54 protein-coding genes, 4 pseudogenes and 1 other annotated feature (1 of these 59 running past the window's edge) are annotated in these 57,671 nt (G+C 50.6%); of the genes and pseudogenes, 25 read left to right on the plus strand and 33 right to left on the minus strand.

What is annotated here, in order from left to right; genetic code table 11:
- The first annotated feature begins 241 nt into the window (after positions 1-241).
- From ACLJRU_RS18270 to ACLJRU_RS18300, 7 genes are all read left to right on the plus strand, one after another.
- Positions 242-601: a YdiL family protein gene (locus tag ACLJRU_RS18270; protein WP_000980452.1), complete on the plus strand. Its 360-nt coding sequence runs from the start codon at positions 242-244 to the stop codon at positions 599-601.
- 140 nt (positions 602-741) lie between these two features.
- The gene (locus ACLJRU_RS18275) at positions 742-1,953 is read left to right on the plus strand and encodes an MFS transporter (RefSeq protein WP_001539890.1); all 1,212 of its coding nucleotides are present in this window, start codon (positions 742-744) and stop codon (positions 1,951-1,953) included.
- A 363-nt stretch (positions 1,954-2,316) separates the two neighbouring features.
- The gene (locus tag ACLJRU_RS18280; protein ID WP_001539888.1) at positions 2,317-3,552 is read left to right on the plus strand and encodes an MFS transporter; all 1,236 of its coding nucleotides are present in this window, start codon (positions 2,317-2,319) and stop codon (positions 3,550-3,552) included.
- A 66-nt stretch (positions 3,553-3,618) separates the two neighbouring features.
- Complete coding sequence (gene ydiB, locus ACLJRU_RS18285; RefSeq protein ID WP_000383488.1) at positions 3,619-4,485, plus strand: quinate/shikimate dehydrogenase; 867 nt, start codon at positions 3,619-3,621, stop codon at positions 4,483-4,485.
- Between the two features lie 44 nt (positions 4,486-4,529).
- On the plus strand, positions 4,530-5,288 hold the full coding sequence (gene aroD / locus ACLJRU_RS18290) for a type I 3-dehydroquinate dehydratase (RefSeq protein WP_000860219.1): 759 nt from the start codon (positions 4,530-4,532) through the stop codon (positions 5,286-5,288).
- 154 nt (positions 5,289-5,442) lie between these two features.
- A complete protein-coding gene (locus ACLJRU_RS18295) occupies positions 5,443-7,038 on the plus strand; it encodes an acyl CoA:acetate/3-ketoacid CoA transferase (protein WP_001539886.1) in 1,596 nt (531 codons plus the stop codon).
- A 13-nt stretch (positions 7,039-7,051) separates the two neighbouring features.
- On the plus strand, positions 7,052-8,203 hold the full coding sequence (locus tag ACLJRU_RS18300) for an acyl-CoA dehydrogenase (protein WP_000347819.1): 1,152 nt from the start codon (positions 7,052-7,054) through the stop codon (positions 8,201-8,203).
- Between the two features lie 75 nt (positions 8,204-8,278).
- Here ACLJRU_RS18300 and ACLJRU_RS18305 read toward each other — a convergent pair whose 3' ends face one another.
- Positions 8,279-9,169, minus strand: a complete 891-nt coding sequence (locus ACLJRU_RS18305; RefSeq protein WP_000284832.1) for an AraC family transcriptional regulator — start codon at positions 9,167-9,169, stop codon at positions 8,279-8,281.
- Between the two features lie 462 nt (positions 9,170-9,631).
- Between ACLJRU_RS18305 and ACLJRU_RS18310 the strand changes: the two genes are divergently transcribed.
- The 5 genes from ACLJRU_RS18310 (at position 9,632) to fadK (ending at position 14,716) form a co-directional block, all read left to right on the plus strand.
- Positions 9,632-10,396 (plus strand): electron transfer flavoprotein, encoded by a 765-nt coding sequence (locus ACLJRU_RS18310; protein WP_000692094.1) that lies wholly within the window; start codon positions 9,632-9,634, stop codon positions 10,394-10,396.
- A 21-nt stretch (positions 10,397-10,417) separates the two neighbouring features.
- Entirely contained in the window at positions 10,418-11,353 is a 936-nt protein-coding gene (locus tag ACLJRU_RS18315; RefSeq protein WP_001539885.1) for an electron transfer flavoprotein subunit alpha, read from the plus strand.
- Positions 11,354-11,409: 56 nt separating this feature from the next.
- Positions 11,410-12,696 (plus strand): FAD-dependent oxidoreductase, encoded by a 1,287-nt coding sequence (locus ACLJRU_RS18320; protein ID WP_001523819.1) that lies wholly within the window; start codon positions 11,410-11,412, stop codon positions 12,694-12,696.
- Entirely contained in the window at positions 12,693-12,986 is a 294-nt protein-coding gene (locus tag ACLJRU_RS18325; protein WP_000093362.1) for a ferredoxin family protein, read from the plus strand. The genes ACLJRU_RS18320 and ACLJRU_RS18325 overlap by 4 nt, the downstream gene beginning before the upstream one ends.
- A gap of 89 nt (positions 12,987-13,075) precedes the next feature.
- Positions 13,076-14,716 carry a medium-chain fatty-acid--CoA ligase gene (fadK, locus tag ACLJRU_RS18330; RefSeq protein ID WP_023234910.1) on the plus strand — a complete coding sequence of 547 codons (1,641 nt, stop codon included), beginning with the start codon at positions 13,076-13,078 and terminating at the stop codon, positions 14,714-14,716.
- Between the two features lie 41 nt (positions 14,717-14,757).
- On the opposite strand, the gene ppsA is transcribed toward fadK, so the two are convergent.
- A complete protein-coding gene (ppsA, locus tag ACLJRU_RS18335) occupies positions 14,758-17,136 on the minus strand; it encodes a phosphoenolpyruvate synthase (RefSeq protein WP_000069334.1) in 2,379 nt (792 codons plus the stop codon).
- A gap of 336 nt (positions 17,137-17,472) precedes the next feature.
- Here ppsA and ppsR point away from each other — a divergent pair, with 336 nt between their 5' ends.
- The 3 genes from ppsR (at position 17,473) to hemP (ending at position 19,856) form a co-directional block, all read left to right on the plus strand.
- Complete coding sequence (gene ppsR, locus ACLJRU_RS18340) at positions 17,473-18,306, plus strand: posphoenolpyruvate synthetase regulatory kinase/phosphorylase PpsR (RefSeq protein WP_000370992.1); 834 nt, start codon at positions 17,473-17,475, stop codon at positions 18,304-18,306.
- 155 nt (positions 18,307-18,461) lie between these two features.
- On the plus strand, positions 18,462-19,508 hold the full coding sequence (gene aroH / locus ACLJRU_RS18345; protein WP_001082197.1) for a 3-deoxy-7-phosphoheptulonate synthase AroH: 1,047 nt from the start codon (positions 18,462-18,464) through the stop codon (positions 19,506-19,508).
- Between the two features lie 156 nt (positions 19,509-19,664).
- On the plus strand, positions 19,665-19,856 hold the full coding sequence (hemP, locus tag ACLJRU_RS18350; protein ID WP_000089115.1) for a hemin uptake protein HemP: 192 nt from the start codon (positions 19,665-19,667) through the stop codon (positions 19,854-19,856).
- A 35-nt stretch (positions 19,857-19,891) separates the two neighbouring features.
- On the opposite strand, the gene selO is transcribed toward hemP, so the two are convergent.
- The 16 genes and pseudogenes from selO to ACLJRU_RS18430 form a co-directional block, all read right to left on the minus strand.
- Positions 19,892-21,334 carry a protein adenylyltransferase SelO gene (gene selO / locus ACLJRU_RS18355; protein WP_023234909.1) on the minus strand — a complete coding sequence of 481 codons (1,443 nt, stop codon included), beginning with the start codon at positions 21,332-21,334 and terminating at the stop codon, positions 19,892-19,894.
- A gap of 61 nt (positions 21,335-21,395) precedes the next feature.
- The gene (gene ydiV, locus ACLJRU_RS18360; RefSeq protein WP_023234908.1) at positions 21,396-22,109 is read right to left on the minus strand and encodes an anti-FlhDC factor YdiV; all 714 of its coding nucleotides are present in this window, start codon (positions 22,107-22,109) and stop codon (positions 21,396-21,398) included.
- 313 nt (positions 22,110-22,422) lie between these two features.
- Entirely contained in the window at positions 22,423-22,887 is a 465-nt protein-coding gene (locus ACLJRU_RS18365; RefSeq protein WP_001213256.1) for a C40 family peptidase, read from the minus strand.
- 76 nt (positions 22,888-22,963) lie between these two features.
- Positions 22,964-23,713: a vitamin B12 ABC transporter ATP-binding protein BtuD gene (btuD, locus tag ACLJRU_RS18370; RefSeq protein ID WP_000080607.1), complete on the minus strand. Its 750-nt coding sequence runs from the start codon at positions 23,711-23,713 to the stop codon at positions 22,964-22,966.
- Positions 23,713-24,264 (minus strand): glutathione peroxidase, encoded by a 552-nt coding sequence (locus ACLJRU_RS18375; protein WP_001539881.1) that lies wholly within the window; start codon positions 24,262-24,264, stop codon positions 23,713-23,715. The genes btuD and ACLJRU_RS18375 overlap by 1 nt, the downstream gene beginning before the upstream one ends.
- A gap of 91 nt (positions 24,265-24,355) precedes the next feature.
- A complete protein-coding gene (btuC, locus tag ACLJRU_RS18380; RefSeq protein WP_000954987.1) occupies positions 24,356-25,336 on the minus strand; it encodes a vitamin B12 ABC transporter permease BtuC in 981 nt (326 codons plus the stop codon).
- A gap of 202 nt (positions 25,337-25,538) precedes the next feature.
- On the minus strand, positions 25,539-25,838 hold the full coding sequence (gene ihfA, locus ACLJRU_RS18385) for an integration host factor subunit alpha (protein ID WP_001229266.1): 300 nt from the start codon (positions 25,836-25,838) through the stop codon (positions 25,539-25,541).
- Positions 25,839-25,842: 4 nt separating this feature from the next.
- Positions 25,843-28,230, minus strand: coding sequence for a phenylalanine--tRNA ligase subunit beta (gene pheT / locus ACLJRU_RS18390; RefSeq protein WP_023234907.1), 2,388 nt, complete (start codon positions 28,228-28,230; stop codon positions 25,843-25,845).
- A gap of 15 nt (positions 28,231-28,245) precedes the next feature.
- On the minus strand, positions 28,246-29,229 hold the full coding sequence (gene pheS, locus ACLJRU_RS18395) for a phenylalanine--tRNA ligase subunit alpha (RefSeq protein ID WP_001539878.1): 984 nt from the start codon (positions 29,227-29,229) through the stop codon (positions 28,246-28,248).
- 62 nt (positions 29,230-29,291) lie between these two features.
- Positions 29,292-29,415 (minus strand) — a sequence feature (Phe leader region).
- Positions 29,366-29,410: a pheST operon leader peptide PheM gene (pheM, locus tag ACLJRU_RS18400; RefSeq protein ID WP_001386830.1), complete on the minus strand. Its 45-nt coding sequence runs from the start codon at positions 29,408-29,410 to the stop codon at positions 29,366-29,368. Its footprint overlaps the feature before it by 45 nt.
- 115 nt (positions 29,416-29,530) lie before the next feature.
- Positions 29,531-29,887, minus strand: a complete 357-nt coding sequence (gene rplT, locus ACLJRU_RS18405; RefSeq protein ID WP_000124850.1) for a 50S ribosomal protein L20 — start codon at positions 29,885-29,887, stop codon at positions 29,531-29,533.
- Positions 29,888-29,937: 50 nt separating this feature from the next.
- The gene (gene rpmI, locus ACLJRU_RS18410; RefSeq protein WP_001124225.1) at positions 29,938-30,135 is read right to left on the minus strand and encodes a 50S ribosomal protein L35; all 198 of its coding nucleotides are present in this window, start codon (positions 30,133-30,135) and stop codon (positions 29,938-29,940) included.
- A 95-nt stretch (positions 30,136-30,230) separates the two neighbouring features.
- On the minus strand, positions 30,231-30,773 hold the full coding sequence (gene infC, locus ACLJRU_RS18415; protein WP_001574431.1) for a translation initiation factor IF-3: 543 nt from the start codon (positions 30,771-30,773) through the stop codon (positions 30,231-30,233).
- Between the two features lie 3 nt (positions 30,774-30,776).
- Positions 30,777-32,705 (minus strand): threonine--tRNA ligase, encoded by a 1,929-nt coding sequence (gene thrS / locus ACLJRU_RS18420; RefSeq protein ID WP_001144215.1) that lies wholly within the window; start codon positions 32,703-32,705, stop codon positions 30,777-30,779.
- Positions 32,706-32,964: 259 nt separating this feature from the next.
- Positions 32,965-33,819 (minus strand): annotated as a pseudogene (locus tag ACLJRU_RS18425) (DNA/RNA non-specific endonuclease).
- A gap of 20 nt (positions 33,820-33,839) precedes the next feature.
- Positions 33,840-34,129, minus strand: a pseudogene (locus ACLJRU_RS18430) (hypothetical protein).
- A gap of 142 nt (positions 34,130-34,271) precedes the next feature.
- On the opposite strand from ACLJRU_RS18430, the gene ACLJRU_RS18435 reads away from it, so the two are divergent.
- A complete protein-coding gene (locus ACLJRU_RS18435; RefSeq protein WP_023234905.1) occupies positions 34,272-35,231 on the plus strand; it encodes a lipid A deacylase LpxR family protein in 960 nt (319 codons plus the stop codon).
- Positions 35,232-35,279: 48 nt separating this feature from the next.
- Here ACLJRU_RS18435 and ACLJRU_RS18440 read toward each other — a convergent pair whose 3' ends face one another.
- Positions 35,280-36,038, minus strand: a complete 759-nt coding sequence (locus tag ACLJRU_RS18440) for a YdiY family protein (protein WP_000770981.1) — start codon at positions 36,036-36,038, stop codon at positions 35,280-35,282.
- 288 nt (positions 36,039-36,326) lie between these two features.
- On the opposite strand from ACLJRU_RS18440, the gene pfkB reads away from it, so the two are divergent.
- The 3 genes from pfkB to ACLJRU_RS18455 all read left to right on the plus strand — a co-directional run bounded on the left by pfkB (position 36,327) and on the right by ACLJRU_RS18455 (position 38,613).
- Positions 36,327-37,259 (plus strand): 6-phosphofructokinase II, encoded by a 933-nt coding sequence (pfkB, locus tag ACLJRU_RS18445; protein ID WP_000251707.1) that lies wholly within the window; start codon positions 36,327-36,329, stop codon positions 37,257-37,259.
- 96 nt (positions 37,260-37,355) lie between these two features.
- Positions 37,356-37,646, plus strand: a complete 291-nt coding sequence (ghoS, locus tag ACLJRU_RS18450) for a type V toxin-antitoxin system endoribonuclease antitoxin GhoS (RefSeq protein WP_000146133.1) — start codon at positions 37,356-37,358, stop codon at positions 37,644-37,646.
- Between the two features lie 106 nt (positions 37,647-37,752).
- Positions 37,753-38,613 carry a fructosamine kinase family protein gene (locus ACLJRU_RS18455; protein WP_000267686.1) on the plus strand — a complete coding sequence of 287 codons (861 nt, stop codon included), beginning with the start codon at positions 37,753-37,755 and terminating at the stop codon, positions 38,611-38,613.
- Positions 38,614-38,655: 42 nt separating this feature from the next.
- Here the strand turns inward: ACLJRU_RS18455 and ACLJRU_RS18460 are convergent, their stop codons facing one another.
- Positions 38,656-39,192 (minus strand): YniB family protein, encoded by a 537-nt coding sequence (locus ACLJRU_RS18460; RefSeq protein WP_000222158.1) that lies wholly within the window; start codon positions 39,190-39,192, stop codon positions 38,656-38,658.
- 148 nt (positions 39,193-39,340) lie between these two features.
- Here ACLJRU_RS18460 and hxpB point away from each other — a divergent pair, with 148 nt between their 5' ends.
- The 3 genes from hxpB to tcyP all read left to right on the plus strand — a co-directional run bounded on the left by hxpB (position 39,341) and on the right by tcyP (position 42,274).
- The gene (hxpB, locus tag ACLJRU_RS18465) at positions 39,341-40,009 is read left to right on the plus strand and encodes a hexitol phosphatase HxpB (RefSeq protein WP_000106856.1); all 669 of its coding nucleotides are present in this window, start codon (positions 39,341-39,343) and stop codon (positions 40,007-40,009) included.
- A gap of 137 nt (positions 40,010-40,146) precedes the next feature.
- A complete protein-coding gene (locus ACLJRU_RS18470; RefSeq protein WP_000505804.1) occupies positions 40,147-40,746 on the plus strand; it encodes a metal-dependent hydrolase in 600 nt (199 codons plus the stop codon).
- A 136-nt stretch (positions 40,747-40,882) separates the two neighbouring features.
- Positions 40,883-42,274, plus strand: a complete 1,392-nt coding sequence (gene tcyP / locus ACLJRU_RS18475) for a cystine/sulfocysteine:cation symporter (RefSeq protein WP_001539876.1) — start codon at positions 40,883-40,885, stop codon at positions 42,272-42,274.
- A gap of 102 nt (positions 42,275-42,376) precedes the next feature.
- Here the strand turns inward: tcyP and cedA are convergent, their stop codons facing one another.
- Positions 42,377-42,619, minus strand: a complete 243-nt coding sequence (gene cedA, locus ACLJRU_RS18480; protein WP_000977510.1) for a cell division activator CedA — start codon at positions 42,617-42,619, stop codon at positions 42,377-42,379.
- 364 nt (positions 42,620-42,983) lie between these two features.
- On the opposite strand from cedA, the gene katE reads away from it, so the two are divergent.
- On the plus strand, positions 42,984-45,236 hold the full coding sequence (katE, locus tag ACLJRU_RS18485; protein WP_000019105.1) for a catalase HPII: 2,253 nt from the start codon (positions 42,984-42,986) through the stop codon (positions 45,234-45,236).
- A gap of 43 nt (positions 45,237-45,279) precedes the next feature.
- Here the strand turns inward: katE and chbG are convergent, their stop codons facing one another.
- The 7 genes from chbG to osmE all read right to left on the minus strand — a co-directional run bounded on the left by chbG (position 45,280) and on the right by osmE (position 51,185).
- The gene (chbG, locus tag ACLJRU_RS18490) at positions 45,280-46,038 is read right to left on the minus strand and encodes a chitin disaccharide deacetylase (protein WP_000442734.1); all 759 of its coding nucleotides are present in this window, start codon (positions 46,036-46,038) and stop codon (positions 45,280-45,282) included.
- 12 nt (positions 46,039-46,050) lie between these two features.
- The gene (locus ACLJRU_RS18495; RefSeq protein WP_000078785.1) at positions 46,051-47,406 is read right to left on the minus strand and encodes a 6-phospho-beta-glucosidase; all 1,356 of its coding nucleotides are present in this window, start codon (positions 47,404-47,406) and stop codon (positions 46,051-46,053) included.
- A gap of 124 nt (positions 47,407-47,530) precedes the next feature.
- Complete coding sequence (gene chbR, locus ACLJRU_RS18500; protein ID WP_077916180.1) at positions 47,531-48,373, minus strand: transcriptional regulator ChbR; 843 nt, start codon at positions 48,371-48,373, stop codon at positions 47,531-47,533.
- Between the two features lie 10 nt (positions 48,374-48,383).
- The gene (chbA, locus tag ACLJRU_RS18505; RefSeq protein WP_000459883.1) at positions 48,384-48,731 is read right to left on the minus strand and encodes a PTS N,N'-diacetylchitobiose transporter subunit IIA; all 348 of its coding nucleotides are present in this window, start codon (positions 48,729-48,731) and stop codon (positions 48,384-48,386) included.
- A gap of 50 nt (positions 48,732-48,781) precedes the next feature.
- Positions 48,782-50,140 carry a PTS N,N'-diacetylchitobiose transporter subunit IIC gene (gene chbC, locus ACLJRU_RS18510; protein WP_001539873.1) on the minus strand — a complete coding sequence of 453 codons (1,359 nt, stop codon included), beginning with the start codon at positions 50,138-50,140 and terminating at the stop codon, positions 48,782-48,784.
- Between the two features lie 82 nt (positions 50,141-50,222).
- Entirely contained in the window at positions 50,223-50,543 is a 321-nt protein-coding gene (gene chbB, locus ACLJRU_RS18515) for a PTS N,N'-diacetylchitobiose transporter subunit IIB (protein WP_023234903.1), read from the minus strand.
- A 300-nt stretch (positions 50,544-50,843) separates the two neighbouring features.
- On the minus strand, positions 50,844-51,185 hold the full coding sequence (gene osmE / locus ACLJRU_RS18520; RefSeq protein WP_001039301.1) for an osmotically-inducible lipoprotein OsmE: 342 nt from the start codon (positions 51,183-51,185) through the stop codon (positions 50,844-50,846).
- Between the two features lie 218 nt (positions 51,186-51,403).
- Between osmE and nadE the strand changes: the two genes are divergently transcribed.
- Positions 51,404-52,231: an ammonia-dependent NAD(+) synthetase gene (gene nadE, locus ACLJRU_RS18525; protein WP_000174981.1), complete on the plus strand. Its 828-nt coding sequence runs from the start codon at positions 51,404-51,406 to the stop codon at positions 52,229-52,231.
- A gap of 120 nt (positions 52,232-52,351) precedes the next feature.
- Positions 52,352-53,233: an excinuclease Cho gene (cho, locus tag ACLJRU_RS18530; protein ID WP_023234902.1), complete on the plus strand. Its 882-nt coding sequence runs from the start codon at positions 52,352-52,354 to the stop codon at positions 53,231-53,233.
- A gap of 74 nt (positions 53,234-53,307) precedes the next feature.
- Here the strand turns inward: cho and spy are convergent, their stop codons facing one another.
- From spy to ACLJRU_RS18555, 5 genes and pseudogenes are all read right to left on the minus strand, one after another.
- Entirely contained in the window at positions 53,308-53,793 is a 486-nt protein-coding gene (gene spy, locus ACLJRU_RS18535; protein ID WP_001229001.1) for an ATP-independent periplasmic protein-refolding chaperone Spy, read from the minus strand.
- Positions 53,794-54,128: 335 nt separating this feature from the next.
- A complete protein-coding gene (gene astE, locus ACLJRU_RS18540; protein WP_001539869.1) occupies positions 54,129-55,097 on the minus strand; it encodes a succinylglutamate desuccinylase in 969 nt (322 codons plus the stop codon).
- Positions 55,090-55,839: pseudogene (locus tag ACLJRU_RS18545) on the minus strand (N-succinylarginine dihydrolase); the annotation flags it as partial. The pseudogene ACLJRU_RS18545 and the gene astE, both read right to left, overlap by 8 nt.
- A pseudogene (astA, locus tag ACLJRU_RS18550) lies at positions 55,831-56,616 on the minus strand (arginine N-succinyltransferase); the annotation flags it as partial. The pseudogenes astA and ACLJRU_RS18545, both read right to left, overlap by 9 nt.
- Positions 56,607-57,671, minus strand: the 3' portion of a protein-coding gene (locus ACLJRU_RS18555) for an aspartate aminotransferase family protein (RefSeq protein WP_001539867.1). 162 nt of this gene lie beyond the right edge of the window; only the last 1,065 of its 1,227 coding nucleotides appear in the window; its start codon lies off the right edge, out of view; the stop codon is at positions 56,607-56,609. The pseudogene astA and the gene ACLJRU_RS18555, both read right to left, overlap by 10 nt.

Consider the following 57,671-nt stretch of genomic DNA (forward strand, 5'->3'; position numbering starts at 1 on the left):
AAATACAAAACGCCCGATGATGTTCATCAGGCGTTTTACAGACAAAAAACTGTCAACCTATATCAGGACTAGTCACTTTTTTCGCTGCATTGTTACATAAGCCAGCTCCCGTTTCCCTTCAACACCGCGATATCTGCAACGAACAAATAATATTGCACAAAATAGTGTGATTCTGTTCAAGTCGAAACGGTGTCGGTGGTGCTATTTATAGCATCACTTTTTTCATATAAAAGCCTAAAAAATGATGAACGCGTTAGAACTACAAGCACTACGGCGTATTTTTGATATGACGATTGAAGAATGCACAATCTATATCACCCAGGATAATAATTCGGCAACCTGGCAACGATGGGAAGCTGGCGACATACCCATCTCTCCAGAAATCATTGCCAGGCTAAAGGAAATGAAAGCCAGGAGACAGCGACGAATTAACGCCATTGTTGACAAAATAAATAACCGCATCGGCAATAATACAATGCGTTACTTCCCTGATTTATCTTCTTTTCAGTCCATTTATACAGAGGGGGATTTTATCGAGTGGAAAATTTATCAATCTGTTGCTGCCGAACTTTTCGCACATGATCTGGAGCGGCTGTGTTAGACGTAAACTTTATCGCCGCATCGTATTGATACCGGATAGAAAGCCACACAATCACGACATTGACTTGTCACCCTATCCAATATGCTTCCTGCCTGTGTATACCACTGTAACGTTCAGGCGGCATCTCTGAGTCAGATAATATGAAAAATCGTTATTTCCCTACCGCTGTAGGGTTGTATTTTAATTACTTTGTACATGGCATGGGGGTTATCCTGATGAGCCTGAACATGTCATCGCTTGAACAGCAATGGCATACCAGTGCCGCAGGCGTATCTATTGTGATCTCTTCGCTTGGTATTGGCCGACTAAGCGTTTTGTTAATCGCCGGTATGCTTTCCGATCGCTTTGGTCGCCGTCCTTTTATCATTCTGGGGACCGCCTGTTACCTGATTTTTTTCATTGGCATTCTTTATGCTCAGACGATTTTTGTCGCTTATGCCTGTGGCTTTTTAGCGGGTATGGCCAACAGTTTTTTAGATGCAGGTACCTATCCCAGTTTGATGGAAGCCTTCCCTCGCTCCCCCAGTACGGCAAATATTCTGATCAAAGCATTTGTCTCTGGCGGGCAATTCTTGTTGCCCATTATTATCAGTTTATTAGTCTGGGCTAATATGTGGTTTGGCTGGTCCTTCCTGCTTGCCGGGGCGATCATGCTTATTAATGCTCTGTTTTTATTACGCTGCCCTTTTCCACCCTATCCTGGTCGGATATTGAAACCCAAAATCTCGCAAGCGCCTGTTGCAGGCGTACATCATTGCTCCCTCATCGATCTGATCAGCTACACCCTTTATGGCTATATCTCGATGGCAACCTTTTACCTTATCAGCCAGTGGCTGGCGCAGTATGGACAGTTCGTCGCAGGAATGTCGTATACCCAATCCATCAAACTGTTAAGTATTTATACCTGCGGCTCGCTACTGTGCGTTTTTATAACCGCCCCGCTGGTCAGAAAAACAATTCGCTCTACCACATTATTGATGTTTTATACCTTTATCTCTTTTATTGCGCTTCTGACGGTCTGCCTGCATCCTCAGGCCTATGTTGTTATGATCTTCGCATTCGTCATTGGATTCTCTTCCGCCGGTGGCGTAGTACAAATCGGCCTGACGCTGATGGCGGCCCGTTTTCCACAGGAGAAAGGTAAAGCGACCGGCATTTATTACAGCGCCGGCAGTATCGCGACGTTCACTATTCCGTTGATCACAGCGCGGATTTCAGAAATGAGCATTGCACATATTATGTGGTTTGATACCGGTATCGCCGCAACGGGATTTCTCCTCGCACTGTTCATCGGCTACCGAAGTCGGGCTGAATCACAACATCACGCTGAAGCAGCGTCAACTGCGCAATAAATGTTAGCGTGCCAGTTGCAATATTATTGCCTTGCTATGCAAAATAAAACGTTAGCCATTATCACCGGGAAACAAAAAATGTAATTTTCGTGTTAATTATTATTCATTATCTTCACACTTATCAGAAAAATTGCGATGAGCATCACGAGTTATATGTATTAAACAACAAATTCGCAGCAATTTTTATATTTCCCGGCTAACAAATGAAATGCTATCAATGCAATAAACCTGGCATTTTAAACGCCATGTTATGTACATATAACGACAGTACCGACTTATAGTGTTACTGAACAATCGCTGCATGTAGTAAAGCAGTAATAAGCAGGACATTGAATCAAACCATCAGCAAGGAGCTGTGAACAAATGTCTCAGAACAAGGCTCGCAACATGCCATATTTGCTGGCTGTTATCTGCATTTATTTTAGTTACTTTCTCCACGGCATGAGTGTTATTACACTAGCCCAGAACATGACCTCCCTTGCACAGAAATTCTCCACGGATAGTGCCGGTATCGCCTATTTAATCTCTGGCATTGGTCTTGGCCGTCTGGTCAGTATTTTATTCTTTGGCGTACTGTCCGATAAATTTGGCCGTCGGGCAATAATACTGCTTGGCGCCGTACTATATATGCTGTTTTTCTTCGGTATTCCCGCCAGTCCTAATCTGATGATCGCTTTCATATTAGCGGTGTGTGTCGGCGTGGCGAACTCCGCGCTGGATACCGGCGGATACCCTGCATTAATGGAGTGTTTTCCCAAAGCATCGGGCTCGGCAGTTATTCTGGTTAAAGCGATGGTCTCTTTTGGGCAAATGATTTATCCCCTTATTGTCAGCGCCTTGTTAGTCAACCATATCTGGTACGGCTACGCGGTGGTAATCCCCGGTATCCTTTTCGTCCTCATCACGTTGATGCTGTTGAAAAGCCGTTTTCCCAGCCAACTTGTCGATGCCAGTATTGCGAAAGAATTACCCCAGATGAACAGTACTCCCCTCGTCTGGCTGGAAGGCGTAGCTTCCGTTTTATTTGGCGTCGCCGCGTTCTCAACCTTCTATGTGATTGTGGTCTGGATGCCTAAATATGCGATGGCCTTCGCCGGAATGGCGGAATCCGACGCGCTGAAAACCATCTCTTATTACAGTATGGGATCGTTGGTTTGCGTGTTTATTTTTGCCGCATTGCTGAAAAAAATGGTTCGCCCCATCTGGGCCAATGTTTTCAATGCCGGGCTGGCGACACTCACCGCTGCGGCAATTTATCTGTATCCCTCTCCACTGATCTGTAATGCTGGCGCCTTCGTGATTGGTTTTTCCGCTGCTGGAGGTATTTTACAATTAGGTGTATCGGTAATGTCGGAATTTTTCCCTAAGAGTAAAGCTAAAGTCACCAGTATATATATGATGATGGGGGGCGTTGCTAACTTTCTTATCCCACTGATTACCGGTTATCTCTCTACTATTGGCCTGCAATATATCATTTTGTTAGATTTTGCCTTTGCACTACTGACATTTATCACCGCCATTATTGTATTTATTCGCTATTATCGCGTATTTAAGATCCCGCAAAACGATGTCCGATTTGGCGAGCATTATTTCCAGTAAAAATGTTAACGATGCGCAACAGGCATGCGCCCTGCTCTGCACTGTCCACTTATTAAGGAGTATAAAATGGATGTTACCGCAAAATATGAATTAATTGGTCTTATGGCGTATCCTATCCGTCATAGCTTATCGCCCGAAATGCAAAACAAAGCGTTAGAAAAAGCGGGGCTACCGTATACCTATATGGCTTTCGAAGTGGATAACACGACGTTTGCCAGCGCCATTGAAGGACTGAAAGCATTAAAAATGCGCGGTACGGGCGTCTCCATGCCAAACAAACAGCTCGCGTGTGAGTATGTCGATGAATTAACGCCAGCAGCAAAACTGGTTGGCGCTATCAACACCATTGTTAACGATGACGGCTATCTACGCGGCTACAACACGGATGGTACGGGCCATATTCGGGCAATTAAAGAAAGCGGTTTCGATATTCGGGGAAAAACCATGGTGCTGCTCGGCGCGGGAGGCGCGGCTACCGCCATTGGCGCCCAGGCAGCCATTGAAGGCATTAAGGAAATTAAACTGTTTAACCGTAAAGATGACTTTTTCGAAAAAGCGGTTGCCTTTGCGAAGCGGGTGAATGAAAACACCGATTGCGTCGTTACCGTCACCGATCTTGCCGATCAGCACGCTTTTACTGAAGCGCTTGCCAGCGCAGATATTCTGACGAACGGCACCAAAGTTGGCATGAAACCATTGGAGAACGAATCCCTGATCGGCGATGTTTCCCTGCTCCGCCCTGAATTGCTGGTCACCGAATGTGTTTATAATCCGCATATGACAAAGTTATTGCAGCAGGCGCAACAAGCTGGTTGCAAAACAATTGATGGTTACGGCATGTTGTTATGGCAAGGAGCCGAACAGTTTGAACTGTGGACAGGAAAAGCATTTCCATTGGACTATGTGAAACAGGTGATGGGATTCACAGCCTGACCGGTAAAATTATAATTGCGACGAATGACAATGAAGGGTACCAAATGAAAACCGTAACTGTAAGAGATCTCGTGGTTGGCGAAGGCGCGCCAAAGATCATTGTGTCGCTAATGGGAAAAACCATTACCGATGTGAAATCGGAAGCACTCGCCTACCGTGAAGCGGATTTCGATATTCTGGAGTGGCGCGTTGACCATTTTGCCAACGTGACGACGGCAGAAAGCGTACTTGAGGCCGCCGGCGCCATCCAGGAGATTATTACCGATAAACCCTTGCTATTTACCTTCCGCAGCGCGAAAGAAGGCGGCGAACAGGCGCTAACCACCGGACAGTATATCGCTCTGAATCGTGCAGCGGTTGACAGCGGTCTGGTCGATATGATCGATCTTGAGCTTTTTACCGGCGACGATGAGGTGAAAGCCACCGTCGGCTATGCTCATCAACACAATGTTGCGGTGATCATGTCTAACCATGATTTTCATAAAACGCCCGCAGCGGAAGAGATTGTTCAGCGTCTGCGTAAAATGCAGGAACTGGGCGCCGATATTCCGAAGATCGCCGTCATGCCACAGACTAAAGCCGATGTCCTGACCTTACTTACCGCCACTGTAGAAATGCAGGAGCGCTATGCGGATCGTCCGATTATTACCATGTCGATGTCGAAAACCGGAGTAATATCTCGTCTTGCCGGCGAAGTGTTCGGTTCTGCAGCAACGTTTGGCGCGGTGAAAAAAGCATCTGCGCCGGGACAAATATCGGTAGCCGATCTGCGTACCGTATTAACTATATTGCACCAGGCGTAATACTTTATCGTGTGGCAGAATATTCTCTTTCTGCCACAATAAAAATAAATAGTTATCTGACATGAATATGTTCCATATTCATTGAAAGCCGCTGTCTTTATTACCTTAACACGGTTATATCGATATTGCTTTCAGGGATAATAGTGGAGTAAATATGAAAATCAATAAGCCATCACGCATTAATGGCCGCGTTCCCGTGCTCTCTGCACAAGAAGCAGTAAATTATATTCCAGATGAGGCCACTTTATGTATTCTGGGCGCTGGCGGCGGTATTCTCGAAGCGACAACATTAATTACCGCACTGGCAGATAAATATCAAGCAACCCAGTCACCACGAGATTTATCTATTATTAGCCCTACTGGATTAGGTGACCGCGCCGATCGCGGCATCAGCCCGCTGGCGCAGGAGGGATTGGTAAAATGGGCGCTATGCGGACATTGGGGGCAATCTCCCCGTATTTCTGAACTGGCTGAACAAAATAAAATCGCCGCCTATAACTACCCACAAGGCGTATTAACCCAGACGCTGCGCGCCAGCGCCGCACACCAGCCGGGTATTCTGAGCGATATCGGTATTGGTACCTTTGTCGACCCTCGCCAACAGGGCGGAAAATTAAACGACGTGACTAAAGAAGATCTCATTAAGCTGGTAGAGATCGATAATAAAGAATATCTCTATTATAAAGCGATAGCGCCTAATGTGGCTTTTATCCGCGCCACCACCTGCGACAGCGAAGGCTATGCATCATTTGAAGATGAGGTGATGTATCTTGATGCGCTGGTGATCGCCCAGGCCGTTCACAATAATGGCGGTATTGTAATGATGCAGGTGCAGAAAATGGTAAAAAAAGCCACGCTGCATCCAAAATCCGTGCGTATTCCCAGCTATCTGGTGGATATTGTGGTTGTCGACGCCGACCAGACGCAACTCTATGGCGGCGCGCCGGTGAACCGATTTATCTCCGGGGATTTTACTCTTGATGATAGTACCCAGCTTACCCTGCCCCTTAATCAGCGCAAGCTGGTAGCCCGACGCGCGCTGTTTGAAATGCGTAAAGGCGCGGTAGGCAATGTGGGCGTAGGCATTGCCGACGGTATTGGTCTGGTCGCTCGCGAGGAAGGCTGCGCCGATGACTTCGTGCTGACCGTAGAAACTGGCCCGGTGGGCGGTATTACCTCTCAGGGCGTGGCCTTCGGCGCTAATGTCAACACCCGCGCGATCCTTGATATGACCTCACAATTTGATTTTTATCACGGCGGTGGGCTCGATGTCTGCTATTTAAGTTTTGCCGAAGTGGATCAACACGGTAATGTCGGTGTACATAAATTCAACGGCAAAATTATGGGCACCGGCGGGTTTATCGATATTAGCGCAACGTCGCAAAAAATTATTTTCTGCGGAACTCTGACGGCCGGAAGTTTAAAAACTGAAATTACCGATGGCAAATTAAATATTCTGCAGGAAGGTCGCGTGAAAAAATTCGTCAGCGAACTGCCGGAAATTACGTTCAGTGGAAAAATTGCGCTTGAGCGCGGGTTAGACGTGCGTTACATCACTGAACGTGCGGTTTTCACTCTCAAACAAGATGGCCTGCATTTAATTGAAATTGCGCCTGGCGTCGATCTGCAACGGGATATTCTTGACAAGATGGATTTTTCACCGGTTATCTCACCAGATTTAAAACTGATGGACACAAGATTATTTACCGATAGCACTATGGGATTCACGCTTCCTGACGCAACACATTAAAAGGAGTACAAATATGGATTTTTCATTAACTGAAGAACAAGAACTATTACTGGCCAGTATTCGCGAGTTAATCACCAGCAATTTTCCGGAAGAGTATTTCCGTACCTGCGATCAAACGGGCACCTATCCCAAAGAATTTATGCAGGCGCTGGCGGAAAACGGTATTTCGATGCTGGGCGTCCCGGAAGAATTCGGCGGCATTCCGGCTGACTATGTAACGCAAATGCTAGCGCTGATGGAAATCTCAAAATGCGGCGCTCCGGCCTTTTTGATTACCAACGGCCAATGCATTCACAGTATGCGCCGTTTTGGTTCCGCAGAACAACTGCGTAAAACAGCAGAAAGTACTCTGGCCACCGGCGATCCAGCATATGCGCTAGCCTTAACAGAACCTGGCGCGGGCTCTGATAATAATAGCGCCACAACAACCTGGACGCGTAAAAACGGCAAGGTTTATCTTAACGGCCAAAAAACATTTATCACCGGTGCAAAAGAATATCCTTACATGCTGGTTCTGGCGCGCGATACGGAGCCAAAAGATCCTAAAAAAGCGTTCACGCTTTGGTGGGTGGACTCAAATAAACCGGGCATAAAGATTAATCCGCTGCACAAAATTGGCTGGCACATGTTGAGTACATGCGAAGTTTATCTCGATAATGTCGAGGTGGACGAAAGCGACCGGGTCGGTGAAGAAGGCATGGGTTTCCTCAATGTCATGTACAATTTTGAAATGGAGCGTTTGATTAATGCGGCGCGCAGTACAGGTTTCGCCGAATGTGCATTTGAAGATGCCGCCCGTTACGCCAACCAGCGTATCGCCTTTGGTAAACCCATCGGCCATAACCAGATGATCCAGGAGAAGCTGGCGTTAATGGCCATCAAAATCGAAAACATGCGCAATATGGTGTTGAAAGTCGCCTGGCAGGCCGATCGGGAAGAGTCACTGCGTACCAGCGCCGCGCTGGCTAAGCTGTACTGCGCACGCACAGCGATGGAAGTGATTGACGATGCGATTCAGATTATGGGTGGGCTTGGTTATACTGACGAAGCCCGTGTCTCCCGCTTCTGGCGCGATGTTCGCTGCGAACGTATCGGTGGCGGCACGGATGAAATTATGATCTATGTGGCAGGACGCCAGATTCTGAAAGACTATCAGAACAAGTAAGGATCGTACCGGAACGTCTTATTCGGCCTGACTGCTTTACGGCATCAGGCCGAATAAATCAGATATATTTCGCCGTCAGGTATTTGGCAGCAAATACGCCTGCTCAACCAGACTATTTTTAAATTGCTTACGATAATCGTTGGGAGAACATCCTACATGCCGCATAAACAATTTGGCAAAATGGTCCACATTTTCATATCCTACCCGCCATGAAATTTCTGCCAGTGGCGACTCAGTGTTTGTCAGCGCAAACTTGGCCTCGGTCATACGTCGTTGAATAACATAGTTGATAGGGGATATATGATATTCTTTGGCAAATTCATGGCATATATAACTGACGCTGGCACGAAATTTTTTCGATAGCTGGTCAAGCGTGATTTTTTCACGATAATTATTATTGAGATAAACAAGCACATCCTTAATTAATACATCTTTTTTAATGTAGCCTTGTTCAGAACGATAGGCATTTTTAAAATTTTCATAGTAAAGTGCGGTCAGAGTGTAAGCAAATGCATCGTATACAGAGGAAGCCAATACGTTTTTCCCCTGCGGAAGTAACACGCTTAATTCATTAAAGATACTTTTAATGACCTCTTTTCCCTGAACCACGGAAACCACCGGACAGGAATGACTCTGCAATAGTTGGTTTTCTTCCCAACCTGGAAAACAAAACCCATACAGCGCACAGGTATAGGTGGTAGCCGGCGAATTGCTGTCGGATGCTACAGCGTGTAGCCGCCCCCGCTCAACGACGACAATATCGTCCGCATGCGCGACGTAGAGTGAAGAGTCAATAATTAGCCTGGCTATCCCTTTTTTGACGTAAATAAGCTCTGTTTCATTATCATGCATATGATGGCCAGACTCCCAGTTTGGATCATCGCTAATGACAAAACGTGAAAATCGAGGGGTCTTGTCCTGTTCAAAAATCGTCTCCGCGGCGGAGTCAAAACAGCGCTGATACATAATAACCTCTGTCAGGTTTAAAAAGATAACCAGGATAAAATAAAGCGAGCGTCAGTGTTGTACAACCGTGGAGATTACCAGCAAAACAAGATTATTCGTTCCGAATGCAAGATATTATGTTCTTTTGCAGACAGCTCAGATTACCTGTCGATAGCGTATTATCAGACAAAAATACATAGCCGACATATCTTTGATGTTTTCTTTTAACCTCACAGAAACAACATCGCACGTTTCATGTTAAAAAATGATGATATGCTTCGCACTTATTATTCTCACTACCGTATTTATATTTTTATGACGCCCTTTTCAGATGGTTGCTAACGATTCTCTGTTCGCAGATTTTTCGTGCAAGATTGTTGGCAAGGAAAACAGATTGACCCATCGAAAACCTCTTCAGACTGCAGCAGACTATTTTCAGCCAGATTTACGTTACTTATCCGCACGCGACTCACTGGAGATGCAATGAAAATAATAACCTGCTTTAAGTTGGTGCCTGAAGAACAGGACATTACCGTGACCCCGGAGCATTCGCTCAATTTTGATCGTGCCGAGGCCAAAATCAGCCAGTTTGATTTAAATGCAATTGAGGCCGCCGCGCAGTTAGCTGGCGATGGCGACGAGATCGCCGCGCTCACCGTCGGCGGCTCTCTGTTACAAAATTCAAAAGTCCGCAAAGATGTGTTATCCCGCGGGCCGGATGCGCTTTTTATGGTTCAGGATGCGCAACTGGAGCACGCCCTGCCCAAAGAAACCGCGCTGGCGCTAGCATCCGCGGCGGAGAAAATTGGCTTTGACCTGCTGCTCTTCGGGGAGGGCTCCGGCGATATTTATGCCCAACAGGTGGGCCTGCTGACTGGCGAACTCCTGAAACTCCCCGTCATCAACGCAGTAAGCCATATTCAACGCGACGGCGACAAAATCATCGTTGAACGCACACTGGAAGAAGACGTTGAAATTATCGAGCTCACGCTGCCCGCGGTGCTTTGCGTGACCTCAGATATTAACGTTCCACGCATCCCGTCAATGAAAGCCATTCTCGGCGCCGGGAAAAAAGCCGTTACGTCGTGGCTGGCGAGCGATATCCACTGGATCCCAACCACGCCAATGGCGGAACTGGTCGCCATCTCGGTACCGCCGCAGACAGAACGCAAGCATATCATTCTCGATAACGATTCGCCGGAAGCCATTACCGCACTGGCCGACCATTTGAAAAAATCCCTGAACTAAACCCAACGGAGAAAAATTATCATGAATCATTTAGCTAACGTATGGGTATTTAGCGATAACGTAGAGCGTTATGCCGAATTAATGACCGGCGCGCGGCAGTGGGGAGAAAAAGTTTACGCTATCGTGCAAGGAAACACGGAGATCGACTACGTGAAAGCGCTTGGCGCTGATGAGATAGTCATTCTTGAATCGCATACGGATTTGCAGCGCGTGGAAAACTATGCCGAAACGCTGGCCTCGTTATTAGGCGACCAAAATGGGCTGCTGCTCATGGCGGTGACCAAGCGCTGTAAAGCGCTGGGCGCCCGGCTGAGCATCCAGCTTAACGCCGTGATGGTGAACGACGCGACGTCTATTGACCTCCTCGACGGGACGCTACACGCAGAGCATCGCATGTACGGCGGACTTGCTTTCGGCAAAGAGAAATTAAACAGTCCGCAGGCGATTATTACGCTGGCACCCGGCGTGCTGGAACCCGCCGCCCCTCTCCCCGGTCATACTTGCCCGCAGACCACGCTGGCATATATTGCCCCACGCCACGAGGTATTGTGCCAGCAGCGGCGCGCGAAATCGCTAAGCAGCGTCGATTTGAGCAAAGCCAAACGGGTCATCGGCGTAGGACGAGGCCTGGCGGCGCAAAGCGATCTGGATATGGTGCATAAACTGGCGGCCGTTCTCGGCGCAGAAGTGGGCTGTTCCCGCCCCATTGCGGAAGGTGAAAACTGGATGGAACGTGAGCGTTATATTGGCGTATCCGGCGTTCTGTTGAAATCCGATCTCTATCTGACGCTGGGCATTTCCGGCCAAATTCAACATATGGTGGGTGGAAACGGCGCAAAAATTATTGTCGCAATTAACAAAGATAAAAACGCGCCCATTTTCAATTATGCCGATTATGGTCTGGTGGGCGATATCTATAAGGTTGTTCCTGCCCTCATCGACCAGTTAAGCCGCTAATTCCTTTTTCAACGCACATCTCCCGTCGTCGATACGGCGGGAAAGGAGCATAAAGCATGTCGGATGATAAATTTGACGCTATTGTGGTGGGCGCAGGCGTAGCAGGAACGGTCGCTGCGTATGTGATGGCAAAAGCGGGACTGGATGTACTGGTTATTGAACGCGGAAACAGCGCGGGCAGCAAAAATATGACCGGTGGGCGGCTCTACGCTCACAGTATCGAAAGTATTATGCCGGGATTCGCAACGTCCGCCCCCATCGAACGTGTCGTTACCCGTGAAAAAATCTCCTTTTTAACCGAAGAAAGCGCCGTCACACTTGATTTTCACCGCGCGCCCCCTACTCCGCCCCTTACGTCATATACCGTACTGCGCAACAAACTGGACCCGTGGCTAATGGCGCAGGCGGAGCAGGCTGGCGCGCAGTTTATCCCAGGTGTACGGGTCGACGCTCTGGTACGTGAAGGCAATCGCGTCACTGGCGTTCAGGCCGGGGATGATATTCTGGATGCGAATATTGTGATTCTCGCGGACGGCGTGAATTCCATGCTGGGCCGTTCGCTGGACATGGTGCCTGTCTCTTCTGCGCATCACTATGCCGTCGGCGTAAAAGAGTTGATTGGGCTCTCTCCGGCACTTATTGAAGAGCGCTTTAATCTGGCGTCCCATGAAGGCGCCGCCTGGTTATTCGCTGGCGCGCCCTCCAACGGGCTCATGGGCGGCGGGTTTCTTTATACCAACCGCGATTCGGTTTCTCTGGGGCTGGTATGTGGCCTAGGCGACATTGCTCACGCGACCAAAAGCGTACCGCAAATGCTGGAAGATTTTAAACAGCATCCGGCGATACGCCCTTTGATTCAGGGGGGAACGCTGCTCGAATACTCCGCTCATATGGTGCCCGAAGGCGGCATAGCAATGATGCCGGAGCTGGTAAATGACGGCGTGATGATTGTCGGCGACGCCGCCGGTCTTTGTCTGAATCTCGGCTATACCGTCCGCGGCATGGATTTAGCCATCGCGTCCGCGCAAGCGGCCGCTCAAACCGCCATTGACGCTAAAGCGCGGCAAGATTTTTCCGCCGCGAGTCTTGCCGGTTACAAACGCGCGCTGGAGAAAAACGGCGTGTTACGCGATATGCGGCATTTCCGCAAACTCCCCGGATTAATGGAAAACCCACGGCTTTTTACCGAGTACCCGCGAATGGCGGCAAACATTGTGGGCGATCTGTTCACCGTTGATGGCGGTCCAGTCCCACCGTTGCGTAAAACTATCCTGTCACATGCGAAAAAAATTGGACTGGTAAATCTATTAAAAGACGGCATAAAAGGGGCTACGGCATTATGAGTTCGGACAATAAGGTGAATGTTGACGTCAAATTGGGCGTAAATAAATTTTACGTAGATGAAGGACACCCACATATCATTTTGCGATCCTCGCCTGACATGCAGGAGTTTAATAAATTAATAAAAGCCTGCCCTGCCGGACTCTATAAGCTGGACGATGCGGGAAATATTCATTTTGACTCCGCGGGCTGCCTGGAATGCGGGACCTGCAGGGTTCTCTGCGGCAATACTCTTCTCGAAAAATGGGAATACCCGGCGGGAACGTTCGGCGTTGAGTTTCGCTACGGCTGACGCTCTGAAACACCGGATAACGACGCTACGGCGTCTTATTCGGCTTGCCCCCAGAGATTACGTCATTTGTATTAATAGAGAACAAGTCAATGAGTGTTACATTAACGTTTGACGCCGCAAGGCGGAAAACCTATCGCGAGTCCGGCTACTGGGGCGATGCTTCACTGGGCGACTACTGGCGGCAAACCGCACGCGCCGTACCCGATAAAATCGCCGTGGTCGATAATCATGGCGCGTCCTGGACCTACGCCGCGCTCGACTACGCGGCAAGCCGCCTGGCAAACTGGTTACTGTCTCAGGGGATTCAACCGGGCGATCGCGTGGCCTTTCAGCTTCCGGGCTGGTGTGAGTTTACCCTCATTTATCTGGCCTGCCTGAAAACGGGCGCGGTATCTGTCCCGCTACTTCCCGCCTGGCGAGAAGCAGAGCTGGTTTGGGTGCTGAACAAATGTCAGGCTAAAATATTCTTCGCCCCCACCGTATTCAAACAGAATCGTCCGGTCGATCTTATCCTTCCGCTACAAAATCAACTGCGCCATCTGACGCATATTGTCGGCGTGGATAAACTGGCGCCTGCCACCACAGCGCTTGCGCTTAGTCAAATCATCGACCGCAGCGAACCGTTGCAGTCAGACATTAACATTCACGGTGATGAGCTGGCGGCAGTGCTGTTTACCTCCGGCACAGAAGGAATGCCGAAAGGGGTGATGTTGACCCACAATAATATTCTTGCCAGCGAACGGGCGTATTGCGCGCGGTTGAATTTAACCTGGCAAGATGTGTTCCTGATGCCTGCGCCACTGGGCCACGCCACCGGATTTTTACACGGCGTCACCGCGCCCTTTTTAATCGGGGCGCGTAGCGTATTGCTGGACATCTTTACCCCAGAAGCCTGCCTTACCTTATTAGCGCAGCAACGCTGTACCTGTATGTCAGGCGCGACGCCGTTTATTTACGATCTACTTTGTGCCGTTGAGCAACAGCCTGCCGACCTCTCCTCACTGCGATTCTTTTTATGCGGCGGCATGACTATTCCCAAAAAGGTTGCCCGCGACTGCCAGCAGCGCGGTATCAAATTATTGAGTATTTACGGTTCTACAGAAAGTTCTCCACACTCGATGGTTAATCTGGGTGATTCGGTTTCACGCATGATGAATACCGATGGTTATGCCGCCACCGGTGTAGAAATTAAAATCGTGGATGAAGATCGCAATACGCTTCCAGCAGGCCACGAAGGCGAAGAAGCCTCGCGCGGGCCAAACGTTTTTATGGGATACCTGGACGAGCCGGAACTTACCGCCCGCGCACTGGATAATGAAGGCTGGTATTACAGCGGCGACCTCTGCCGCATGGATGAAGACGGTTATATCAAAATTACCGGGCGCAAAAAGGATATTATTATACGTGGAGGTGAAAATATCAGCAGTCGCGAAGTCGAAGATATTTTGCTACAGCACCCTCGCATACACGATGCTTGCGTCGTTGCTATGCCTGATGAACGCTTAGGTGAACGTTCATGCGCGTATGTGGTCTTAAAACCGCCGCACCTTTCGCTGACGCTGGAAGAGGTGATCGCTTTTTTCAGTCGAAAACGGGTAGCGAAGTATAAATATCCGGAACGGATCGTCATCGTGGAAAAACTGCCCAGAACCGCCTCTGGCAAAGTACAGAAGTTTCTGTTGCGGCAGGATATTATTGAGCGGCTGCGCAAGGAGCACACCGCGGTATAAATTGCCGGATGGCGACGTTAACGCCGCCATCCGGTATCACATTACTTCTTCAGTTCCGCCAGACTCAGCCAGGTCTGAACCACGGTGTCCGGGTTCAGCGACAGGCTGTCGATCCCCTCTTCCATCAGCCAGGCGGCAAAGTCTTCATGGTCGGACGGGCCCTGGCCGCAAATTCCAACATATTTGCCCTGTTTTTTCGCCGCGCGGATCGCCATAGACAGCAGCGCTTTCACCGCGTCGTTACGCTCGTCAAACAGTTCAGACACTACGCCGGAATCGCGATCCAGCCCCAGCGCCAGCTGCGTCATGTCGTTAGAACCAATCGAGAAGCCATCAAAATACTCGAGGAACTGTTCAGCCAGCAAGGCATTGGACGGGATCTCGCACATCATGATGATCTTCAGCCCGTTCTCGCCGCGTTTAAGCCCCTGGCGCGCCAGCTCTTCGATGACCGCTTTCGCCTGGTCGACCGTCCGCACGAACGGGATCATGATTTCGACGTTGGTAAGGCCCATATCGTTGCGCACGCGTTTCACCGCTTCGCATTCCAGCGCAAAACAATCGCGGAAACTTTCTGCGACGTAACGACCCGCGCCGCGGAAGCCCAGCATCGGGTTTTCTTCATGCGGCTCATAACGTTCGCCGCCGACCAGGTTGGCGTATTCGTTGGACTTAAAGTCAGACAGGCGAACGATGACGCGTTTCGGGTAGAAGGCGGCGCCTAACGTCGCGATCCCTTCCGTCAGTCGACCAACGTAAAATTCACGCGGCGAGTCAAACCCTTTCATCATCTCACGAATGTCGTTTTGCAGCGCGGCATCCTGGTCGTCAAACTCCAGCAGCGCGCGTGGGTGAACGCCAATCATACGGTTAATGATGAATTCCAGTCGCGCCAGACCTACGCCTTCATTCGGCAGGCAGGCAAAGTCAAATGCCCTGTCCGGGTTGCCGACATTCATCATGACCTTCAGCGGTAGCTCTGGCATGGTGTCTACGCTGGAGCTTTTTACGCTGAAATCCAGCATGTCGGCATAAACATAACCGGTATCACCTTCTGCGCAGGAGACGGTTACTTTTTCGCCCTCTTTCATGCGTTCGGTGGCGTCGCCGCAGCCGACTACCGCCGGAATGCCCAATTCGCGGGCGATAATCGCCGCGTGACAGGTGCGCCCGCCACGGTTAGTGACAATCGCCGCCGCTTTTTTCATGATCGGTTCCCAGTCCGGGTCGGTCATATCGGTGACAAGCACATCGCCAGGCTCAATACGGTTCATTTCGCCGATATCGTGAATAACTTTTACCGTACCTGCGCCGATACGATGCCCAATGGCACGACCTTCGGCAATGATTTTCCCCTGCGCATGTAGCGTATAACGCTCCATCACCTGGCCACGGGAGCGCACGGTTTCCGGACGTGCCTGCACAATAAAGAGCTTACCGGTATGACCGTCTTTCGCCCATTCGATATCCATCGGACGACCATAGTGCTGCTCAATCTGCACCGCTTGTTTCGCCAGCTCCTGCACTTCTTCGTTGGTGAGTGAGAAAATGTCGCGCTGTTCCTGCGGCACATCCTCAATCTTCACTTGCTTGCCGTGCTCCTGGGTGGCGGCGTAAACCATGCGGATTTTTTTCGACCCCATGGTGCGGCGTACGATGGCCGGACGGCCTGCCGCCAGGGTTGGCTTATGGACATAAAATTCATCCGGGTTAACCGCCCCCTGCACCACCATTTCGCCCAGTCCCCATGCCGAGGTGATAAAGACCACCTGGTCAAAACCGGATTCGGTATCGATAGAGAACATCACCCCTGACGAGGCGAGATCGGAGCGAACCATCCGCTGCACGCCAGCGGAAAGCGCTACGCCGCGATGATCATATCCCTGGTGAACGCGATAAGAGATGGCGCGATCGTTAAACAGAGAAGCAAATACGTGTTTCACTGCCACCAGCACCGCGTCGAAGCCCTGAACGTTAAGAAACGTTTCCTGTTGGCCCGCAAACGAAGCATCTGGCATATCTTCCGCCGTGGCGGAGGAACGCACGGCAAAAGAGGCATTTTCATCATCCGACGAAAGCTGTGCATAGGCATCGCGGATGGCGTTTTCCAGCGCCGGCTGGAAAGGAGTGTCGATAATCCACTGGCGGATCTGCGCACCCGCTTTCGCCAGCTGGGAGACATCATCAATATCTGTCTTATCCAGCAGCTCATAAATGCGCTGGTTTACGCCGCTTTGATCCAAAAACTGGTTAAACGCATCGGCAGTGGTTGCAAAACCATTCGGAACGGATACGCCCATGCCGGAAAGGTTAGTAATCATTTCACCCAGGGAGGCATTTTTGCCCCCAACTCTGTCTACATCATTCATGCCGAGTTGGTTATACCAAAGCACCAGCGGTGACGAGCCATTGTTGGACATCGAACAATCCTTTTGTGATAAATGAACGAGTTTAAGAAACACATAGTTGCGTATTTATCCTGGCATACTTAAACCCGCGAAAAAAACGGTGAATCGTTCAAGCAAATTTATTTTTTCATTTTTTCAGATTGTTTACGTAGTTGCGCAAACCCGCGCATAGCACGGCATTCCCTTAATCACCCCCGGTATAAACTGCGTTTCCAGGAAATGAAACACACTTTTCATTAATTATAAAAAGCGCCTGTCATTTTATAAAATAAGCGACAAGTTATACGTTTCCCGTTACTTTTAATTTATGCTTTCAGATAATTATGTTTACTCTTCAGGATGAACAGAATGGATAATGTTGTTGATCGCCATGTTTTCTATATTTCTGATGGTACCGCCATCACCGCCGAGGTCCTGGGTCACGCGGTTATGTCGCAGTTTCCGGTGACGATCAGCAGCATCACGCTGCCATTCGTGGAAAACGAAAGTCGCGCCCGCGCCGTCAAAGACCAAATTGACGCCATTTATCAGCAAACCGGCGTTCGCCCGCTGGTGTTTTACTCGATTGTTTTACCTGAAATTCGCGCCATCATCTTACAGAGCGAAGGTTTCTGCCAGGATATCGTCCAGGCGCTGGTGGCGCCGCTTCAGCAGGAGATGAAACTGGATCCGACGCCGATCGCTCATCGTACTCATGGGCTTAATCCGGGTAACCTGAACAAGTATGACGCCCGTATTGCCGCTATCGATTATACCCTGGCGCATGATGATGGCATTTCATTGCGCAACCTCGATCAGGCTCAGGTCATTTTACTTGGCGTTTCGCGCTGTGGAAAAACGCCCACCAGCCTCTATCTGGCGATGCAATTCGGTATTCGTGCGGCTAACTACCCTTTCATCGCCGATGATATGGATAATTTGACGCTGCCCACATCGTTAAAACCGCTACAACATAAACTGTTCGGCCTGACAATTGACCCTGAACGCCTGGCGGCAATTCGCGAAGAACGCCGTGAAAACAGTCGCTATGCCTCGTTGCGTCAGTGCCGCATGGAAGTGGCGGAGGTCGAAGCGCTGTATCGTAAGAATCAGATCCCCTGCCTGAACAGCACCAATTATTCCGTTGAAGAGATAGCCACCAAGATTCTCGATATTATGGGGCTTAACCGCAGGATGTACTAGCAAACTAGTTTAATGGGTTGGTTTTTGTTATCATGCCGTTCTGCCTGCGAGGTGTGACACGCCTCGCACTTGAAATCAGCAGGGATTGGTTTATCGTGATGCCCATCACTTCCCGGTAGTCCTGCCGTTGAAGCAACAAATTTCTGAGACTTGTAATGAACAGAACCGACGAACTCCGTACTGCGCGTATCGACAGCCTGGTAACACCGACCGAACTCGCGCAGCGGTATCCTGTATCGTCCTCCGTCGCCAGTCACGTTACCGACTCCCGACGCCGGATAGAAAAGATTTTAAATGGTGAAGATCCACGGCTACTGGTCGTCATTGGCCCCTGTTCGATTCACGATCTGAATGCTGCCATGGAATACGCGACGCAGCTCCAGGAACAACGCCAAAAGCATCAGGCGCGTCTGGAAATCGTCATGCGCACCTATTTTGAAAAACCGCGCACCGTCGTGGGATGGAAAGGCCTGATTTCCGATCCCGACTTGAATGGCAGTTACCGCGTCAATCATGGGCTTGAACTGGCGCGTCGCTTGCTATTGCAGGTGAACGAACTGGGAGTACCGACCGCCACAGAATTTCTTGATATGGTCACCGGCCAGTTTATTGCCGATCTGATCAGTTGGGGAGCGATTGGCGCGCGTACCACCGAAAGCCAAATCCATCGGGAAATGGCTTCCGCACTCTCTTGTCCGGTCGGCTTTAAAAATGGTACGGATGGCAATACCCGCATTGCCGTTGATGCTATTCGCGCCTCCCGCGCCAGTCATATGTTTCTCTCGCCGGATAAAGACGGACAGATGACTATCTACCAAACGAGTGGCAACCCGTATGGGCACATCATCATGCGCGGCGGTAAAAAACCGAACTACCACGCTGAAGATATTGCCGCCGCCTGCGACACGTTGCATGAATTTGATCTGCCGGAACATCTGGTCGTCGACTTCAGCCACGGCAACTGTCAAAAACAGCATCGCCGCCAGCTGGAGGTATGTGATGATATTTGCCAGCAGATTCGTAATGGCTCCACGGCAATTGCCGGGATTATGGCCGAGAGTTTTTTACGGGAAGGCACGCAAAAAATTATCAGCGGTCAACCGTTAATCTATGGTCAATCCATTACCGATCCCTGCCTGAACTGGGAAGATACGGAAGTTCTGTTGGAAAAACTTGCCGCGGCGGTAGACAGCCGCTTTTAATAGCTCGCCCATCCTGCCGGGATGGGCGTTTCTTCGATGCGTTACCCACCCTTTTCTCTACGCGCGCGTATATCACTCCACAGAATTAGCACTTGCTGTTATCGCATTAATTATTGATAATAATAATCATTGTGAGTTTGATTATTAATAAATAACATGTCGCGTATGGATAACACCGAGCTGCCTCACCCTAAGGAAATAGACAATGAAACGCTTCTCCCTGCCGCTGAACGGCGCGTCAACAGTCAGGCGCTATTAGGTCCGGACGGCAAAGTCATTATCGATCACAACGGTCAGGAGTATCTGTTGCGCAAAACTCAGGCCGGTAAGCTACTGTTAACCAAATAGCGCTCCCGCCAGCAGACGATTCTGCTGGCGTCAGGCTAACTTGAACAACTGACCTCCAGCCGCTTTCCCCACTCCGGTGGTCGGCTGGCATAGTCATCATCTCGATCGGTAAAAGGTTGACGTAAAACTTCATGCAACCAATGCAGTTCCGCCATGTCTCCCTGTTCAGCCGCGTCTATCGCGCGTTGCGCCAGCCAGTTGCGCAACACAACCGCAGGATTCACGCGTTGCATCTGCTGTTGGCGCAGCGCGTCATCCACCGCCTCTGTGCGCAATCGCGCCCGGTAGCGGTCGAACCAGGCATCGAACGCCGCGCGATCGATAAACGTATCCCGCAACGGCGAGGAGGCGCTCTGTTGCTCCGTATGGCTTAACATCCGAAATGTACGGGAATAATCACTCCCTTCGCGCGCCATCAGACTAAACAATTCATTCAGTAAAACGTTATCGTCTTTTTGCTCGGTAAAGAAGCCCAGCTTCTGGCGCATTCGCTGCCCATAGTGCGTTAACAACGCGTCCTGGTAACGATCCAGCGCTCTGTTTAACGCGTCGATCTCAATAAAAGGGGTTAACGTCTGCGCCAGACGTTGTAAATTCCACAGCGCCACCGATGGTTGATTATCGAAGCGGTAACGTCCCTGATGATCGGAATGGTTACCAATGAAGCCGGGATCGTAGTCGTCGAGAAAACCAAAGGGACCATAGTCGATGGTCAGCCCCAGAATCGACATGTTATCCGTATTCATAACGCCGTGCGAAAAACCGACGGTTTGCCACTCGGCGATGAGTCTTCCGGTACGCGCCGCCACCTCTTCAAACCACAAAACATATTTTTCCGGGACATCCTGCCATTGCGGCCAGTAATGACGAATAGCGAAATCAGCCAGTTGCTGAACTTTTTCCGGCTCACGGCGGTAGTAGAAATGTTCGAAATGACCAAAACGCATATGACTTTGCGCCAGACGCATTAACATCGCGCCCGTTTCCTGCGTCTCTCGCTGAACCGGCGTATCGCTGGCTACGATAGATAACGCGCGCGTCGTGGGAATACCCAGATAATGCATGGCTTCGCTGGCAAGACTTTCTCGTATGGTTGAACGCAGGACGGCGCGTCCATCCCCCATTCGCGAATAGGGTGTTAATCCGGCGCCTTTCAGATGCCAGTCGAGGGTCGAGCCATCCGCCAGGAGCTGTTCGCCCAGCAAAATACCGCGTCCGTCGCCGAGTTGTCCCGCCCAGACGCCGAACTGATGCCCGCTATATACCTGCGCGACAGGCGACATACCGGGTAATAAGGTTTCGCCGCCCCAAACGCCAGCGCCATTGGTAACGTCAAATAACGAAGCGGGAATGGCTAACTGCTGCGCCAGTTTGTCGTTATACCAAATCAGTCGCGCATTTTTTAACGGTGTGGGTAAAAGCGCGGTATACGTTGCTGGCAGTTCATCGCGCCAACGGGCAGTAAAAGACAGGGTCATAGGGCCTCCTGTCTTCAGTGTAGACGGTTAATCACCGGTTAAACACCGGCAAACAGAAAGGTTATCGCTGAACGAGTTTAATGAGCTGGCTTACCGGCACCGGAGGCCATAGTCCGCCCTGGAATGCGCTAAACCCCAATGGCGCTGCGCGCGCAAACATCGCCTCAGTATCAATACCGGCAATCATCAGCGACTCGCAGCTGGAGGAGATCTGGGCAACGATAGCGTGCATGAATGGTTCGAATGAGATCATTTCAGCTCGCTGCTGAATAAAATTTTTATCCAACATGACTCGTTTGAAAAGCCCATCGAAAATAGCTTTAGTCAACGCCTCGCCTGAGCCAAAATTTGCCAGCATTAATGGGAAATGCATTGCCAGATTAGCTAACGTTTCATTGTTTTTGCCCTGGTTTAACCCAGGATAATTCTCATTTATAGCTAATTCAAGAAACGGAAAGCGCGCTGCCCGGGAAAAAAGTTCGCTATCTAATAATAATAAGTCACTAATTGCAGGCGGTAAATTAAGCCATGCAATAAGTTTATGCTGAATAAAAAAGTGCTGACAGGTTTCTAACAACGCCAGTTTTTCAACAAACAGACAGTATTGTTCCTCCACCGAAAGGCGAGGCGCTACCAACTCAGTCGGCATCCGCACGGCGCCGTCTTCAGCGGCAAACGTTGCAATAATCGCCAAACCAACAAGCCAAGCGTTTTCATCCATGACGGGAAGGAAAAAGAGTTCGGAATGGTAAAGCTCATCAAGTGAAGCAATCATTACGCCAGTCCCATGGTTAGGGCGCTATTCGCCATCCAGTCACTACGGACGGAAACAGACGTAACTTCAGATACTAATTGAAGCGTCATCATTTTTCTTGTTTACCGGTGAACCGGTTCCTTTTTTTAACTTACTCTGATTATAAACCAATATTCAATCTTGTACTTTTAACAGGGCGTGAACACGCCCGTTTTTAATAAAAGTACGTTTGTAAATGCTACGGTTATATCATTATATATGATGACAACAGATGTCATAAGTTCAACCGGCGATATGTTAAAAATAGACTATAAAATTTATATCGTCTGCGAGGTTAAATTCGCCGTGCCTGCCAGAAGTTTTTTCGCCAGTACACATTATCCAGCGATGAACGCATCACGCCACGACTGGTAGAGGCATGAATAAACTCATTATTTGTATCGTAAATACCAACATGTAAACCACTTTCGCCCGAACCGGTTTTAAAGAAAACCAAATCTCCGGGCAGCAATTCATCTTTATCGATTCTGGTGCCGATTTTTGATTGTTCACGCGTATCACGAGGCAACTGCAAATCAAACTTGTCGCGCATAGTGACCACCACAAAGCCGGAACAGTCCACGCCTCTGCGACTCATGCCGCCGTAACGGTATGGCGTACCACGCCAGGACTGCAACTGATCGTTCAGACCCGCAATGACGGTAATGGAGTCTGATAATCTGGCGTTTGGCGCTGGTGCCCGATGAGTACTGCATCCTGCCAGGAACAATGCTGTGATAACAAGAAGCCAAAAACGCATGCCGCAACAATCCTCTGTTTTTATTTTGGTATTAATTTAGCGTCGAAATTACCTGCTTTTCAAGAAACGATTTTACTTAAGTGGCCGAAATGAGCATTGGATGCCCCTCGACGTCGAGTCGTCGAAAGCGCAGACCGTAGGCTTGCGCCAGATAAGAGGGGGTGAGCACCTCTTCCCGGCGGCCGCAGGCAATGAGTTTACCGCGCTTTAGTAACCAGGCTTTATGCGCATGGCGCAGCGTGTGGTTCAGATCATGGCTACTCATCACAATCGCAATTCCTGCCTGACATAAATGATGTAATACCCGATCCAGAGCGTTTTGTTGCGCAACATCGAGACTGTTCATCGGCTCATCAAGCAGCAGTAATTGACCGACCGGATTAGCGTCGGGATGAATTTGTAGTACAACGGCAGCAAGGCGAACTCGCTGCCACTCGCCACCGGAAAGCTGATTCACGCTTCGCCCCAGTTTGTCGCCCAATCCAAGCATATCGGCCACCTCGTTAAGCTGCCCGGTTCGCGTTTTATCAGGTTGATGCAATGTCAGGTAATGCCAGACCGGCATAGCGAACGGCGGATTTTGCTGTTGCGCAAGATAAGCGCGGTGTTGAGCAAGCGTTGCCGTCGCCCATGCCTCCAGCGGCGCTCCGCCAAACCTGATGCTCCCCTCGCCGGAGGTTAACCCCGCCATACGCGCCAGTAGCGTGCTTTTCCCGGCACCGTTCGGCCCGACAAGATGAAGGATCTCTCCTGCGCTTACTTCGCCGGAAAGCGGCCCCAGGCGGGTGCTCTCGGCGACATCCTTTAATTGCATCAATTGAGACATTATTTTGCCAACGCGATTTTTATGCTTTCCATCACAATAGGATCTTCAGGCGTCATATCCGGCGAAAAACGCTGTACCACCTGACCATCCCGGCCTACCAAAAATTTTTCAAAATTCCACAGAATATCATCCGGATAGAGTGGCGTACGCCCTTTGCTTACCATCCGTTCGTAAAAGCCGCTCTTCTCCGGCGCGACTGCCGTTGGCGCAGCGGCTATCAGTTTTTGATACAGCGGATGGCGCGCGTCGCCATTCACATCAATTTTACTGAACATCGGGAACGTGACGCCCCTGGTGCTGGCACAATAGGTTTTAATCTCCTCTTCGCTGCCTGGCTCCTGCCCCATAAACTGGTTGCAGGGAAAACCCAACACGACAAACCCCTGATCTGCCCACGCCTTCTGGATATTTTCCAACTGTTCATATTGCGGCGTCAGGCCACATCTGGAGGCGACGTTTACAATGAGCAGCACTTTTCCGGCGTATTTTTCAAGTGTAGTGACCTCTCCATCAATCGTCGTAACGTGAGTATTAAGAAGCGAGTTTTGCATGGTGTCTCCCTGATGTCGGTAGAATAGCGAGTTTCATCGTTAGCCTTTAATCATAGACTGCGAATGATGAAAGCAGTTGTTTACCGATGCGCTAACGCGCGGATTTGAGTAGCAGCCAGATAAACACTGGTGCCCCCAATGTGGCGGTGACCACCCCGATAGGCAGTTCAGCCGACGCCAGCGCCAGTCGGGCGACCACATCAGCCAATAGCAGGGCGATAGCCCCGGCCAGCGCGCAGCCGGGAAGTAAAACCCGGTGATCGGTTAAACCACATAAGCGCAGGATGTGCGGAATAACCAGACCGATAAAACCAATCGCCCCCGCCATCGCCACGCTGACGCCCACCATCCAGCCGGTGGCGATGACCAACAAATTGCGCCAGAACCACAGCGGCAGGCCAAGCTGCCGCGCCGAGGTTTCCCCTAGCGCCAGCATATTCAGCGGTTGCGACTGGCAACATATCCAGATCAGTACCGGGATGAGCGCAATCATTAGCCAGCTCTGCTGCCAGTCAACGCCGCCAAATCCTCCCATCATCCAGTACATTAATTGCCGCAGATCGAAAGAGGTGGAAAAATAGATAGCCCATGTCATCAGCGCGCTACAGATAATGCCCAGCGCGACGCCCGCCAACAACAAGCGGCTGGTAGAGAGATGGCGACGCGCAAAACGCAGCAGGATTAACGTAATAATGAGCGCGCCGGCTATAGCGCACAGTCCCAGCGCCCATCCTGGCAGTTGCCCCTGCCCCAGTAAGACGGCGGCAATAAGCCCAACACCGGCCCCATTCGAAACGCCGAGCAGACCCGGTTCAGTAAGTGGGTTTTCAAACAGCGCCTGCATCACGGCGCCAGATAGCGCCAGCGCAGCGCCAACCAGCAATACCGCAAGCGTGCGGGGAAGGCGAATTTGCCAGACAAACAGTTCCCCCCGGGCGCTTAACCAGTCACCGGGGGCAATCCACTGTTCGCCTGCGCATAAGCTCAGAAGTGTAGCCAGTAGCACCAGCAGTGACAGGCTCAGAAGCCAGCGAACGTTTCGTCGCTGTTGTTGGCGGGCAAAAGTCAGCATGTTATCCATTCAGCTGAAAAGAGGTAGCGTGATTTTACGGTGGGTATCCTTTACTTGAAAGAAAAAAGGCCGCAATGCGGCCTTTTTAGTTATACGGGTCATCTTTCAGGCTGACAGATACGCTGTCATCCCGCTGATCTACTTTCGGGATGGCAGCGTATCTGCCGCAATACACCCTGATGGATGTTATGCCTGGATCTGATTACTCTTCTTTGGGCGAAGCGTTTTCGACCCGGCTCTTTAACTTCTGCCCGGGTCTGAAGGTCACCACGCGCCGTGCTGTAATAGGAATATCTTCACCCGTTTTCGGGTTACGCCCCGGACGTTGATTTTTATCACGCAGATCGAAGTTACCAAAACCAGAGAGTTTCACCTGCTCACCGTTTTCCAGAGCACGACGGATCTCTTCGAAAAACAGTTCAACCAGTTCTTTGGCATCCCGCTTGCTAAGCCCAAGCTTATCAAACAGATATTCTGACATTTCAGCTTTTGTAAGCGCCATAGGTTCAATCCCTCAATGATGCCTGGAATCGCTCTTTTAATGCCTCTACACATTTGGCGACGGTAGCGGCAATCTCCTCTTCTTCGAGTGTACGGTTGGTATCCTGAAGGATCAGGCTGATAGCGAGGCTCTTATAACCCTCCGCAACACCCTTACCGCGGTACACGTCAAATAAGTTTACGCCAACTACCTGATTTACGCCAACTTTCTTACATTCGGATAAAATATCCGCTGCGGGAACGTTTTCTGCAACAACAACCGCAATATCGCGACGGTTGGCCGGGAAGCGTGAAATCTCCCGCGCCTGCGGCACGATACGGTCTGCGAGCTTATTCCATTCCAGTTCAAACACCAACGTACGACCATTCAGATCCAGTTTACGTTCCAGTTCAGGGTGAACAACCCCAATAAAACCAATACGTTCATCTTTCAGATAAATCGCCGCAGACTGTCCCGGATGCAGAGCCGGATTCATCTCCGCCTTAAACTGGATATCACCCAGTTTGCCGGTTAAATCCAATACTGCTTCCAGATCGCCTTTCAAATCATAGAAATCAACGGTCTCTTTTGCCAGGTTCCAGTGCTCATCATAGCGGTTACCGCAAATCACGCCAGCCAGCATCAGATCCTGTCGAATACCCAGATTGGCTTGTGTATCCGGAACGAAACGTAAACCGGTTTCAAAAATACGCACGCGATTCTGCTGACGGTTTTGGTTATAGACCACCGTCGCCAACAATCCGCTCCACAGAGACAGACGCATCGCCGACATCTCAACGGAGATAGGGTTTGGCAGCAGCAGCGCTTCTGCGCCTGGATGGATGAGCTGTTGTACTTTAGGATCGACAAAGCTATAGGTAATCACTTCCTGATAGCCTTTGTCGTTCAGCATGGTTTTAACCCGCTTCAACGACAGATCGGCTTCACGGTGCGTCCCCATGATTAAACCGGCCTGGATTGGCTCGTCCGGAATATTGTTATAGCCGTAAACGCGGGCAACCTCTTCCACCAGATCTTCTTCAATTTCCATATCGAAACGCCAGGTCGGCGCTACGGCTTTCCACTCGTCCTGCCCTTCGGTCACTTCACAGCCCAGACGACGCAGAATATCACTGACCTGCTCATCCGCAATATGATGCCCGATCAGGCGATCCAGTTTACTGCGACGCAGCGTAATGGTGGCGCGTTTCGGCAACGTTGCTTCGTTGCTCACATCAATTATCGGACCCGCATCACCGCCACAGATATCAAGAAGCAGACGAGTAGCGCGCTCTATCGCTTTATATTGCAGCGCTGGGTCCACCCCGCGCTCGTAGCGGTGAGACGCATCGGTATGCAGACCGTGGCGGCGAGCGCGACCGGTGATAGACAGCGGATTAAAGTACGCACACTCCAGCAGCACATTTTGCGTTTCGCCGTTCACGCCGGAATGTTCGCCGCCAAAAATACCGGCTATCCCCAGCGCCTTATGGTGATCGGCGATCACCAGCGTGTCCGCATTTAACGTCGCTTCGCTACCGTCCAGCAGGACGACGGTTTCACCCTCTTTTGCCATCCGCACGACAATACCGCCATCAATGCGATCTTTATCGAAAGCATGCATTGGCTGACCCAGTTCGAGCAACACATAGTTCGTGACGTCAACCACCGCATCGATGGAGCGAATACCGCAGCGACGCAGTTTCTCTTTCATCCACAGCGGCGTCGGCGCGTTAACATTGATGCCTTTTACCACCCGGCCAAGATAGCGTGGACACGCATCAGCAGCCTCTACCGTAATCGGCAGCGTATCGCTGATGGTTGCCGTAACCGGCGCCATTTCAAGCTCCTGGAGCGGCGCTTTGTTCAGTACCGCCACATCACGCGCAACGCCGATGATACCTAAGCAATCCGCACGGTTCGGCGTGACGCTAATTTCGATGGTATTGTCGTCAAGCTTCAGGTATTCACGGATATCGGTACCCAGCGGCGCATCCGCCGGCAGTTCGATAATGCCGCTGTGATCGTCGGAAATCCCCAGTTCGGAGAAGGAGCACAGCATTCCTTCAGACGGTTCGCCACGCAGTTTCGCCGCTTTAATTTTGAAATCGCCCGGCAGAATAGCGCCAATGGTGGCCACCGCTACTTTCAACCCCTGACGACAGTTTGGCGCGCCGCAGACGATATCCAACAGGCGTTCTCCGCCGACGTTGACTTTCGTTACACGCAATTTGTCAGCGTTCGGATGCTGGGCGCACTCAACCACTTCCCCAACCACAACGCCATTGAAGCTTCCCGCGACCGGCTCAACGCCGTCTACTTCCAGGCCAGCCATCGTAATCTGGTTAGCCAACGCATCGCTATCAATTGCCGGGTTAACCCACTCGCGTAACCACAGTTCGCTGAATTTCATTGTTTTATCCTGCCTTTATTTAAACTGTTTGAGGAAACGCAGATCGTTTTCGAAGAATGAACGCAGGTCGGTGACGCCGTAACGCAACATGGTCAGACGTTCCATCCCCATACCAAAAGCGAAGCCAGAATAGATTTCCGGATCGATACCGACATTACGCAGCACATTCGGATGCACCATCCCGCAGCCCAGCACTTCCAGCCATTTGCCGTTTTTACCCATCACATCCACTTCCGCAGAAGGTTCGGTGAACGGAAAATAAGAAGGACGGAAGCGAATCTGCAGATCCTCCTCAAAGAAATTACGCAGGAAGTCGTGCAGCGTACCTTTGAGGTTGGTGAAGCTGATGTTGGTATCAACAATCAGACCTTCCATCTGATGGAACATCGGAGTATGCGTCTGGTCGTAGTCATTACGGTATACACGGCCCGGCGCAATAATACGGATCGGCGGTTGCTGCGCTTTCATCGTCCGGATCTGGACGCCAGACGTCTGGGTACGCAGCAGACGGGTCGCGTCAAACCAGAAGGTATCATGATCGGCGCGGGCCGGGTGATGACCCGGAATGTTTAACGCATCGAAGTTATGGTAGTCATCTTCAATTTCCGGGCCAGTCGCAACGGTAAAACCAAGCTCGCCGAAGAAACTTTCAATACGGTCAATGGTACGCGTGACCGGATGCAGACCGCCGTTCTCAATACGGCGCCCCGGCAGGGAGATATCGATGGTTTCAGCGGCCAGACGGGCGTTAAGCGCTGCGCTTTCCAGCTCGGCTTTACGCGCGTTAAGCGCCTGTTGTACCTGCTCTTTCGCGGCGTTAATGACTGCCCCGGCTGCCGGACGCTCTTCCGGCGGCAGATCGCGTAGGGTCATCATCTGAAGGGTTAAATGCCCTTTCTTGCCCAAATATTCGACGCGTACATTGTCTAACGCGGCAACATCTGACGCCTGGTTAATGGCGGCCGCTGCATTGGCAACCAGCTCTGCGAGATGTGACATGGTTTTCCTCATTGTGTCGGTGAAGACACCGGTTCATTGGACGTAATCTCTCGATTTCAGATACAAAAAAAGCCTCCATCAGGAGGCTTTTTTGCGCTGTTTTTCGTTTCGTTTTTCACGCGCTAGCCTCCTGGAATCAGGTGCTAAAGTAAAAAAAGAAACGGAAAATAGCAGCGTTCATGCTTGCGTTACCTTATGTGGTAAAACCGAATATCCTTTATTGAAAAGGGTTACAGGTCAATTGTCAACTCACTGAACAGTAAATAAAAGAGAGGGAGCCAGCCTCCCTCTTTTCACTGGCTTATGCCAGAGCTGCTTTCGCTTTTTCAACCAGCGCGGTGAACGCGACTTTGTCGAATACGGCGATATCAGCCAGGATCTTACGGTCGATTTCAACAGAGGCTTTTTTCAGGCCGTTGATGAATTTGCTGTAAGAAATACCGTTCTGACGTGCTGCTGCGTTGATACGCGCAATCCACAGTTGACGGAACTGACGCTTACGTTGACGACGGTCACGGTAAGCATACTGACCAGCTTTGATAACTGCCTGGAAGGCAACGCGGTATACGCGAGAACGCGCACCGTAGTAGCCTTTGGCTTGTTTCAAAATTTTCTTGTGACGTGCGCGTGCAATTACACCACGTTTTACGCGAGCCATATGTGCTCTCCTGTATCTATTCTAATTAAAAAGTTAAAAACGTTAACGGCTTATGCGTACGGCAGGCACGCGATAACCAGGCCCAGATCGCCTTTAGAAACCATGGCTTTCGGACGCAGGTGACGTTTACGTTTAGTCGCTTTTTTGGTCAGAATGTGACGCAGGTTAGCGTGCTTGTGCTTAAAACCACCTTTACCGGTTTTTTTGAAGCGCTTAGCAGCACCGCGTACGGTCTTAATTTTTGGCATTTTAATAACTTCCACTTCGCATTGTTAATAAACGAAACATAGGCGAACAAAACCTGTGAAGCCCGAAGGCTTCACAGAATTGTTACTTGAAGGCCTTACTGTTTCTTCTTAGGAGCAAGCACCATGATCATCTGACGGCCTTCGATCTTCGTTGGGAAGGATTCGACCACTGCCAGTTCTTGCAAATCGTCTTTCACGCGATTAAGCACTTCCATACCGATTTGCTGGTGGGCCATTTCACGACCGCGGAAACGCAGCGTGATTTTGGCCTTATCGCCCTCTTCGAGAAAGCGAATCAGGCTGCGGAGTTTTACCTGATAGTCGCCTTCATCTGTCCCAGGACGGAATTTAATTTCCTTCACCTGGATAACTTTTTGCTTTTTCTTCTGTTCCTTAGAAGACTTACTCTTTTCATAGAGGAATTTACCGTAATCCATTATACGACAAACCGGCGGCTCGGCGTTAGGGCTGATTTCGACTAAGTCTACTCCGGCTTCTTCAGCTTTTTCCAGAGCTTCTCTCAGACTCACAATACCAAGCTGCTCGCCTTCCAGACCTGTTAAGCGAACTTCTTGCGCGCGAATTTCGCTATTAATACGATTCGGACGCGCCGTTTGAACTCGTTTTCCGCCTTTAATACTTTATTCCTCCAGTTGTTGAAGACTGCGGCTGCGAATCTCTTGTTGCAGCTTCTCAATCACGTCATTTACGTCCAGACTGCCCAGGTCTTTACCGCGGCGGGTGCGAACGGCAACTTTGCCTGCTTCCACCTCTTTATCACCACAGACCAACATATAAGGGACACGACGTAAAGTGTGCTCGCGGATTTTAAAGCCAATCTTCTCATTTCTCAAGTCTGCTTTTACACGAATGCCCGCATTTTGTAGTTTCTGCGTCAATTCGTTAACGTATTCAGACTGCGAATCGGTAATATTCATCACGACTACCTGAACAGGCGCGAGCCATGTCGGGAAGAAACCAGCGAACTCTTCGGTCAGGATACCGATGAAGCGCTCCATCGACCCAAGAATCGCACGGTGAATCATTACCGGCACCTTACGCTCGTTGTCTTCGCCTACATAGGAGGCGCTCAGACGAGACGGTAAGGAGAAGTCCAGCTGTACTGTACCGCACTGCCATGCACGATCGAGGCAGTCATATAAGGTAAATTCAATTTTCGGACCGTAGAATGCGCCTTCACCCAGTTGATACTCAAACGGGATATTATTTTCTTCCAGCGCAACCGCCAGATCCGCCTCAGCACGATCCCACATCTCATCGCTGCCGATACGCTTGTCAGGACGAGTGGAAAGCTTGACGACGATCTTCTCGAAGCCAAAGGTGCTGTACATATCGTAGACCATACGAATACAAGCGTTAACTTCATCGCGGATCTGCTCTTCGGTGCAGAAGATATGCGCATCATCCTGCGTAAAGCCGCGTACGCGCATCAGACCATGCAGCGCGCCTGATGGCTCGTTACGGTGGCAGCTACCGAATTCCGCCATACGCAGCGGCAAATCACGATAGGATTTCAGACCCTGGTTAAAGATCTGAACGTGGCCCGGGCAGTTCATCGGCTTGATGCAATATTCGCGGTTTTCTGAGGATGTGGTGAACATCGCATCTTTATAGTTGTCCCAGTGCCCGGTTTTTTCCCACAGCACACGGTCCATCATGAACGGGCCTTTAACTTCTTGATACTGGTACTCTTTGAGTTTAGAACGAACAAAGACCTCCAGCTCGCGGAAGATAGTCCAGCCGTCGTTATGCCAGAACACCATGCCCGGCGCTTCTTCCTGCATATGATACAGGTCGAGCTGCTTACCAATTTTACGGTGGTCGCGTTTTGCGGCCTCTTCCAGGCGCTGCAGATAAGCGTTCAGGGCTTTTTTATCTGCCCATGCCGTACCGTAAATACGCTGCAGCATCTTATTATTGCTGTCACCGCGCCAGTATGCGCCAGCAGTTTTCATCAGTTTAAAGTGATGGCAGAAACGCATATTCGGCACGTGCGGACCACGACACATGTCGACATATTCTTCATGATGGTACAAGCCTGGCTTATCATCATGGGCGATATTTTCATCAAGAATAGCGACTTTGTAAGTCTCGCCGCGCTTCACGAAGGTTTCGCGCGCGTCATGCCAGCTCACCTTTTTCTTGATAACGTCGTAATTTTTCTCGGCGAGCTCATGCATCCGCTTTTCGAGCGCTTCGACATCTTCCTGAGTTAGCGTGCGGTCAAGATCAACGTCATAGTAAAAACCGTTGTCGACAACCGGGCCGATCGCCATTTTCGTGTGCGGCCAAAGTTGCTTGATTGCGTGACCTAACAGATGCGCGCAAGAGTGACGAATGATCTCCAGACCCTCTTCATCTTTTGCGGTGATGATGGCAAGCGTCGCATCATTTTCAATCAGATCGCAAGCATCAACCAGCTCGCCATTCACACGGCCCGCAATGGTGGCTTTCGCCAGGCCAGGACCAATGTCCAGAGCAACATCCATCGGGCTTACAGGGTGGTCATAATGGCGTTGGCTGCCATCAGGAAGAGTAATAACAGGCATGTAATATCCTTATTTGCAGTGGTGACCCATACGCAAGATCACATACAAAGAGAAAATGAATTTATTGACAGTGAGTTGTGTATCCATCTAGCCAACCATTGCTAAATTGGCGCACAACCTTCGACACAAACGAAAATCGCTATTTTCGTCCGGCATGACGATGGTAACACTAAAAAAAGGGAGATTGCATCACTCTGTAGCAAATCAAGAGCCTTGACAGGATTTCTCCGTTATCTTTCTACGCGCCGTATAGCGCTTCTCATCGACAACCTAACTTCTGCGGCAGACTCCCCTTTGTCGTTTTCACCTCGCTGGCTACCGCTTCAGGCAAGGCAGACCACAGCGTCAGCACTGGCTTCGTTTTATGTTCGATAGCCTCCACGGTAACCTGATAGTCGCAAAAATTCGCCGAACGGGGTGTATTCTGATCCATAATAAACGCAGCGTAATTTCCTTCACTTTTTGACGGCGCCGTTCCGGTGAATAAAACCTTCCAGTACCCGCTGGGAATTTCTACCGTCGCATCTTCTGGCAATGTGGCGATATGCCGCTCAAAAAGGGGGCCGGTCACTACGTGCACTACAGATACATCAGCCTGTTTGGCAAGTTCGCGCACCCGGTTTTCCAGTGCAGCCCATGCTCCCTGATTCAGGGCGGATTTCTGCGGCGTAATATTCGATAAATAATTTAACGACGGCCAGTCCGATACGCCGCCCAATCCTGCCAACGGGGCCTAGTGTCCCCTGTCGACTTTTAATAGCGTATGGGCATTTTTATAGGCCGAAGGGGCCAACGTATCCGAGGGCGGTAAATCGGGGTCCTGCGCCCAGTTCCGCGGACGACCGCTTGCCTGGCTGGTTTTTGTCACACTATAGGCAACCCAGTTGGCAAATTTCGTGGCGCTATTATTATTGAGCGTATAGACATGGCGATAGATTGTTTGTTGACTTCCTCCTTGAGGACAGCCAACGCTACAGTTATCAGGTTGCTGAACGAGTACGTTACGATGGGGTAACTCGGGTGCCGATATTATATCCTGGGGAGGATACGATGTAGTACATGCGCTTAATAATACTACGGGCAGTAATTTTAGCAGATTAATGGTTTTATTCACTTTTTCTTCCTTAATAATAACTACCCTAATAATTCAGATGGCAATAATTTGTTATATTACCCTACCAGCCGTTAGATGCGCTCGTCATTAAAGACAACACTATCACGGTAAAAATTAATAACAGATAAACATCGAAGACATCATAGAAAATGAGCTCAAAAGAATACAACGTGATATTCATATTGATACCAAAAAACATCGTATTATATGCATAATCGTGAAGCCAATAATTTCTCGCACTCAGATAGCGAATGAAAAATGGATATTCAATAATATCTGGCGCGTGTTTTTTAACACCATTTTTCAACATTAAGGCAACGTATCCTCTCAATGACTCGCTGCTGGCAGGAGTTTAGTTATATTTAAAGATTCAATAAGCACTGCGCATCATGCGGCTGTGCTTATTACTTTGTAAAAATAAGAGTATTCACTTTCATATTCAGGGGTAAAAAGTGAACAAATACAGCTATTGCGCAACGATGATTGCCGCCATACTCAGTACGACCACAATGGCCAATGCCAGTAGCCTTGCTATTTCAGTGGCGAATGATGATGCAGGTATATTTCAACCATCCTTAAATGCCCTTTATGGGCACCCGGCTGCAGACCGGGGTGATTATACTGCCGGGCTCTTTTTAGGCTACAGCCACGATCTCACTGACGCCAGTCAACTCTCTTTTCATATCGCGCAAGATATTTATTCTCCATCAGGCGCCAATAAGAGAAAGCCTGAAGCCGTCAAAGGCGACCGCGCGTTCAGCGCCTTTCTTCATACCGGACTGGAGTGGAATTCATTAGCCACCAATTGGTTACGTTATCGTTTAGGTACCGATATCGGTGTTATTGGTCCTGACGCAGGTGGTCAGGAGGTTCAGAATCGGGCGCATCGAATAATAGGCGCAGAAAAATACCCTGCCTGGCAGGATCAAATTGAAAACCGTTATGGTTATACGGCAAAAGGAATGGTCTCCCTTACGCCAGCTATTGATATTCTGGGTGTCAATGTGGGCTTCTATCCAGAAGTCTCTGCTGTCGGCGGCAATCTCTTCCAGTATTTAGGGTACGGCGCAACCGTTGCGCTGGGAAATGATAAGACCTTCAACTCTGATAATGGGTTTGGGTTACTGTCCCGCCGAGGGTTAATACACACTCAAAAAGAGGGATTGATCTATAAGGTATTTGCTGGCGTTGAGCACAGGGAAGTTGATAAAAACTACACGTTACAGGGGAAAACGCTGCAAACAAAAATGGAAACGGTGGATATTAATAAAACCGTGGATGAATATCGCGTCGGTGCTACTATCGGCTATTCTCCCGTCGCATTTTCTCTTTCTTTAAACAAAGTCACGTCGGAATTTCGCACCGGAGACGACTATTCTTATATCAACGGCGACATCACCTTCTTCTTCTGAGGCGTCACCACGGAATAACCGGGTTACGTAACGTAACCCGGCGCAATATTACATCTTATAGCCCAGCGTTACCGTAGTGCGGCGATCGGTATGTTCAGGCGCTGATTCAGGCGGCTGCGAGTTCCACGTTAAATTATACCCCACCTTTAGACCAAAATGTTCGTTAATGGCGACATTGAGGGCTGTTTCCGAATTTAGTGTGGTGTCTTCTGCGCCAAATACTGACACCCCCTGTGTAAACTTAGCATTGTCAGTTAACTGCCAGGCATAGCTACCGGAAGCATAACCCAACGGCTGCGTTTCAGTGGTATCGTCCGTATGTTCGTCATAGCGAACCCCTGGACCGAATTCAAAACGGAAGCTGTGCACTGGACCATTAAGGAACTGCCGCCCGTAACCGGCGGTCAGTACGTCGCGCTGACGATAACCGTTGAAACGGTCTGTCAGCCAACTGGCCTGGCCAAAGGTATAATCATAATCCGTCATATTAAAACGGTTACGCGCGCCTACCGCATATTTTTCTGAAGAGCGTTCATCATTAGAGGAGGTATTGCTGGCATTGCCCCATAATGACCAGGCGGTACGTTGTCCATACCAGGTCATCGCCGTGTCAGCCGTTAAGGAAGAACTTTTAGTATTGCCTGACTGAGCAAGGTAGCCCGCATTCAGATTACCTTCAAAAGGTTTTTTCGCGGTGGAGGGATCATCCATGACAGTAAAAACGGAATCATCGGCGGCGGCATACAGAGACGCGAACACGCCACCCGCCAGCATAACTACAGCGGGTACTGCCTTCAAAAGCTTCATTTATATAGAGTCCGTACAACTAAAAAAGAGACCACGACGGTCCCGGAAACTTTCATAGGGATCAATGACAAACGCCCCTGGAAAGGTAGCGAATTATAAGAAGCCCCGAATAACATAGCAATCAATTACTATTTCATTTTTTGAATAAGAACCCTCCCGAAGCATTCATTTATTTATATAACTTTACATCGTACTTCTTTAAATAAAGATCCGGAAAATCATATTGTTAATTCCTTCACTTTCCGGGGATTAAGTGCCAGACTGAAATCAGCCTAACAGGAGGTAACGATGGTACGTATCTATACGTTGACGCTTGCGCCCTCTCTCGATAGCGCAACAATCACGCCGCAAATTTATCCCGAAGGTAAACTGCGGTGCTCCGCGCCGGTATTCGAACCCGGCGGCGGGGGTATTAATGTCGCTCGCGCCATTGCGCATCTTGGCGGCACCGCGACCGCCATTTTCCCGGCAGGCGGCGCTACCGGCGAACATCTGGTCGCACTACTGGCTGACGAAAATGTCCCCGTGTCTACCGTCGATGCGAAGGACTGGACGCGTCAGAACCTGCACGTCCACGTCGAGTCCAGCGGCGAACAATATCGTTTTGTTATGCCCGGCGCCACGCTGGACGATGACGAATTTCGCCAGCTTGAAGAACAGGTACTGGAAATTGAATCCGGGGCAATTCTGGTTATCAGCGGCAGCCTTCCGCCCGGCGTTAAGGTCGAGAAACTCACGCAACTGATTTCCGCCGCGCAGAAGCAAGGCATTCGCTGCATTATTGATAGCTCTGGCGACGCGCTCACCGCCGCGCTGGCGCTTGGCGATATCGAACTGGTGAAACCTAACCTGAAAGAATTGAGCGCGTTGGTTAATCGCGATCTGACGCAGCCTGATGATGTGCGTAAAGCGGCCCAGGAATTAGTGCAAAGCGGCAAGGCTCGCCGGGTAGTGGTCTCTCTGGGGCCGCAAGGGGCGCTGGGCATAGACAGTGAGAATTGCATCCAGGTTGTTCCTCCCCCGGTGAAAAGTCAAAGTACTGTCGGCGCAGGCGACAGTATGGTGGGCGCGATGACGTTAAAACTGGCGCAAGACGCGTCGCTGGAAGAGATGGTGCGCTTTGGTGTGGCGGCAGGCAGCGCCGCTACGCTCAATCAAGGTACGCGTCTGTGTTCCCGTGACGATACCCAAAAAATATACGCCTATCTTTCCGCGCAATAATCGTATCCCCCTCGGCGAGGGGGATACCGGAAAATCGGTTAACGGGCGGCGCATCCGCCGCTGTTAAAAACACAGTTGCTCCCAACGAGGTGAACGATGGCCAGTGGCGATATTACCCGTTATGTTATTACCGTAACCTTCCATGAAGATTCCCTGACCGAGATTAACGAACTCAATAACCATCTGACGCGTAGCGGTTTTTTGCTGACATTAACGGACGATGAAGGGAATGTGCATGAGCTCGGCACCAATACGTTTGGCTTTGTTAGCGCTCAGAGCGCTGATGAAATCAAAGCGCTTGTCGCCGGACTTGCGAAAAGCGCGTTAGATAAGGATGTCGACATTACCGTGGCGACCTGGGAGGCGTGGAGTAAAAACGCACAATAAGTGCCATTCCCGCCGCGGCGCGTCCGTGATGTGCGTTAGTTCGTATTTTTTAACCGCATTTTTGCGCTAACCTTATGATCTGGCAGACAACGTGGGGAGAGACATTATGTGGCAAGCTATCAGTCGTCTTTTAAGCGAGCAAGTCGGTGAAGGCGAAATCGAACTGCGTAATGAACTGCCAGGCGGAGAAGTTCATGCCGCATGGCATTTACGTTATGCAGGCCATGATTTTTTCGTAAAGTGCGATGAACGAGAAATGCTTCGCGGTTTTACCGCTGAAGCCGATCAGCTGGAGCTGCTCTCCCGCAGTAAAACCGTTGTTGTGCCTAAGGTATGGGCGGTAGGTTCGGATCGGGATTACAGCTTTTTAGTCATGGACTACCTCTCGCCCCGCCCGCTGGATGCCCATAATGCGTTTATTCTTGGGCAACAGCTGGCGCGCCTGCACCAATGGAGCGATCAACCTCAATTCGGCCTCGATTTTGATAACGCGCTCTCTACCACACCGCAGCCGAATACCTGGCAACGCCGTTGGTCGACTTTTTTCGCCGAACAGCGCATTGGCTGGCAGCTTGAACTCGCCGCGGAAAAAGGCATTACCTTTGGTAATATTGACGCCATTGTTGAACATGTTCAGCAACGTCTGGCGTCGCATCAACCGCAGCCTTCTCTTTTGCATGGCGATCTATGGTCGGCGAACTGCGCGCTTGGCCCTGACGGCCCCTATATCTTCGATCCAGCCTGCTATTGGGGCGACAGAGAATGCGATCTGGCGATGCTGCCGCTGCATACCGATCAGCCACCGCAGATTTATGACGGCTATCAGTCCGTTTCGCCGCTACCGCTGGATTTTCTCGACAGGCAGCCGATTTACCAGCTCTACACCCTGCTTAATCGGGCAAGGCTGTTTGGCGGTCAGCACCTGGCTACTGCGCAAAAAGCGATGGATCGGCTGCTTGCGGTATAGGTACAGCCCATGCCGGATACGGGCTATCCGGCATTTTTCAGTTTACATGAAGCCTAACAAGGAAAAGAAAAAGTAGCCGAGCACGATAATAATGACCGGCAAAATATAGAGCGGGAAAAACTGTAAAAAGATGGTATGGTGCGGCACCACGATACGTGACTCTATCTGCTCACGCGTTAGCCCTTCCGCGCCTTTTGCTTTTTCCAGAATCAACTGATCTTCCACGCCTTCACGCAAAAAACGTGACTGGCGGCTCATTCTGGCGCCGGAATCCTGCATCGCCAGCCCGACAAAAATCAGAATAAAAATGAGCCAGAAACCGATATTCAGGCTTCCCTGAAAATTCGGCGTCGGCGAGTTGTACCAAAAAACATTCAGAAACGGCGTATTCACGCGCATCATGTCTATCATTACGTGGGTAAAATCCAGCATTACCGCATTTATCCCCTCCTGCTTTTCACTGTGCGCATACATAAATTTAAGGACTGAGATGAGCGTGGAAAGCAGTGCCGGAATAAAAATAACCCACCCAACAACTCTTTTTAGGATTGCAATGCGTCCAGCTTGTTGATACGTCATGAGTTCCCCTTGATAAAGACGCGTCGTTTTGGCCTAAGTCTACCTGTTGATTCCCGTTTTCGCCTGATCTTTAAGGGCGATATACTAAGAACATGGTCATAATGAACGCTTAATTAGTTATTTTTTAATCTCAACAGGAGAGGTTGTGATGTCAACCCCACGTCAAATTCTTGCTGCAATTTTCGATATGGATGGACTACTGATCGATTCCGAACCGCTCTGGGATCGCGCTGAACTGGACGTGATGGCAAGTTTAGGCGTAGATATTACTCGGCGCCATGAGCTGCCAGACACGCTTGGGCTACGCATTGATATGGTTGTCGATCTCTGGTTTGCGCAGCAACCGTGGAGCGGCCCCGATCGCCAGGAAGTGACAAACCGTGTTATTGCCCGCGCGATTACGCTTATCGAAGAGACACGCCCTCTTTTGCCGGGTGTGCGCGAAGCTGTGGCGCTGTGTAAAGCGCAGGGACTATTAGTGGGGCTTGCCTCGGCATCGCCGCTGCATATGCTGGAAAAAGTGCTCACCATGTTCGAACTGCGCGACAGTTTTGACGCGCTGGCTTCTGCAGAAAAATTGCCCTACAGCAAACCGCACCCGCAGGTCTATCTGGATTGTGCGGCCAAATTAGGTGTTGATCCATTAACCTGCGTGGCGCTGGAGGATTCGGTGAATGGTCTAATCGCGGCAAAGGCGGCGCGAATGCGCGCCATTGTGGTGCCAGCAGAAGAAAACCAGCCTGATCCGCGCTTTGCGCTGGCGAATGTCAAACTTAACTCACTGACAGAGCTGACGGCGGCGCATCTACTCGGTTAAGATGTTTCCGAAACAAAGTCAACGGGCAATTAGCCGCTGAGCCAGACGGCAAGCGGCTTTGACAGAGACAAAGAGTTACAACGTCACCACTTCCGCCTACTGTATAAAAACCCTATACTGTATGAATTGACAGTTTAATGGGTTTTATCATGACGGCGGAAGGACATCTTCTTTTTTCTATAGCCAGCGCGGTTTTCGCCAAGAATGCCGAGTTAACGCCCGTCCTTGCGCACGGCGACTGGTGGCATATTATTCCTTCGGCTATTTTGACCTGTCTGCTGCCGGATATCGACCACCCCAAATCTTTTCTTGGTCAGCGCCTGAAATGGGTATCGAAACCGATCGCCCGCGCGTTCGGTCACCGGGGGTTTACCCATAGTCTGCTGGCGGTCTTTGCCCTACTGGCGACCTTTTATCTCAAGGTACCGGATACGTGGATTATCCCGGCGGATGCGCTGCAAGGCATGGTACTTGGCTATTTAAGCCATATCGTCGCGGATATGCTCACCCCCGCAGGCGTTCCCTTACTGTGGCCGTGCCGCTGGCGTTTCCGCCTGCCTATTCTGGCGCCGCGCAAAGGCAATCAACTGGAGCGATTTTTATGTATGGCGTTGTTTGCCTGGGCGGTGTGGATGCCGCAGTCCATGCCGGAAAACAACGTCATACGCTGGTCTTCGCAGATGATCACTATCCTGCAAATGCAGTTCAATCGTTTTATAAATCACCAGATTGATTAGTAAATCAACGCCAAAGTCATTTTTGGTATAAACCATTCCATTTGAATATAAGAGCCAGCTCACAGTTCTGCTAATCTTGCGCGAACAGAATCGCTAAAACACAGCGCTTCATAATAAAAAAATCAGGAGAACGGGGATGAATTTTCCATTAATTGCGAACATTGCGGTGTTCGTCATTCTGCTGTTTGTACTGGCGCAGGCCCGTCATAAACAGTGGAGTCTGGCTAAAAAAGTGCTTGTCGGCCTTGTGATGGGCGTGGTCTTTGGTCTGGCCCTGCACACCATTTATGGCGCTGACAGTCAGGTGTTAAAAGACTCCATTCAGTGGTTCAATATTGTCGACAACGGCTATGTGCAATTGCTACAAATGATTGTGATGCCGCTGGTATTCGCCTCTATTTTAAGCGCCGTGGCACGACTGCATAACGCCTCTCAATTGGGGAAAATCAGTTTTCTGACTATCGGCACGCTGCTGTTTACTACCCTTATCGCAGCGCTGGTGAGCGTGCTGGTCACCAATCTGTTCGGACTGACGGCGGAAGGTCTGGTTCAGGGCGGCGCGGAAACCGCGCGTCTGAATGCCATTGAGACGAGCTATGTCGGCAAAGTGGCCGATCTCAGCGTGCCGCAACTGGTGCTGTCTTTTGTACCGAAAAATCCGTTTGCGGATCTGACTGGCGCAAATCCTACGTCTATTATCAGCGTGGTGATTTTCGCCGCATTCCTGGGCGTGGCCGCGCTTAAACTGCTGAAAGATGATGCGCCAAAAGGCGAGCGTGTGCTTGTTGCTATCGATACCCTGCAAAGCTGGGTGATGAAGCTGGTGCGTCTGGTAATGCAACTTACGCCTTACGGCGTACTGGCGCTGATGACGAAAGTGGTTGCCGGCTCTAATCTGCAGGACATCATTAAGCTTGGAAGCTTCGTGGTAGCGTCATATCTTGGTCTGGCGATAATGTTTGTGGTTCACGGCATACTATTGGGCGTGAACGGGATTAGCCCGCTGAAATATTTCCGCAAGGTGTGGCCGGTGCTGACATTTGCCTTTACCAGCCGCTCCAGCGCCGCCTCCATTCCACTTAATGTCGAAGCGCAAACCCGCCGCCTGGGCGTGCCGGAGTCCATCGCCAGCTTTGCTGCCTCTTTTGGCGCGACCATCGGCCAAAACGGTTGTGCCGGTCTTTATCCTGCGATGTTGGCGGTAATGGTTGCGCCGACGGTCGGCATCAACCCCTTAGACCCCGTATGGATAGCCACGCTGGTGGGTATCGTTACTGTAAGTTCGGCGGGTGTTGCCGGCGTTGGCGGCGGCGCGACCTTCGCCGCGCTGATTGTGCTGCCTGCCATGGGCTTACCGGTCACGCTGGTCGCGCTGTTAATCTCCGTCGAACCGTTGATTGATATGGGCCGTACCGCACTGAACGTGAGTGGCTCAATGACCGCTGGTACGCTGACCAGCCAGTGGCTGAAGCAGACCGATAAAACCATTCTCGATAGCGAAGAAGACGCTGAACTGGCGCATCGATAATACATTATCGGGAGTTCACATCGTCTGAGACATGACGATCGGCAACTCAAAATGTCTGTCACTAAAAACGCCGGTCTCCAGTACCGGCGTTTTGTTTTTTTCTTAGTCAGCGATTTCGTTTTCCTGGCGAACCTGATTCGCCCAACGTTGCGCCGACTCTGGCACGCTAAAGGCGGGCGACCGTTGAAATGACTCCCCCGTCAGAACAAAGGCAACATATTTACCGCGCAGTATCCAGACGTCGCGAAACGTATCCATTTTTATCGCATGTTCCGGCGGCGCGGGTTCAACACGCGGAATATAGCTAATAATCTGGCGATTTTGCTGGCGAAGAGGTTTCATCATTAATGCTTCACTAAAAGAGGCTAAGAGCCTATCCCATTAGGGCTATTTTACTTGCCATTTTGGTCCTGGGCAGTGCTCAAAATCCTCACGTACTACGTGTACGCTCCGGTTTTTGCGCGCTGTCCGTGTCCAAACTGGCTGCGCCAATAACGCCTACTGGGATAGGCTCTAAGGCTAAAAATCAGAAAAACACTATTTTAGCCGATCTTCGCCCCCGACGTCCTGTTCCGCGCGTGCGATTTCCCTATTGAGCCTTGTCTGCCGTTCCGCTCTCCCCCGGCATAATTGCTGAAATGTTCTATAGTTAGAGTGATTTTGACTACTACCACGCCCATTTCAGTGATGAAAGCAGGAGACGAGTTCAATGTCGCATAATGAGAAATCCCCCCATCAGTCCCCCGTGCATGATACCCGTGAATCACAGCCCGGCCTGGACTCCCTGGCGCCGTCAGACGGTTCACATCGCCCCACGCCAGAACCGACGCCGCCGGGCGCGCAACCGACGGCCCCCGGCAGCTTAAAAGCGCCCGAGACCGCGAATGATAAGCTCACTGCCCTCGACGCCTTTCGTAAAGGCAGCGAAAATTATGCGCTGACCACCAATCAGGGCGTGCGCATCGCCGACGATCAAAATTCTCTTCGCGCCGGCAGCCGTGGCCCTACGCTGTTGGAAGATTTTATCCTGCGCGAGAAAATTACCCACTTTGACCATGAGCGTATCCCGGAGAGGATCGTTCACGCCCGCGGATCTGCAGCGCACGGCTATTTCCAGCCATATAAAGACCTGAGCGACATCACGAAAGCCGCGTTTCTGTGCGATCCACAGAAAATTACCCCGGTCTTTGTTCGCTTTTCGACAGTACAGGGCGGCGCGGGGTCTGCTGATACCGTACGTGATATCCGCGGTTTTGCGACCAAATTTTATACCGAAGAGGGAATTTTCGATCTCGTCGGTAATAACACGCCGATCTTTTTTATCCAGGATGCGCATAAGTTTCCGGATTTTGTGCACGCCGTTAAGCCCGAACCACATTGGGCTATTCCGCAAGGGCAGAGCGCGCACGACACCTTCTGGGACTATGTTTCCTTACAGCCTGAGACGCTGCACAACGTCATGTGGGCAATGTCGGATCGCGGTATTCCACGCAGTTATCGGACGATGGAAGGGTTCGGCATTCACACCTTCCGTCTGATCAATGCACAAGGGAAAGCGACCTTTGTCCGTTTCCACTGGAAACCGTTGGCAGGTAAAGCCTCGCTGGTATGGGATGAGTCACAAAAACTGACCGGTCGCGATCCGGATTTTCACCGCCGGGATCTGTGGGAGGCCATCGAAGCGGGCGATTTTCCGGAATACGAGCTGGGCCTACAACTCATTGCCGAAGAGGATGAATTTAAATTCGATTTTGATCTGCTCGATCCGACCAAACTGATTCCGGAAGAGTTGGTGCCAGTACAACGCGTCGGCAAAATGGTGTTAAACCGTAATCCGGATAACTTTTTCGCTGAAAACGAACAGGCGGCATTTCATCCAGGGCATATTGTTCCCGGCATTGATTTTACCAACGATCCGCTGTTACAGGGGCGTCTGTTCTCTTATACCGACACGCAAATCAGTCGTCTGGGCGGGCCAAACTTCCACGAAATTCCGATTAACCGCCCTACCTGCCCCTACCATAACTTCCAGCGTGACGGTATGCACCGGATGGATATCGACACCAATCCGGCGAACTATGAACCAAACTCCATTAATGACAACTGGCCACGCGAAACGCCGCCAGCGCCAAAACGCGGCGGCTTCGAATCATACCAGGAACGCGTGGATGGCAATAAAATCCGCGAACGCAGCCCCTCTTTCGGTGAATATTACTCGCATCCTCGCCTGTTCTGGCTCAGTCAGACGCCGATAGAACAGCAGCATATTATTGACGCGTTCAGCTTTGAGCTGGGTAAAGTCGCCCGCGCGTATATTCGGGAGCGGGTGGTCGATCAGTTAGCGCATATTGATGTCACGCTGGCTCAGGGCGTCGCGCATAATCTCGGTTTTGCACTCACCCATGAGCAAACGCAAATTGCCCCGCCTCCTGATGTCAACGGTCTGAAAAAAGATCCAGCGCTCAGCCTGTATGCGGTGCCGGACGGCGATGTTAAAGGCCGCGTGGTCGCTATCCTGCTGAACGACAAGGTTAACGCCGCCGAACTGTTGACCATTTTGCAGGCTTTAAAAGCCAAAGGCGTCCACGCAAAACTGCTCTATTCACGGATGGGTGAAGTAACGGCTGATGACGGTTCAACATTAACTATTGCGGCAACCTTTGCCGGCGCGCCGTCGCTAACGGTCGATGCGGTAATAGTACCGTGCGGCAATATTGCCGATATCGAGAGTTGCGGCGATGCCCGTTACTACCTTCTGGAAGCCTACAAACATCTGAAGCCCATCGCACTGGCAGGCGACGCCCGACGGTTTAAGGCGCTTTTAAACATTGATAGCCAGGGGGAAGAAGGACTTGTTGAGGCAGATAACGTTGACCACCACTTTATGGACACTCTGCTGACGCTGATGGCGGCACACCGTGTCTGGTCGCGTGCGGGGAAAATTAACGCGATTCCTGCATAAACGGCAAAAAATGCGGCGCATTCCTGCGCCGCAAACTCAGGAGCTAAATATCAAGAAAACTGCCAGGACGATATCCACGTTCCGCAATCGCTGCCTTGAGTGACGCAGACGTCAAAACCTCCAGTTCAGTTAAGCGGGGGTAACAATAGGCGCTCTGGCGAATAATGTTGTCCACAAACGCCGGATGACACATCACCTCCAGAGAGGCTTCTCCTCGATGCGTCGAGGCATCCAGAATGCGTAAAAAGCACGCTTCGGTGATCTCCTCGCCGTAAAATTCACTACTAAATCCTTGAGTGCTGCGCAAATCCGACGGCAGATCGTCTGCATTCAACACCGTCTGGCGGTCAATACGTAACGCAATCCCGCGCTGCGCCGCAAAGCGGGCGACGATGGGGAAAATTTGCGGGAACATATGCACATGATGGTGACTGTCGAGATGCGTTGGCTCGCGGCCAAATACGTCGATGAAACGCTGATACTGACACGCCAGTTCATGCGCAATTTCATCCAGCGGAAGCGTATCCTCCTCCGCCATTTGCCAGATCCATTTCCCCAACAGGCCGTCTCGCGTCAGGCCCGGCATCTCTGACACCGGTTTGCCTAACGTCAAAACAAAATGCATTCCCACCCCAAGCGCAGGCAGCTCGCGGCTAAGCTGCGCCGCATGGTCAATAGCCTCGCCATTGACCAGCGCCGTCGTGGAGGTCACAACGCCGTTGCGATATGCTTCAACAATGCCGTAATTTTGCCCTTTACTCAGGCCAAAATCATCGGCATTCACAATCAACACGCGTTCCATAGCCTACCTCTGTCAGTGGTGCTTACCTTTAAGCGCTTCGATGCAAGCGGCAAAATTAGGCAGCCATTTTTCATGCGCCAGAATGAGCTCACGCGCCAGGACTTCTGCGTCTCGGTCGGAATGCACCAGCGGACTCAGGTTAAGCGCCAGCAGCACATCATTAAAGTTTCCGCTCAGCGCCGCATTGCTGGCCGCGACCTCAAATCCTTTAATAGTGTGGATAAGCCCCAGCACTTTTTCGTCAAAACGGGTGATACGCGGGTGCGGCGTCGCGCCATTGCGTCCCAGAATGCAGGTCATTTCCACCGCCCAGTCCGCCGGGATATTCTCGACATGCCCATGATGTGGAATATTAACGTAATGCTCAGTCTGCTTGTCATTATAAATAGCGTTAATGACTTCACAAGCGGCATCGGAATAATAAGCGCCGCCGCGTTGCTCAAGCTCTTTCGGCTTCACGTTTAGCTCAGGATTTTTGTACAAGTCGAAGAGTTGTTTCTCCACTTTCTGTACGACCTGAGCGCGCGCGCCGCCTTTGTAATATTCGCCCATTTCAATCGCCAACATCTCTTTTTGCTTGAAGTAATACAACAAATAAGAGCACGGCAGCATGTTCAGCGAGCGAATCAATCCTTCACTAAACGGCAGATCAAAGATATTTTTTACGGTTGACGCTTTCAACTGACCGGACGCCACGCCATCCAGTAATTCTGCGAACCGTGAGGTGCCATTCACCAGCACATCTTTAATAAAGACCATATGGTTTAGACCAAACAGGTCAATGGAAAGATCGTCATTCTCATTCAGCGCCAGCACGTCATGAATAAACATTTTCATGCCGACAGGAATATTACATACGCCGATGAATTTTTTAAAGTTGGTATGACGATAAACCGCTTCCGTCACCATCCCCGCCGGGTTAGTAAAGTTAATGACCCACGCATTCGGACATAATTCTTCAACATCCTTAATGATGTCAAAAATAACCGGAATGGTACGCAACCCTTTAAATAAACCGCCAGCGCCGTTGGTTTCTTGCCCCAGATAGCCGTGGCTAAGCGGGATACGCTCGTCCAGCTCACGGGCTTTGAGTTGACCAACGCGTAGCTGGGTAGTGACAAAATTAGCGCCTTTCAGCGCTTCCCGGCGATCCAGCGTTTTATACAATTTTAGCGGAACGCCTGCTTTATCAATCATTCGCTGGCAGAGATCATAAATAATGCCCAGCTTCTCTTTCCCGTCTTCAACGTCAACCAGCCATAATTCGGTGACAGGTAATTCATGGTAGCGCTTAATAAAGCCTTCAAGTAATTCAGGGGTGTAGCTGCTCCCGCCACCAATAGTGACGACTTTTAATTTCTGGCTCATAATATCTCCCTTCAGTGTATGACACTGATATGTATTACGCTATGCCCGCTCGTAAGAAATAGCGTGACGTTCCCCGCGCTATTGGGGCAAGCGTGAAATGTAACTAATCGAGCAATGTAAACCGTTACTCATTAATTTCCGTCAATCGCTTCCGATAACTATTCGGCGTGAATGAGGTCATCTTCTTAAACGTTTTAATAAACAGACTTGGACTGCTATACCCGGCTTCATAAGCAATATCCGTAACCGAATAGTTGGTCATTTCCAACTGTTTCTTGGCAAAATTAATGCGAATCTCATTAATGATTTGCATCGGCGTTTTGCTGTAATAACGTCGGGTGGCGCGCGTCAGATACTCCTGGGATTTTGCCGACAGGCGCACCATATTTTCCAGCGCATGTTCGCCAAACTGCGTTTTATCATGCATTATCTCCACGGTTGCTTTCAGCCATTGTGGAATATCATCATAAACCTGCTCTTCGCGGTAATGACGTAAGCGGTTTATAATATAAAATGTCACCACTTCGATAAATTCGTCGAGCCCATTGCCGCGAAAATTCAACGACGCAATCACCGTTTCAATATAGGTAAGGAAGGTGCTATTCGCCCTGTATACCTGCGATGCCACAAAACAAAACGGCAGTAACGGAAGATAATGCTGTTCAAAAAAACGTTTACTAATTCCTACGTTCAGAATACGCGTTGCGCCAAACTCATAGAAACCTTGGTGATTCGACCCCACCGGGATAAAAACAAAATCTCCACGTTCCAGCAGCACACGCTTCCCGTTGATCTCCTGGTAATAACGTCCGGTTAATACCAGGGTAAATTCATAGTAGTCGTGCTGATGCAGCCCGGTGACGCTTTCCGTCTTGTTATAGATAAACACATGGAAATTTTTGCCATTGAAGAGCTGCTGCTCATAAACCGTTTTGATTTCCGTTGCGTTAACCTGTAGCTGCATCATCCGCCCCCTGTTATTTCAGTTTCTCATGGAGCTCAATCAACTCAGCGATCAGTTCACGAGCCAGCATTGATGTCATCAAATGATCCTGAGCGTGAACCAGGACCAGACTGACTTTCATTTTGCCTTCGCCCTGATCGCCTTCGATGAGTTTTGTCTGCACAAGATGCGCTTCATTGAGCGCTATGCGCGACTGGTCCATCATCGCTTTCGCCGCCTCAAAATCGCCTTCTTTCGCTTTTCTGAGCGCGCCATATGCCAGGCTGCGCGCCTGACCAGAATTGATGATAAGCCCCATAACGACTTCTTCGAGTTCCTCAGCCGCTGTCTGGTTATCTACAACATTTTCAAGATCAAACATAGTCTTTCCTCTGATTCAGCCCGGCATGGCATCCCATGCCGACGCGGAGTTTAGAATTTCAGTGCGTTAGCGATATCTTCTTCGCTTTCTTCCTGCTCGATGGCGTTCTGCGCTTTGTTAGCCACCACCACGAAGGGGAGATAAATCAGGGTAGCGACCGCCAGGTTAAATAGCGCAACCAGCAACGCGGCGACACTGCCGTTGGTGTTAAAGAACGCCCCCAACCCGGTTGGCATGGTCCACGGCGCAATATTGGTAATCGGCGGAATAATACCCAAATAGTAAGCCACCAGCGTAATCGCCGCCAGAATCGGCTGAACCAGAATGAAGGGGATAAACATCACCGGGTTCATAATAATCGGCAGGCCAAACAGGATGGGTTCGTTAATCTGGAAGATACCTGACGGCAGCGCCAGTTTTGCCACCTGGCGATAGTCCGCGCGACGGGATGCCAGGAAGATAGCGATGATCAGACCCAGCGTTGCGCCGCTACCACCGAGGAAGATATAAGAATCCAGCATCGGTTTCGCCCAGATATGGAACGTTTTACCGGCTTCCAGCGCCGCATCGACGGAGCCATACTGTTGGTAAATAGAGATGTTTTCCAGCGCCCAGGGCGTCATGATGCCGCTGTCCAGCGCAGTCAGCGCCAGCGAACCATGAATACCAAAGAACCACAGCAGCGGTACAAAAATGACATATGCCCACCCTACCACGCTACCCAGCGATGCCAGCGGCGTAGAGATAGTGTCCATAATAATCTGATGGAAGTTAGAACCGTAATTAGACAGCGCCCAGGCAATAATCCCCATAATAGAGAGAATAATAAAGCCGGGAATTAATGCTGAGAATGAACGAGACACCGAAGCCGGTACGCTGTCCGGTAGCTTAATCACCCAGTTACGCCGGACAACAAATGTAAACATCTCCGCGACCACCAGGCCAATAATAATACCGGAGATAATATTCGCGCCGCCCAGCAAGTTAGCGCCTACGGCATAGGCCTCGCCGACACTATACGGCGTTACGGTCATAAATGCCGCCACGGAGAGCAGTCCGGCGGCCAGCGCATCAACCTTACGCTCTTCCGCCAGCGCCATGCCGATAAAAAATGGCGCCATGAGCGACATAATGCCCAATGTGCCGTTATAGACGTTCCCGCCGATACCTTTCAATCCATTAAGAGTTTCAATGGTTGAGGCATCAAGCCGAATGCCCATGGAATAAAAAAACGACCCCTCCCCAAAGCTCAGGAAAACGTTATTAATTAATACAAACATCGCCCCCGCAAGGGTTAATGGCATTAAACGAATAAAGCCGTTCTTGATTGCATTAACGTGTGGCTGCTTTCCTATTTTTACAGCAAAAGGAAGGAGTACCTTTTCAAGTGAAGCAATAACGTTACTCATAGAAAAATACCCTTAAATACCGCAATAAAATATTGCGGTTAGTGTATGAAATAACTCTTTGACGGGAAAAATTAAAAAATAATTAATTCGCGGCGGCTTTTTTAATTGCCGCTACCGCAGCTTTAAGCACGCCTAAGCCATCTACCTTGCCGTACAACATTGAATCAATGACTTCTACCGGTTTACCGGGTAATAAACGCTGAATTTCGGGGAGCATATAAGCAATTTGCGGGCCTAATAACACGACGTCCGCTGCCGGGCCTCTTTCACCGGCCAGGGTTTCAGGGAATGCTTCAATAATCACCGGCACTTCATATTTTTCAGCCTGAGCGCGCATTTTTGATACCAGTAACGATGTTGACATGCCCGCAGAACAAAACAGATAAATGTGTTTCTTTTCCATAAAAACCTTCCTCATGTGCGATTATCTGTCAACCAGATACGCCGCAAGCCTCAACCTGCATCCATACTCTGGGCGACTTGCGTAACCGGATTTACTTTTTTAGGTGGCTGAAATGAGTATACGGGATCGGACCGCCGGATGGTATTTCCTTGACCCACTAAATTGTCTCTCATTGACCTGGCGTTATGCCCCCCCTCACATTTCGGGCAAATAATTCGCGATAATAAATAAGGTTATGGCAGGCACAAAAAAACCGGCTCGCAGGCCGGTTTCCTTGAATGTTCAGGCAATGTACAGTTGTTACTGCTTCGGCGCCTGTGGGTCAGTGTCGTACTCCGCACAGGTCTGGTAGCCGGAGTTAATCACGTGCCCGGTATCATCCAGCGCAACAAAGTAGGTTTCCGCTTTACCATCACGTTGACCCAGGATGTAGGTCTGACAGGTACCGCGCGCATGAATCATACTCACTTCAGATGACGGTTTGCCCGCAATCTGCGCAACTTGCGCCCTGCTCATTCCTTTTTTAACATCTTTAACGACAGGCTCAACAAATTGGTCTTTTGTACGATCATACGCCGTACAGCCTGCCAGCATAGTCATTACCGCCGCTGCGCTTAAAATTCCTGCTACGTTCTTGTTCATTTTCCGTCCTCTTGTTTATCAGCGTGTTATGTAAGCCTGGAATACATCAGAATATTTTTCAAGCCGCGACCCGCCACAAAAAGTCTTTCGGAAAATTCTCTAACGCAGCGACATGTTGTTTTAAACACCGCTTAGCCCGCCAAACCTTGTTGTTTCAGCGGCGAAGGGTTAGCTTTAACAGGGTAAAGATTCATTTTTTTAATGTCGAAGGGGGTTAAATGACTCTGCAGCAAGAGATAATCCAGGCGCTTGGCGCGAAACCGCATATCAACCCTGAAGAAGAAATTCGCCGCAGCGTGGATTTTCTTAAAGCGTACCTGAAAACCTATCCCTTTTTGAAATCGCTGGTGTTAGGCATCAGCGGCGGGCAGGATTCGACGCTGGCCGGGAAACTCAGCCAGATGGCTATCGCCGAATTGCGAGAAGAGACCGGTGATAATGCGCTGCAGTTTATCGCCGTTCGTCTGCCTTATGGCGTACAGGCTGATGAACAGGATTGCCAGGACGCCATTGCTTTTATTCAGCCGGACAGAGTACTCACCGTCAATATTAAAGGCGCCGTCCTCGCCAGCGAACAGGCGCTGCGCGAAGCGGGAATTGAGCTGAGCGATTTTGTTCGCGGCAATGAAAAAGCGCGTGAGCGAATGAAAGCGCAATATAGCATCGCCGGTATGACTCACGGCGTCGTGGTGGGCACCGACCATGCGGCGGAAGCGATAACCGGGTTCTTCACCAAATATGGCGACGGCGGTACCGATATTAACCCGCTTCATCGCCTTAACAAACGCCAGGGCAAACAGCTTCTCGCAGCGCTGGGCTGTCCTGAGCATCTGTATAAAAAAGTCCCCACCGCCGATTTGGAAGACGACCGCCCTTCACTGCCTGATGAAGCCGCGCTGGGCGTAACGTATGACAATATTGACGATTACCTGGAAGGCAAAACGCTGGACCCCGCCATCGCTAAAACTATCGAAGGCTGGTATGTAAAAACTGAACATAAGCGCCGTTTACCGATTACGGTATTCGACGACTTTTGGAAAAGGTAAGCGTACTTCTACTGTTGTGCCGGATATCGCTCGTCTATCCGGCCTCCTCTCTTCCCAGCCTCTTTTTTAATCACCCATCCGCTGTTATACTGGATGAATAACCAGTTAACGGAGATCACTGTGGTACGGCGTCAATCAGCCCCCCGCCTTGAGTTTGAAGCGGCGGCCATTTACGAATATCCAGAACATTTACGTCCTTTCCTCAGCGAAGCGCCAGCCTTACCGGGCATCTATATATTTCATAGCGAAAGCGATACGCTGCCGCTTTATATCGGTAAAAGCGTGAATATTCGCAGCCGGGTGCTTTCACATCTGCGAACGCCTGACGAGGCCACTATGCTGCGACAGGCGCGGCGGATAAGCTGGATCTGCACCGCTGGGGAAATGGGCGCGTTGCTGCTGGAGGCACGGCTGATCAAAGAACAACAGCCGCTGTTTAACAAGCGGTTACGTCGTAATCGCCAGCTTTGCTCGCTACAGTTGAGCGAACAAAAGATTGAGGTCGTTTCCGCCCGCAGCGTCGATTTTTCCCATGAGCCGAACCTGTTTGGGCTCTTCGCCAACCGTCGGGCGGCGCTGCAAAGCTTACAGAACCTCGCCGATGAACAAAAATTGTGTTATGGCCTGCTGGGGCTTGAACCGGTAAGCCGTGGGCGCGCCTGTTTTCGTTTCGCTCTGAAGCGCTGTGCTGGCGCGTGCTGTGGGCAAGAAACCCCGCAGGCGCATTTTCTTCGTCTGCAGGCCTCGCTGGAACGGTTACGTGTGGTTTGCTGGCCCTGGAAAGGCGCTATCGCGTTAAAAGAGAGCCGCCCACAAATGACCCAGTTCCACATTATCAACAACTGGTTATGGCTGGGGGCGGTCCCCTCGCTGGATGAGGCCGCCACCCTGGTGCGCACCCCTGCGGGCTTTGATCAGGATGGCTATAAAATTCTCTGTAAGCCACTAATGTCAGGTCAATATGAGATCATTGAACTGCACACCGACTGTCGCCAGTCATAAAGAAAACCGCCGATCCTGTCCACCTCAACGATTGTGTTGTCGACAAGACCGGCGGTCTTAAATTATGCGGAAAGTTATTCTGCCGCAGCAGGCATTTTACCTTCTTGCGCCGGGCGTTCTGTCAGACGCTTCTCAAAATTAGCGTTATATTGCTTTTTCTGCTCCGGCGTCAGAACGTTATAAATTTTATTCTGGGTTTCCATATGCGCCAGCATATTGGCCTTGCGCTGCGCTTCCATTTTCGTAATTTGCGCTTCGGCTTTGGCTTTATCGAAGGTATCGCTGGCGATAATATCATGCATGGCGCGACGCTCTTCCAGCGGCGGACGTTTCATTTGCTCGCGCTGCGCTTTCATAATGTCGCGAATTTGTTGCTTCTGTGCGTCCGTCAGGTTCAGGTTTTTAAACATCATATCGTGATGTGGGCCAAATTTACCTTTATGCTGCATCATTGGCTTCGCATCCGCTGGCGCGGCGGTGGTAGTCTCAGCGGCATGAGCGAGATTCGCAGCACCCATCGCCAGGGTAGAGGCAACAAATAGAGCAGTCAGTTTACGCATATTTCCATCCTTCCTTTCAGTTATTTTTACGGCATATTTAAAACAGCGCCGTGTTGTCGTGATTAACTTTAACCGTCTTAGCGTCAATTAGTCATAACAACGGTAAAACAATGAAAGTATAAAAAACACTTTTTCGCCAATTGTGAAGAAAAAAAGAATAAATTGCGCAGAGTTGAAAGAGAAATATACAACAGCATGATATAGCAGAAATTATGCAGAACTATAACGCAGCAACGCTTATTAATAAAGCAATTCTCCAAGAATAATCCGTAATAGCATGAAAATGTGTCCCAAATCATCCCTGTAATCCTAACGTGAGCTTACAGGGACGTTTATCAGGGCAGTCTTTCCAGCATTAATCCAGCCCGCAATCCGCAGGCGACAGAGGGATTAGGAAAGAGAACATATTCAACGTCATGCGTCACCGTCACACGCTTATCCCCCTCCTCGGCCAGCAACGTTCCCTTCGCAAAGGCAGTAAAATTCAGCGTTTGCGCATCCATATAAAGCGCGAACTTGTCGCTGTGACGCGTGATTTGCGACACCACCCGATAGCGTAGCGGCGGCGAAGACGAGGTTGACGTTTCGATACCGCTCAGCAGCGCCGACAACGCCTGCGAGGTTACGCTGAACTGCGTCAGATCGTTTTGCCCAAACGGCAACGCCTTTCCCAACTCCAGCGTACAGGAAAGCGCGCCGAAATGTTCAGAGCTAAAGTGCGTAAACGTACCGCCTGGCGCCTGATGAAATACCAACGCCTCCAGTCCTGCCGCGCCCAGCCACGCCAGAAAATCCGCCTCCCACGGGCGGTCGCGCTGCGGCAATACGCCAAAACGCAAATGATGCGAGCCACGAATGGCGGTATGCAGATCCAGATGCCAGCGTACCCGCACCTGGCCAGATGAAAAGAAGGTATCCAGACTTAGCTCCAGCTCACGCGCCCGCCGCGTTTCATCGCTTTCGGCAAAGGACTGCCAACGCCCGCCAAACATACGGTTCATATCGCTGTGACAATAGCGTATTCCCGCCGCCAGCGCCTGCGGATTGCCGAGTACCACCAGCACTCGCCACGTTAACGTCAAGCTGCCTGAATACAGCGCCGACAGCAGCTTATCCAGCATCTCGACCGGCGCGGTTTCATTGCCGTGTATCCCCGCAGAAAGAATTAACGCGCGGTCGACCGGCGCATCGGGCGTGAGTTCAAGCAGACCATGGCCTAACCAGCGCCAGCGAAAACCCGCGCCCTTCCCCTGCGTCACCCGTGGTGTCGTGCCGCTTAGCGTCAACGCCAGAAAGTTATCCATCAGCCGCCCCCGTTTGCTGGAAAGGATAAACCGCCCCCAAATCCAGCAGACGCGTTAACACATCCAGCGCCTCCCGGCCTTCTCGCAATAATAACGGATCGGCCAGATCGGCAGCGGTCAGGCGATCGCGATAATAACGATCCGCCCACGCGTTAAGGGCCGTAAACAGAGCGTCATTCATCATTACCGCTGGATTCACCGCCCGTCGTTCTTCTTCTGTTAACACCACGCGTAATCGCAGACAGGCCGGCCCGCCGCCGTTAGCCATACTTTCTCGCAAATCAAACACCTGCATCGCGCTGATGGGGTTATCCTCCGCCACCAGCTTATTCAGATAGCGCCAGACGCCGACATGATCCTGACATTCCCGCGGCAACACTAACAGCATTGAGCCGTCGTCACGGCTTAACAACTGACTATTAAACAGGTAGGTGGCCACAGCATCTGATACAGAAACCTCGCCGGCGGGCACCTCTATCGCCATAAAACCGTCAACACGCGTACGCAACTGATTAATGAGCACTTTCTGCCGGGCAAACGCCGCTTCGTGACAAAACAATACCTGTCGATTCGAAACGGCGATGACATCATTATGGAATACGCCTTGATCGATGACCTCCGGGTTCTGCTGAGCGAAGATAACCTGTTGCGGATTCACCTGATTAAGACGCGCCACGGCCTCGCTGGCTTCGCGGCTCTGGCGCGCCGGATAACGAGCGGGTCGTATTTCATTATCACACTCCAGCGTCGGCCCACCGTCGAAGATGTCGATATAGTGGCGATAGCGAAAGCCTTCCTTTTCCAGCACCGCGCGGGCTGGCGCCGTTTGCGGGTGGACTTCGCCAATCACGGCCTGTGCCTCTTCAGATAAGAAGTGGGTATAAATAGGATGTTTGGGCATCAGCTCGGCGATAAACGCTTTTTGCCCGGTACCGCATAAAAAATCCGCCCGGCTGAGATCCATAGAAAAAAAGCGTTTGCCGAGACTTTGCCAGAAGGGAGAATAACCGTGCTCGTCAATGACGCCGCGCATTTCCGCCACCACTTTCTCATTGAATTTATCGCGAAACGCGGCCATAAACATAAAGCGCGATTTTGACAACAAGTAGCCGTTACCCTCTTTACGCCATTCGGGATCGAGAAACAGCGTGCAAAGCTCACTGCTGCCAGTGTGATCATTACTCAGGAATAATGTTGGCAACGCGTTATATACATTCAGCTCTTTGGAAGCATGAACCAGCGTACCGACACGATAGTTATACCAGGGGTCGTTAAGACCGACCGCGACCTCAATGGCGCAGATCCCGCCGACCTCACCCGTTTCACTGTCCTCAAGAACAAATACATACCCTTGTTCGCCTTTTGGCAGCTCGCCGGACCAGGTTTTTAGCGCGCGTTCAATGCGGGCCGCCAGCGTCGCTTCATTTGCCGGTAGCGAGGTTAAGCCGCCGCCCGTTTTGCCTGCAAGCTGCATCAGCGCGGCGATATCCGCATGTTCGACAGGACGAATCACCCGCATGATGCGCCTCCCGTCTGAAGGCGTTCGCACGCCAGGGCAAAACGATCAAGCCCGGTGGCTATCTCCTCGTCGCTCACATTTAACGCTGGCGCAAAACGCACCACGTCGCCGCCGGCGATGAGCACCATCACACCTGCTTTTGCCGCTTCCTGAGCGATGAGTTTGGCTTTTCCGGCAAACTCCGTCTGTAGCACACAGCCAAGCAGTAGCCCCAGCCCGCGAATTTCACTGAACATGCCAAAACGTACATTAATGGTATTTAGACGTTCAATAAACGCATCGTGGCGCTGCCTGACGCCGTTTTGCATCTCCGGCGTATTGATGATATCCAGTACTTTTCCGGCAACTGCCGTTGCCAGCGGATTACCGCCGTAGGTGGTGCCATGCGTGCCTGGCGTCATGACGCTGGCATAGTCTTGCGTGGTCAGCATCGCGCCGATCGGGAAGCCGCCGCCCAGCGCTTTAGCGGTCGTCAGGATATCGGGCGTAACGCCATAATGCATATATGCATACAGTTCGCCGGTACGTCCGACGCCCGTCTGCACCTCATCAAAAATCAGTAACGCCTGATGCCGGTCGCACAATTCACGCAGCCCCTGCAAAAAAGCTTTCGTGGCGGGGATCACGCCGCCCTCGCCCTGCACAGGCTCTACGATTACGGCGCAGGTATTGTCATCAATTAGCGCGCTGGCGGAGTTCAGATCGTTATAGGCTGCATGACGAATATCCGGCGGCAGCGGCGCAAAGTCCTGTGAATAGGTGGGTTGACCGCCAGCGCTGACGGTAAAGAGCGTGCGACCATGGAACGCGTTTTTAAAGGCCACAATGCCGCTTTTATGATTGCCAACACGATCGTGGGCATATTTGCGCGCCAGTTTTAATGCTGCTTCATTTGCTTCAGCGCCTGAATTACAAAAGAAAACGCGTTCGGCGAAGGTCGCGTCGATCAGTTTTTTCGCCAGTCGCAGCGCCGGTTCATTGGTGTAACCGTTTCCGGTATGCCAGAAGCGATTCGCCTGTTCATTTAACGCCTCGCGCAGCGCCGGATGCGCATG

It is taken from the genome of Salmonella sp. SAL00653 (assembly GCF_046552515.1).
GTDB classification, from domain to species: Bacteria; Pseudomonadota; Gammaproteobacteria; order Enterobacterales; family Enterobacteriaceae; genus Salmonella; species Salmonella enterica.

Bases quoted from the DNA above. Each gene is read 5' to 3' on its own strand.
- ACLJRU_RS18270 (WP_000980452.1), top strand. From the start codon at position 242: ATGATGAACGCGTTAGAACTACAAGCACTACGGCGTATTTTTGATATG.
- ACLJRU_RS18275 (WP_001539890.1), top strand. From the start codon at position 742: ATGAAAAATCGTTATTTCCCTACCGCTGTAGGGTTGTATTTTAATTAC.
- ACLJRU_RS18280 (WP_001539888.1), top strand. From the start codon at position 2,317: ATGTCTCAGAACAAGGCTCGCAACATGCCATATTTGCTGGCTGTTATC.
- ydiB (WP_000383488.1), top strand. From the start codon at position 3,619: ATGGATGTTACCGCAAAATATGAATTAATTGGTCTTATGGCGTATCCT.
- aroD (WP_000860219.1), top strand. From the start codon at position 4,530: ATGAAAACCGTAACTGTAAGAGATCTCGTGGTTGGCGAAGGCGCGCCA.
- ACLJRU_RS18295 (WP_001539886.1), top strand. From the start codon at position 5,443: ATGAAAATCAATAAGCCATCACGCATTAATGGCCGCGTTCCCGTGCTC.
- ACLJRU_RS18300 (WP_000347819.1), top strand. From the start codon at position 7,052: ATGGATTTTTCATTAACTGAAGAACAAGAACTATTACTGGCCAGTATT.
- ACLJRU_RS18305 (WP_000284832.1), bottom strand. From the start codon at position 9,169: ATGTATCAGCGCTGTTTTGACTCCGCCGCGGAGACGATTTTTGAACAG.
- ACLJRU_RS18310 (WP_000692094.1), top strand. From the start codon at position 9,632: ATGAAAATAATAACCTGCTTTAAGTTGGTGCCTGAAGAACAGGACATT.
- ACLJRU_RS18315 (WP_001539885.1), top strand. From the start codon at position 10,418: ATGAATCATTTAGCTAACGTATGGGTATTTAGCGATAACGTAGAGCGT.
- ACLJRU_RS18320 (WP_001523819.1), top strand. From the start codon at position 11,410: ATGTCGGATGATAAATTTGACGCTATTGTGGTGGGCGCAGGCGTAGCA.
- ACLJRU_RS18325 (WP_000093362.1), top strand. From the start codon at position 12,693: ATGAGTTCGGACAATAAGGTGAATGTTGACGTCAAATTGGGCGTAAAT.
- fadK (WP_023234910.1), top strand. From the start codon at position 13,076: ATGAGTGTTACATTAACGTTTGACGCCGCAAGGCGGAAAACCTATCGC.
- ppsA (WP_000069334.1), bottom strand. From the start codon at position 17,136: ATGTCCAACAATGGCTCGTCACCGCTGGTGCTTTGGTATAACCAACTC.
- ppsR (WP_000370992.1), top strand. From the start codon at position 17,473: ATGGATAATGTTGTTGATCGCCATGTTTTCTATATTTCTGATGGTACC.
- aroH (WP_001082197.1), top strand. From the start codon at position 18,462: ATGAACAGAACCGACGAACTCCGTACTGCGCGTATCGACAGCCTGGTA.
- hemP (WP_000089115.1), top strand. From the start codon at position 19,665: ATGTCGCGTATGGATAACACCGAGCTGCCTCACCCTAAGGAAATAGAC.
- selO (WP_023234909.1), bottom strand. From the start codon at position 21,334: ATGACCCTGTCTTTTACTGCCCGTTGGCGCGATGAACTGCCAGCAACG.
- ydiV (WP_023234908.1), bottom strand. From the start codon at position 22,109: ATGATTGCTTCACTTGATGAGCTTTACCATTCCGAACTCTTTTTCCTT.
- ACLJRU_RS18365 (WP_001213256.1), bottom strand. From the start codon at position 22,887: ATGCGTTTTTGGCTTCTTGTTATCACAGCATTGTTCCTGGCAGGATGC.
- btuD (WP_000080607.1), bottom strand. From the start codon at position 23,713: ATGTCTCAATTGATGCAATTAAAGGATGTCGCCGAGAGCACCCGCCTG.
- ACLJRU_RS18375 (WP_001539881.1), bottom strand. From the start codon at position 24,264: ATGCAAAACTCGCTTCTTAATACTCACGTTACGACGATTGATGGAGAG.
- btuC (WP_000954987.1), bottom strand. From the start codon at position 25,336: ATGCTGACTTTTGCCCGCCAACAACAGCGACGAAACGTTCGCTGGCTT.
- ihfA (WP_001229266.1), bottom strand. From the start codon at position 25,838: ATGGCGCTTACAAAAGCTGAAATGTCAGAATATCTGTTTGATAAGCTT.
- pheT (WP_023234907.1), bottom strand. From the start codon at position 28,230: ATGAAATTCAGCGAACTGTGGTTACGCGAGTGGGTTAACCCGGCAATT.
- pheS (WP_001539878.1), bottom strand. From the start codon at position 29,229: ATGTCACATCTCGCAGAGCTGGTTGCCAATGCAGCGGCCGCCATTAAC.
- rplT (WP_000124850.1), bottom strand. From the start codon at position 29,887: ATGGCTCGCGTAAAACGTGGTGTAATTGCACGCGCACGTCACAAGAAA.
- rpmI (WP_001124225.1), bottom strand. From the start codon at position 30,135: ATGCCAAAAATTAAGACCGTACGCGGTGCTGCTAAGCGCTTCAAAAAA.
- thrS (WP_001144215.1), bottom strand. From the start codon at position 32,705: ATGCCTGTTATTACTCTTCCTGATGGCAGCCAACGCCATTATGACCAC.
- ACLJRU_RS18440 (WP_000770981.1), bottom strand. From the start codon at position 36,038: ATGAAGCTTTTGAAGGCAGTACCCGCTGTAGTTATGCTGGCGGGTGGC.
- pfkB (WP_000251707.1), top strand. From the start codon at position 36,327: ATGGTACGTATCTATACGTTGACGCTTGCGCCCTCTCTCGATAGCGCA.
- ghoS (WP_000146133.1), top strand. From the start codon at position 37,356: ATGGCCAGTGGCGATATTACCCGTTATGTTATTACCGTAACCTTCCAT.
- ACLJRU_RS18455 (WP_000267686.1), top strand. From the start codon at position 37,753: ATGTGGCAAGCTATCAGTCGTCTTTTAAGCGAGCAAGTCGGTGAAGGC.
- ACLJRU_RS18460 (WP_000222158.1), bottom strand. From the start codon at position 39,192: ATGACGTATCAACAAGCTGGACGCATTGCAATCCTAAAAAGAGTTGTT.
- hxpB (WP_000106856.1), top strand. From the start codon at position 39,341: ATGTCAACCCCACGTCAAATTCTTGCTGCAATTTTCGATATGGATGGA.
- ACLJRU_RS18470 (WP_000505804.1), top strand. From the start codon at position 40,147: ATGGGTTTTATCATGACGGCGGAAGGACATCTTCTTTTTTCTATAGCC.
- tcyP (WP_001539876.1), top strand. From the start codon at position 40,883: ATGAATTTTCCATTAATTGCGAACATTGCGGTGTTCGTCATTCTGCTG.
- cedA (WP_000977510.1), bottom strand. From the start codon at position 42,619: ATGATGAAACCTCTTCGCCAGCAAAATCGCCAGATTATTAGCTATATT.
- katE (WP_000019105.1), top strand. From the start codon at position 42,984: ATGTCGCATAATGAGAAATCCCCCCATCAGTCCCCCGTGCATGATACC.
- chbG (WP_000442734.1), bottom strand. From the start codon at position 46,038: ATGGAACGCGTGTTGATTGTGAATGCCGATGATTTTGGCCTGAGTAAA.
- ACLJRU_RS18495 (WP_000078785.1), bottom strand. From the start codon at position 47,406: ATGAGCCAGAAATTAAAAGTCGTCACTATTGGTGGCGGGAGCAGCTAC.
- chbR (WP_077916180.1), bottom strand. From the start codon at position 48,373: ATGATGCAGCTACAGGTTAACGCAACGGAAATCAAAACGGTTTATGAG.
- chbA (WP_000459883.1), bottom strand. From the start codon at position 48,731: ATGTTTGATCTTGAAAATGTTGTAGATAACCAGACAGCGGCTGAGGAA.
- chbC (WP_001539873.1), bottom strand. From the start codon at position 50,140: ATGAGTAACGTTATTGCTTCACTTGAAAAGGTACTCCTTCCTTTTGCT.
- chbB (WP_023234903.1), bottom strand. From the start codon at position 50,543: ATGGAAAAGAAACACATTTATCTGTTTTGTTCTGCGGGCATGTCAACA.
- osmE (WP_001039301.1), bottom strand. From the start codon at position 51,185: ATGAACAAGAACGTAGCAGGAATTTTAAGCGCAGCGGCGGTAATGACT.
- nadE (WP_000174981.1), top strand. From the start codon at position 51,404: ATGACTCTGCAGCAAGAGATAATCCAGGCGCTTGGCGCGAAACCGCAT.
- spy (WP_001229001.1), bottom strand. From the start codon at position 53,793: ATGCGTAAACTGACTGCTCTATTTGTTGCCTCTACCCTGGCGATGGGT.
- astE (WP_001539869.1), bottom strand. From the start codon at position 55,097: ATGGATAACTTTCTGGCGTTGACGCTAAGCGGCACGACACCACGGGTG.